Source organism: Sinorhizobium sp. RAC02 (assembly GCF_001713395.1).
Classification (GTDB): Bacteria; Pseudomonadota; Alphaproteobacteria; order Rhizobiales; family Rhizobiaceae; genus Shinella.
In genome coordinates this window covers 115,343-171,810 of sequence record NZ_CP016450.1, presented here as the reverse complement: position 1 = coordinate 171,810, position 56,468 = coordinate 115,343, and the positions used below count along the sequence as shown (strand labels likewise).

55 protein-coding genes (1 of these 55 cut by a window edge) are annotated in these 56,468 nt (G+C 62.6%); 20 read left to right on the top strand and 35 right to left on the bottom strand.

Translation table 11 applies throughout. The annotated features are described in order from the left end of the window. Nucleotides 1-11 precede the first annotated feature (11 nt). The 3 genes from BSY16_RS00780 to BSY16_RS31850 all read right to left on the bottom strand — a co-directional run bounded on the left by BSY16_RS00780 (nt 12) and on the right by BSY16_RS31850 (nt 2,357). Nucleotides 12-1,517 (bottom strand): sensor histidine kinase, encoded by a 1,506-nt coding sequence (locus tag BSY16_RS00780; RefSeq protein ID WP_069057905.1) that lies wholly within the window; start codon nt 1,515-1,517, stop codon nt 12-14. Nucleotides 1,518-1,639: 122 nt separating this feature from the next. Continuing rightward, nucleotides 1,640-2,194 carry an RNA polymerase sigma factor gene (locus BSY16_RS00775; RefSeq protein ID WP_069057904.1) on the bottom strand — a complete coding sequence of 185 codons (555 nt, stop codon included), beginning with the start codon at nt 2,192-2,194 and terminating at the stop codon, nt 1,640-1,642. Between the two features lie 7 nt (nt 2,195-2,201). Beyond that, nucleotides 2,202-2,357, bottom strand: a complete 156-nt coding sequence (locus tag BSY16_RS31850; protein WP_171902438.1) for a NepR family anti-sigma factor — start codon at nt 2,355-2,357, stop codon at nt 2,202-2,204. Nucleotides 2,358-2,545: 188 nt separating this feature from the next. Here BSY16_RS31850 and BSY16_RS00770 point away from each other — a divergent pair, with 188 nt between their 5' ends. After that, on the top strand, nt 2,546-3,340 hold the full coding sequence (locus BSY16_RS00770; protein ID WP_069057903.1) for a response regulator: 795 nt from the start codon (nt 2,546-2,548) through the stop codon (nt 3,338-3,340). A gap of 287 nt (nt 3,341-3,627) precedes the next feature. Here BSY16_RS00770 and BSY16_RS00765 read toward each other — a convergent pair whose 3' ends face one another. The 9 genes from BSY16_RS00765 to BSY16_RS00725 form a co-directional block, all read right to left on the bottom strand. Further along, the gene (locus tag BSY16_RS00765) at nt 3,628-5,211 is read right to left on the bottom strand and encodes an FGGY-family carbohydrate kinase (protein WP_069057902.1); all 1,584 of its coding nucleotides are present in this window, start codon (nt 5,209-5,211) and stop codon (nt 3,628-3,630) included. After that, entirely contained in the window at nt 5,211-5,903 is a 693-nt protein-coding gene (locus BSY16_RS00760) for an HAD family hydrolase (protein WP_069057901.1), read from the bottom strand. The genes BSY16_RS00765 and BSY16_RS00760 overlap by 1 nt, the downstream gene beginning before the upstream one ends. A gap of 77 nt (nt 5,904-5,980) precedes the next feature. Then, nucleotides 5,981-7,465, bottom strand: coding sequence for a mannitol dehydrogenase family protein (locus tag BSY16_RS00755; RefSeq protein WP_069057900.1), 1,485 nt, complete (start codon nt 7,463-7,465; stop codon nt 5,981-5,983). 86 nt (nt 7,466-7,551) lie between these two features. Next, entirely contained in the window at nt 7,552-8,325 is a 774-nt protein-coding gene (locus tag BSY16_RS00750) for an L-iditol 2-dehydrogenase (protein WP_069057899.1), read from the bottom strand. Further along, nucleotides 8,322-9,323 (bottom strand): ABC transporter ATP-binding protein, encoded by a 1,002-nt coding sequence (locus BSY16_RS00745; RefSeq protein ID WP_069057898.1) that lies wholly within the window; start codon nt 9,321-9,323, stop codon nt 8,322-8,324. Before BSY16_RS00745 ends, BSY16_RS00750 begins: the two co-directional genes overlap by 4 nt. 23 nt (nt 9,324-9,346) lie before the next feature. Next, on the bottom strand, nt 9,347-10,171 hold the full coding sequence (locus BSY16_RS00740) for a carbohydrate ABC transporter permease (RefSeq protein WP_069057897.1): 825 nt from the start codon (nt 10,169-10,171) through the stop codon (nt 9,347-9,349). A 69-nt stretch (nt 10,172-10,240) separates the two neighbouring features. Next, the gene (locus BSY16_RS00735) at nt 10,241-11,113 is read right to left on the bottom strand and encodes a carbohydrate ABC transporter permease (RefSeq protein ID WP_069057896.1); all 873 of its coding nucleotides are present in this window, start codon (nt 11,111-11,113) and stop codon (nt 10,241-10,243) included. 192 nt (nt 11,114-11,305) lie between these two features. Next, nucleotides 11,306-12,619 carry an ABC transporter substrate-binding protein gene (locus tag BSY16_RS00730; protein WP_069057895.1) on the bottom strand — a complete coding sequence of 438 codons (1,314 nt, stop codon included), beginning with the start codon at nt 12,617-12,619 and terminating at the stop codon, nt 11,306-11,308. Between the two features lie 180 nt (nt 12,620-12,799). Further along, complete coding sequence (locus BSY16_RS00725) at nt 12,800-13,753, bottom strand: sugar-binding transcriptional regulator (RefSeq protein WP_069057894.1); 954 nt, start codon at nt 13,751-13,753, stop codon at nt 12,800-12,802. 256 nt (nt 13,754-14,009) lie between these two features. On the opposite strand from BSY16_RS00725, the gene BSY16_RS00720 reads away from it, so the two are divergent. Beyond that, nucleotides 14,010-15,371: an NAD(P)-dependent oxidoreductase gene (locus BSY16_RS00720; protein ID WP_069057893.1), complete on the top strand. Its 1,362-nt coding sequence runs from the start codon at nt 14,010-14,012 to the stop codon at nt 15,369-15,371. A gap of 12 nt (nt 15,372-15,383) precedes the next feature. Then, nucleotides 15,384-16,697, top strand: a complete 1,314-nt coding sequence (preA, locus tag BSY16_RS00715) for an NAD-dependent dihydropyrimidine dehydrogenase subunit PreA (protein WP_069057892.1) — start codon at nt 15,384-15,386, stop codon at nt 16,695-16,697. 72 nt (nt 16,698-16,769) lie between these two features. Here preA and BSY16_RS00710 read toward each other — a convergent pair whose 3' ends face one another. Next, complete coding sequence (locus tag BSY16_RS00710) at nt 16,770-17,666, bottom strand: DMT family transporter (RefSeq protein ID WP_069057891.1); 897 nt, start codon at nt 17,664-17,666, stop codon at nt 16,770-16,772. Between the two features lie 128 nt (nt 17,667-17,794). Here BSY16_RS00710 and BSY16_RS00705 point away from each other — a divergent pair, with 128 nt between their 5' ends. Further along, nucleotides 17,795-18,268, top strand: coding sequence for an Lrp/AsnC family transcriptional regulator (locus BSY16_RS00705; protein ID WP_069057890.1), 474 nt, complete (start codon nt 17,795-17,797; stop codon nt 18,266-18,268). A gap of 58 nt (nt 18,269-18,326) precedes the next feature. Here the strand turns inward: BSY16_RS00705 and BSY16_RS00700 are convergent, their stop codons facing one another. Continuing rightward, nucleotides 18,327-18,959, bottom strand: a complete 633-nt coding sequence (locus BSY16_RS00700; protein ID WP_069057889.1) for an exopolysaccharide biosynthesis protein — start codon at nt 18,957-18,959, stop codon at nt 18,327-18,329. Nucleotides 18,960-19,085: 126 nt separating this feature from the next. Between BSY16_RS00700 and BSY16_RS00695 the strand changes: the two genes are divergently transcribed. Beyond that, entirely contained in the window at nt 19,086-20,015 is a 930-nt protein-coding gene (locus BSY16_RS00695; RefSeq protein WP_286157164.1) for a DMT family transporter, read from the top strand. A 77-nt stretch (nt 20,016-20,092) separates the two neighbouring features. Beyond that, entirely contained in the window at nt 20,093-21,316 is a 1,224-nt protein-coding gene (locus BSY16_RS00690) for an OpgC family protein (protein ID WP_069057888.1), read from the top strand. Here BSY16_RS00690 and BSY16_RS00685 read toward each other — a convergent pair. Further along, nucleotides 21,297-21,947 carry a TetR family transcriptional regulator C-terminal domain-containing protein gene (locus tag BSY16_RS00685; RefSeq protein WP_069057887.1) on the bottom strand — a complete coding sequence of 217 codons (651 nt, stop codon included), beginning with the start codon at nt 21,945-21,947 and terminating at the stop codon, nt 21,297-21,299. The genes BSY16_RS00690 and BSY16_RS00685 overlap by 20 nt on opposite strands. Nucleotides 21,948-22,226: 279 nt before the next feature. On the opposite strand from BSY16_RS00685, the gene BSY16_RS00680 reads away from it, so the two are divergent. Genes BSY16_RS00680 through BSY16_RS00665 form a run of 4 tightly spaced genes read left to right on the top strand, consistent with a single transcriptional unit; the run spans nt 22,227 to nt 25,754 of the window. After that, on the top strand, nt 22,227-23,477 hold the full coding sequence (locus BSY16_RS00680; protein ID WP_069057886.1) for a Zn-dependent hydrolase: 1,251 nt from the start codon (nt 22,227-22,229) through the stop codon (nt 23,475-23,477). Continuing rightward, complete coding sequence (locus BSY16_RS00675; protein ID WP_150129837.1) at nt 23,474-23,926, top strand: contact-dependent growth inhibition system immunity protein; 453 nt, start codon at nt 23,474-23,476, stop codon at nt 23,924-23,926. Before BSY16_RS00680 ends, BSY16_RS00675 begins: the two co-directional genes overlap by 4 nt. Beyond that, nucleotides 23,923-25,377 carry a dihydropyrimidinase gene (gene hydA, locus BSY16_RS00670; RefSeq protein ID WP_069057884.1) on the top strand — a complete coding sequence of 485 codons (1,455 nt, stop codon included), beginning with the start codon at nt 23,923-23,925 and terminating at the stop codon, nt 25,375-25,377. Before BSY16_RS00675 ends, hydA begins: the two co-directional genes overlap by 4 nt. Continuing rightward, nucleotides 25,377-25,754 carry a hypothetical protein gene (locus BSY16_RS00665; RefSeq protein WP_069057883.1) on the top strand — a complete coding sequence of 126 codons (378 nt, stop codon included), beginning with the start codon at nt 25,377-25,379 and terminating at the stop codon, nt 25,752-25,754. The genes hydA and BSY16_RS00665 overlap by 1 nt, the downstream gene beginning before the upstream one ends. 284 nt (nt 25,755-26,038) lie before the next feature. Here the strand turns inward: BSY16_RS00665 and BSY16_RS00660 are convergent, their stop codons facing one another. Then, nucleotides 26,039-26,452, bottom strand: a complete 414-nt coding sequence (locus BSY16_RS00660; protein ID WP_083242786.1) for a cupin domain-containing protein — start codon at nt 26,450-26,452, stop codon at nt 26,039-26,041. A gap of 116 nt (nt 26,453-26,568) precedes the next feature. On the opposite strand from BSY16_RS00660, the gene BSY16_RS00655 reads away from it, so the two are divergent. From BSY16_RS00655 to BSY16_RS00620, 8 genes are all read left to right on the top strand, one after another. Further along, nucleotides 26,569-27,372 (top strand): ABC transporter ATP-binding protein, encoded by an 804-nt coding sequence (locus BSY16_RS00655; protein ID WP_069057881.1) that lies wholly within the window; start codon nt 26,569-26,571, stop codon nt 27,370-27,372. Beyond that, complete coding sequence (locus tag BSY16_RS00650; protein ID WP_069057880.1) at nt 27,372-27,707, top strand: DMT family transporter; 336 nt, start codon at nt 27,372-27,374, stop codon at nt 27,705-27,707. Before BSY16_RS00655 ends, BSY16_RS00650 begins: the two co-directional genes overlap by 1 nt. Nucleotides 27,708-27,709: 2 nt before the next feature. Next, nucleotides 27,710-28,594 carry an ABC transporter permease gene (locus BSY16_RS00645; RefSeq protein WP_069057879.1) on the top strand — a complete coding sequence of 295 codons (885 nt, stop codon included), beginning with the start codon at nt 27,710-27,712 and terminating at the stop codon, nt 28,592-28,594. After that, entirely contained in the window at nt 28,591-29,460 is an 870-nt protein-coding gene (locus tag BSY16_RS00640; RefSeq protein ID WP_069057878.1) for an ABC transporter permease, read from the top strand. Before BSY16_RS00645 ends, BSY16_RS00640 begins: the two co-directional genes overlap by 4 nt. Nucleotides 29,461-29,485: 25 nt before the next feature. After that, nucleotides 29,486-30,478: an ABC transporter substrate-binding protein gene (locus BSY16_RS00635; RefSeq protein WP_069057877.1), complete on the top strand. Its 993-nt coding sequence runs from the start codon at nt 29,486-29,488 to the stop codon at nt 30,476-30,478. A gap of 315 nt (nt 30,479-30,793) precedes the next feature. Then, nucleotides 30,794-31,987 carry an efflux RND transporter periplasmic adaptor subunit gene (locus BSY16_RS00630; RefSeq protein WP_069057876.1) on the top strand — a complete coding sequence of 398 codons (1,194 nt, stop codon included), beginning with the start codon at nt 30,794-30,796 and terminating at the stop codon, nt 31,985-31,987. Nucleotides 31,988-32,129: 142 nt separating this feature from the next. Then, nucleotides 32,130-35,444 (top strand): efflux RND transporter permease subunit, encoded by a 3,315-nt coding sequence (locus tag BSY16_RS00625; RefSeq protein ID WP_069057875.1) that lies wholly within the window; start codon nt 32,130-32,132, stop codon nt 35,442-35,444. Between the two features lie 155 nt (nt 35,445-35,599). Next, nucleotides 35,600-36,283 carry a Crp/Fnr family transcriptional regulator gene (locus tag BSY16_RS00620; protein WP_069057874.1) on the top strand — a complete coding sequence of 228 codons (684 nt, stop codon included), beginning with the start codon at nt 35,600-35,602 and terminating at the stop codon, nt 36,281-36,283. A gap of 23 nt (nt 36,284-36,306) precedes the next feature. Here the strand turns inward: BSY16_RS00620 and BSY16_RS00615 are convergent, their stop codons facing one another. The 16 genes from BSY16_RS00615 to urtA all read right to left on the bottom strand — a co-directional run bounded on the left by BSY16_RS00615 (nt 36,307) and on the right by urtA (nt 49,816). Then, on the bottom strand, nt 36,307-36,978 hold the full coding sequence (locus tag BSY16_RS00615; RefSeq protein WP_069057873.1) for an urease accessory protein UreF: 672 nt from the start codon (nt 36,976-36,978) through the stop codon (nt 36,307-36,309). Then, nucleotides 36,971-37,453 (bottom strand): urease accessory protein UreE, encoded by a 483-nt coding sequence (gene ureE, locus BSY16_RS00610; RefSeq protein WP_083242783.1) that lies wholly within the window; start codon nt 37,451-37,453, stop codon nt 36,971-36,973. Before ureE ends, BSY16_RS00615 begins: the two co-directional genes overlap by 8 nt. 104 nt (nt 37,454-37,557) lie before the next feature. Continuing rightward, nucleotides 37,558-38,343, bottom strand: coding sequence for a GGDEF domain-containing protein (locus BSY16_RS00605; protein ID WP_069057872.1), 786 nt, complete (start codon nt 38,341-38,343; stop codon nt 37,558-37,560). 151 nt (nt 38,344-38,494) lie between these two features. Further along, nucleotides 38,495-40,201: an urease subunit alpha gene (gene ureC, locus BSY16_RS00600; protein ID WP_069057871.1), complete on the bottom strand. Its 1,707-nt coding sequence runs from the start codon at nt 40,199-40,201 to the stop codon at nt 38,495-38,497. A 30-nt stretch (nt 40,202-40,231) separates the two neighbouring features. Next, on the bottom strand, nt 40,232-40,852 hold the full coding sequence (locus BSY16_RS00595; RefSeq protein WP_150129836.1) for a Urease operon accessory protein: 621 nt from the start codon (nt 40,850-40,852) through the stop codon (nt 40,232-40,234). Nucleotides 40,853-40,856: 4 nt separating this feature from the next. After that, nucleotides 40,857-41,288: a lysozyme inhibitor LprI family protein gene (locus BSY16_RS00590; protein ID WP_069057870.1), complete on the bottom strand. Its 432-nt coding sequence runs from the start codon at nt 41,286-41,288 to the stop codon at nt 40,857-40,859. 1 nt (nt 41,289) lies between these two features. Beyond that, on the bottom strand, nt 41,290-41,595 hold the full coding sequence (locus tag BSY16_RS00585) for an urease subunit beta (protein WP_069057869.1): 306 nt from the start codon (nt 41,593-41,595) through the stop codon (nt 41,290-41,292). 7 nt (nt 41,596-41,602) lie between these two features. Continuing rightward, complete coding sequence (locus BSY16_RS00580) at nt 41,603-41,857, bottom strand: DUF1272 domain-containing protein (protein ID WP_069057868.1); 255 nt, start codon at nt 41,855-41,857, stop codon at nt 41,603-41,605. Between the two features lie 4 nt (nt 41,858-41,861). After that, nucleotides 41,862-42,164, bottom strand: coding sequence for an urease subunit gamma (locus BSY16_RS00575; RefSeq protein WP_069057867.1), 303 nt, complete (start codon nt 42,162-42,164; stop codon nt 41,862-41,864). A gap of 21 nt (nt 42,165-42,185) precedes the next feature. Further along, the gene (locus tag BSY16_RS00570) at nt 42,186-43,001 is read right to left on the bottom strand and encodes an urease accessory protein UreD (RefSeq protein WP_150129835.1); all 816 of its coding nucleotides are present in this window, start codon (nt 42,999-43,001) and stop codon (nt 42,186-42,188) included. 23 nt (nt 43,002-43,024) lie between these two features. After that, nucleotides 43,025-44,062 carry a CE1 family esterase gene (locus BSY16_RS00565; RefSeq protein ID WP_150129834.1) on the bottom strand — a complete coding sequence of 346 codons (1,038 nt, stop codon included), beginning with the start codon at nt 44,060-44,062 and terminating at the stop codon, nt 43,025-43,027. A gap of 89 nt (nt 44,063-44,151) precedes the next feature. Continuing rightward, entirely contained in the window at nt 44,152-44,847 is a 696-nt protein-coding gene (gene urtE / locus BSY16_RS00560; RefSeq protein WP_069057864.1) for an urea ABC transporter ATP-binding subunit UrtE, read from the bottom strand. Nucleotides 44,848-44,851: 4 nt separating this feature from the next. After that, nucleotides 44,852-45,616: an urea ABC transporter ATP-binding protein UrtD gene (gene urtD, locus BSY16_RS00555; RefSeq protein WP_069061286.1), complete on the bottom strand. Its 765-nt coding sequence runs from the start codon at nt 45,614-45,616 to the stop codon at nt 44,852-44,854. A gap of 5 nt (nt 45,617-45,621) precedes the next feature. Next, nucleotides 45,622-46,788 carry an urea ABC transporter permease subunit UrtC gene (gene urtC, locus BSY16_RS00550; RefSeq protein ID WP_069057863.1) on the bottom strand — a complete coding sequence of 389 codons (1,167 nt, stop codon included), beginning with the start codon at nt 46,786-46,788 and terminating at the stop codon, nt 45,622-45,624. Next, complete coding sequence (gene urtB / locus BSY16_RS00545) at nt 46,785-48,416, bottom strand: urea ABC transporter permease subunit UrtB (RefSeq protein WP_069057862.1); 1,632 nt, start codon at nt 48,414-48,416, stop codon at nt 46,785-46,787. Before urtB ends, urtC begins: the two co-directional genes overlap by 4 nt. Before the next feature lie 107 nt (nt 48,417-48,523). Further along, the gene (gene urtA / locus BSY16_RS00540) at nt 48,524-49,816 is read right to left on the bottom strand and encodes an urea ABC transporter substrate-binding protein (protein WP_069057861.1); all 1,293 of its coding nucleotides are present in this window, start codon (nt 49,814-49,816) and stop codon (nt 48,524-48,526) included. 227 nt (nt 49,817-50,043) lie between these two features. Here urtA and BSY16_RS00535 point away from each other — a divergent pair, with 227 nt between their 5' ends. Continuing rightward, on the top strand, nt 50,044-53,415 hold the full coding sequence (locus BSY16_RS00535) for a hybrid sensor histidine kinase/response regulator (RefSeq protein ID WP_069057860.1): 3,372 nt from the start codon (nt 50,044-50,046) through the stop codon (nt 53,413-53,415). Next, nucleotides 53,408-54,331, top strand: a complete 924-nt coding sequence (locus tag BSY16_RS00530; RefSeq protein ID WP_069057859.1) for a response regulator transcription factor — start codon at nt 53,408-53,410, stop codon at nt 54,329-54,331. The genes BSY16_RS00535 and BSY16_RS00530 overlap by 8 nt, the downstream gene beginning before the upstream one ends. Before the next feature lie 80 nt (nt 54,332-54,411). Here the strand turns inward: BSY16_RS00530 and BSY16_RS00525 are convergent, their stop codons facing one another. From BSY16_RS00525 to BSY16_RS00515, 3 genes are all read right to left on the bottom strand, one after another. Next, nucleotides 54,412-55,530, bottom strand: coding sequence for a branched-chain amino acid ABC transporter substrate-binding protein (locus BSY16_RS00525; RefSeq protein ID WP_069057858.1), 1,119 nt, complete (start codon nt 55,528-55,530; stop codon nt 54,412-54,414). Between the two features lie 111 nt (nt 55,531-55,641). Then, entirely contained in the window at nt 55,642-55,986 is a 345-nt protein-coding gene (locus BSY16_RS00520) for a DUF6867 family protein (protein WP_069057857.1), read from the bottom strand. Between the two features lie 105 nt (nt 55,987-56,091). After that, nucleotides 56,092-56,468: the 3' portion of an ABC transporter ATP-binding protein gene (locus BSY16_RS00515; RefSeq protein WP_069057856.1), read on the bottom strand. 349 nt of this gene lie beyond the right edge of the window; only the last 377 of its 726 coding nucleotides appear in the window; its start codon lies off the right edge, out of view — the gene reads right to left on this strand; its stop codon occupies nt 56,092-56,094.

Genomic DNA, 56,468 nt, shown 5'->3' with positions numbered 1-56,468 from the left:
GTGTGTGCCGCTCAGAGCGGCATGCGCACGACCGCGGTCACGCCCTTCGGCAGATACTCGACATGCACGCTGCTGCCGAGAATCTTGTCGAGGCTGCGTTCGATCAGGATCGATCCGAAACCCCGCCGACGGGCGGGATCGACCGGCGGCCCGCCGACCTCGTGCCAGGTCATGTTGAGCACACGCTGGTCATCCTCGTGCACCACCCGCGCCGTAATGACCACCTTGCCCGAGGCGACCGACAGCGCGCCATACTTACGGGCATTGGTGGCAAGCTCGTGCAGCACGAGGCCGAGCCCGACAGCCTGGTCCGGTCCCAGTTCCACCTCGTCCTTGTGGATTTCGACCTGGCTTTCATAGTCGAGTGCATAGGGCGTGATCTGCTTCTGCAGCAGCATCTTCAGGTGAATGCCGCCCCATTCGTGATCGCTGAGCAGGCCGTGCGCCTCGGAGAGCGATTGCAGGCGCCCGGCAAAAGCATCCATGAATTCAACGGGATCGCTCGTCTGGCGCAGGGTCTGGCGCGCCAGCGATTGCAGCATGGCCAACGTGTTCTTGACCCGATGGTTCAGCTCGCGCAGCAGAAGGCGTGTGCGCTCGGAGGCAAGCTGCCCTTCGGTAACGTCGATATTGATGCCGAGAAAGGTGATGGGACGCCCGTCCGCATCTTTTTCATGCACCCGGCCGCGGCCCAGCAGCCAGCGGCCCGATTTCGCCGACCGGAAGAGCCCGTCATATTCATTGCCGGTGGCAAGCGCATTGCGCAGCTGGCCGATGGTGTTCTTGCGGTCCGCCGGGTGCACCGCCATAAAGAATTTGCGTGCACTCATAGGCTTGGCAGGCTTGACGCCAAGCATTTGGTAGAAGGTCTCGTTGCCGGAAACCATCCCGGTCGAGAGATCCCACAGCCAGCTCGCCACCTGTGCCGCATCGAGCGCGAGAGAATGGCGCTTCTCGTCACGCGACAGCATTTCCGCTGTCATCGCCCGCCGCCTGGCCTCCTCCTTCAGCTTGATCAGCGAGGCCGCAAGCGAGGCAAGCTGTTTCAACCGCACCGGAAGCTCGGGAGCGACGCGCGTATGGGCTTTGACATCGAAGACGCAGACGGTGCCGATCGGCTGGCCATCGACGACGACCGGCACCCCGGCATAGAAGCGCAGGTGCGGCGCGCCGACGACGCTCGGCAATCCGGCAAAACGGGGGTCCTTGCGGGCGTCGAATATGACGAGCGGCTCGTTGCCGTTCTCGACAATCATGCGGGCGCAGAAAGAGTCCTCCGACGGCGCCCGGATCTCCGGCGTGCCTTGGCGGGCGAGAAACCACTGGTCCGTGCGTCCCAGCAGCGTGACGAGGGAAATCGGCGCACCGAACAGGCCTGCCGCCAAACCGGCTATGTCGTCGAAATCGGGATCGGGGCCAAGAAAGACCGGTATCGCGGTCTCGATCGCCGTCAAACGAGCCGGCGCTCCCAGAACCGCGATAAGATTGGACGACAATGGCTGGACGTTGTCTTTCATGCGCCTCTGGTATGCGATTCCGCGTCCGTTTTCACGCCGGCTGACACCGGCAGACGCCTATTCGCACCAATCCCCTCAAAATGTCCATCGCCCGCCTGAAAAGGCGGGCGACATGGTTGGCATCACGATGCGAAAGCGCGCGAGGTAATCGGCGCGGAAATCGCGTCGGGACCGTAGTCGCTTTCGCCGCTCACCTGCAAAAGTTCCTGCAGGCGCTGGCGAGCGCGGTTGACGCGGCTCTTGATCGTGCCGAGCGCGCAGCCGCAGATCTCGGCCGCTTCCTCATAGGAGAAACCGGACGCACCGACGAGAATGATCGCTTCGCGCTGTTCTTCCGGCAGCTTTTCCAGGGCTTTCTTGAAGTCCTGCATGTCGAGCGAACCATATTGCGACGGGTGCTGCGCTAGGTTTTCCGTGAAGATACCGTCGCTGTCCTGCACCTCGCGGCCACGCTTGCGCATCTTGCTGTAAAGTTCGTTGCGCAGGATCGTGAAAAGCCAGGCTTTCATGTTCGTGCCCATTTCGAACTGCTCCTGCTTTGCCCAGGCCTTCATGATCGTGTCCTGCACAAGATCGTCTGCCTGGTCATGCCGACCGGTCAAGGAAATCGCAAAGGCTCGCAGGCTCGGGAGAACCGCAAGGAGTTCGCGTTTAAAAGTAGTCTGCCCCTGCTCCATCATATCCTCACTCGGCCCTTTGAGCGCTGTTCTCGACAGCATCCAATTTTTCGAGAAGATCCAGGAACCTCTGGGGAAGCGCCTCCTCCTGTACCGAATGGTAGAAGGCGCGAAGCTTCGTTGCAATCTGGGCATTCGGGTCGCCCGCGGTCTTGGGAGGCATCCCCCTGCTTGTTTTCTTTTCCACGCTAATCACTCTTGGCCACTTTCATGTTCATCTGTGCCCCGTCGAAGAAGTCGGCGTGAAAATGCCCAGCATCAAAAAAAGTTCCATGCCCCGGAACCAAAATTTGGTTTCCGCGTTCAAACCGTCAACTGCCACTGCAGCGATTCAAGAACAGGGGAACAATCATGCCGATTTCCGACCGCATCGGGCCGCACCTTCCGGCGTTGCGCCGCTACGCACGCGCACTCACCGGAACCCAGTCCTCCGGCGATGCCTACGTCGCCGCCACGCTCGAAACCATTCTCATCGACACATCCGTCATGCCGGAAGGCGGTGACGACAGGACGAGGCTCTTTAGCCTCCTGACCCGCATCGTCTCCTCCCTGCCCGTCTCCATGACACGCGGCGCAGGATCGATTTCGCCCGGCATGGAGATGCCGTTCGACCTCTCCGGCGTGCCCCCGCTCGGCCGCCAGGCGCTGCTGCTTGCCACGGTCGAAGGCTTTTCGGTCGAGAAGACCGCGGAAATCCTGGAAGCGAATGAGAGCACCATCCGCGCCCTGCTCGATACGGCCTTTGCTGAAATCGCAGCGCAGGCCGAAACGGGCATCATGATCATCGAGGACGAGCCGCTGATCGCGCTCGACCTTGCCGATATGGTGAGCGGCATGGGTCATCGCGTCACCGGTATCGCCCGCACCCAGGCGGAGGCGGAGACGCTCTGGAGCGACAGCCGTCCAGGCCTCGTGCTCGCCGATGTCAGACTGGCCGACGGCAGCTCCGGCATCGACGCCGTGAACGCGATCCTTTCGCGAACGACAATTCCGGTCATCTTCATCACCGCCTATCCCGAGCGGTTGCTCACCGGCGAACGGCCGGAACCAGCCTTCCTCGTTTCCAAACCCTTCAATCCGGAGCAAGTGAAGGTCCTTATCAACCAGGCCCTTCTCTTTACCCCGCAAGCGCGCGCCGCGGCTTAATCTCGCTCCCGGATGGCCGCAGCGGCGGCGCGGCCGGCGGCGGTGGGTTGGCACACCCACCGCCGCCTTTGTATTTTCAGGCAATGCCTTGCGCACAAAAGAAAACAGCCAGCGCCTCGAAGGCACTGGCTGCTTGAAGTTCCACGAACCGGAGGGGGACACGGTTTCGTGGTCAATCACCGGTCGAGGGCCTCGCATCTTGGGGGATATGCGCGGACCGGTGACGACACAGAAACACGCGACATGCGATTTGGTTCCGTCGGTTTCCAAATTTTTTTGAGATTTTTTCAGTCGATTGTTTCGAGCTCTGCGCGGTGCCGATAGAGGGCAAGGAAACGGCGATAATCGCGGTCGAAGCTCGCCCTGCGGCCGGCATCCGGCAGAAACTCGGTGGCACCCGGATACATGCCGGCACCTGCAGCCGGCAGGTCGGCGTAGAGCCCGCCGGCAACCGCGGCAATCATTGCCGTTCCAAGCAGCACGGCATCGTTCGTATCCGGCACGACGACACGGCAACCCGTGACATCGCGGTAAAGCTCCATCAAGAGCGGGTTGCGAACATGGCCGCCAGCAACGTGTAGCGTATCGAGCGGGTAGCCGCACTCGCCGAGCTTTTCGAGGATATGGCGGATGCCGAGCGCAATGGCGACGCAGGTGCGCCAGTAAAGCCGGCACAGACTGTCGAAGGACGCATCGAGCGGCAGGCCGCTGATGACGCCAAGCGCATGCGGATCGGCGATTGGCGAGCGGTTGCCGTGAAAATCCGGCAGGACATGCAGCCGCGCGGCGAACGCCTCGCCCTCCTGCGCCTGCAATTCCCGAATGCGGCTCACGATGCGTGCATGGTTCGCCACCGATGGCTCGCCGCCAGCACTGTGCGCCCGCACCATATGATCGAGCAGGGCCCCGGTCGCCGACTGGCCGCCTTCGACCAGCCACCAGCCCGGCAGCACGGCCTCATAATAGGGGCCCCACATGCCGAAGCCGAATTTTTCCGCCCGCGAAAAGGCGACGATGCAGCTCGACGTCCCCCCGATCAGCGCCAACTGCCGTTCCAGCTTCTCCGGTCGGCCGGCAAAGGGGCCGAGCACGCCGAACGTGCCGGCATAGGCATCGATCAGGCCGGTGGCAACGACGCAACCCGTATCAAGGCCAAGGTCCCGGGCAGCCTCCGCCGTCAACCGCCCAACGGCCTCGCCCACCGCCAGCGTCTCATCTGGAAGCGACCCGCGCAGCCGCACGTCCTCGAGCCCGATCGCCGACAAGAAGCTCTCGCTCCACGGCTTTTCTTCATGGACGAGGTAGTTCCACTTGGCCGTCATGGTGCAGCGCGAGCGCGCATTCGAGCCGGTGGCCCGCCAGGTCATGAAATCGGCAAGGTCAAAGAAGTAGCCCGCCTTCGCCCATTGCTCGGGCTGATGACGCTTCAGCCACATGAGCTTAGGCATCTCCATTTCCGGCGACATGACGTGGCCGGAATGGGCAAGCACCGGATGTCGAGTGGCCGTGCAGATATCGGCTTCCTCGAGTGCGCGATGATCGAGCCAGACGATGGTATCCCAGCGCGGCTCCTCGCCGCCGGAGACAGCAAGCGGCTGCCCCTGCCCGTCGCGCACCACCAGCGAGCAGGTCGCATCGATGCCGAGTGCCGCGACACGGCCAGCCTCGACCGCGGCGACCGAACACGCCGCTTTGACCGCGATGCAGACGGCCTGCCAGATGTTTTCCGAATCATGTTCCGCGTAGCTTGCGCTCGGCCGACGCATGGCGATCGGATGTTCTGATCGTCCCAGCAAAGCGCCGCTTCGGTCGAAGACACCGGCGCGCGCACTGCCGGTGCCGATGTCCACCGCAACGATCAGATCGCGCATCAATGCTCTTTCCCGTCGACCTCTTCTTTGCGGACAAACTGTAACAATTCCCGCATGTCGTCAAACAGGGCGTCGGGTTCAAGGCTCAGCAAAGTTTCGCGATGGCGCGGCGTGCGCGCATGGGACCCGCCGGTGAAGGCGACCACCCGCATGCCGGCGGATTTTGCCGCCGCAATACCGGCGGGACTGTCCTCGACGACGACGCACCGATCGGGCGCAACCCCCATCACAGCACTGGCATGCAGAAACAGATCCGGCGCGGGCTTGCCACGCGAGACCATTGTGGCGCTGAAAATATTCGGCTCGAAACGGTCGAGCAGCCCCGTCACGGAAAGCGACAGGCGGATGCGCTCCGGCTGGCTGGATGAGGCGACGCAATGGGCGATGCCCAAACCGTCAACCGTCTCGGCAATGCCATCGATCGGCTGGAGTTCGCTGCGGAACCGCTCGTAGAGCACCTTGCGCATCGCCTCGAGAAAGGCGGCATCGACAGCCAGCCCGTATTCGTCATGCAGGATTTCCGACATGCTCTTCAGGCTGCGCCCGAGGAAGCGGTCGTGCGCCTCGTCCTCGCTCATCGCGACGCCGGCCGCGGCCAGCGATTCAACAAGCACGGCAAGCGAAATCGGCTCGCTATCGACGAGCACGCCGTCACAATCGAAAATAACCAGTTCTGTCTCAGTGGCGGCCATGGCTCTCATTCCGTTTCAGGCCCCCGTGGTAACGTCTGCCCCCTGCGATGAAAAGCCCTGTAATTTCCGGGTTTTCCTCAACTTGCGAGCTGGTTTCCCAGATAGAGTTTCAGGGTCACCCGCGTTCCGTTCTGCTGGAGGGATTTCAGCGCCGTGGCAAAGCGTTTCCGGAACAGCTCGGAATCTGCGACCGTGCCGAAAATATCCTTGAGGTCGAGGAAGGCATCGGCATTGCTCTTCGCAGCAATCGCTGCTGCCTGGATACGTTCGAAATTGGGATCGTTGAAGCTGATCGCCTTGCCGCCGTCCGTCGTGCCGGCGAGATAATGGCACCAGAGAGCGGAGACGAGCGCCAGGCCCGTGACGTCCTCACCGCGGGAGAGACGATCGGACGTCGATGGCAGGATGAATTTCGGCTGGCGGTTGGAGCCATCCTGGGCCAAGCGCGGGATCGTGTCGGCGATCTTGGGGTTCGAGAAGCGGCGCTCTATCAGGGCGAAATAATCGTTGAGGTCGGTATCGGGAACCGGCGGGATGACCGGGATGATCTCTTCGCGCTCCAGCTTGGAAAGGAAGGCGCGGATATCAACATCCTCCATCGCCTCATGCACGAAATGGATGTCGAGCAGGGCCGCCGGATAGGCAATCGCCGCATGGCCGCCATTGAGAATCCGGATCTTCATATGTTCGTAGGGTGCGACATCCGGCACGAACTGCACGCCGACCTTCTCAAGCGCCGGGCGGCCGAGCGGAAAATGATCCTCCAGCACCCACTGCTTGTACTCTTCGCAGAACACCGGCCAGGCGTCGTCGATCCCGTAGTCGTCGGCGGTAATGCCGATCTCGCGGGCGCCGGTCGCCGGCGTGATGCGGTCCACCATGCCGTTCGGGAAGGCGACATGGGCGTCGATCCAGTCGGCGAGATCAGGATCGGTGAGCCGCGCGAGGCCGGAGACGGCGGCATGCGTCACCTCGCCATTGCCCTGAATATTATCGCAGGACATGACGGTGAAGGGAGCAATCCCCTTGTCCTTGCGCGCCTTGAGGCCGCCGAGGATCAGGCCGAACACGGTCTTCGGGTCGGCTGGATTGGCGGCATCGGCGGCGATCGCCGGATGGCTCGGGTCGAAGACGCCCGACGCCGGATTGATAAAGTAGCCTCCCTCGGTGATCGTCAGCGAGACGATGCGGATCGCCGGGTCGGCAAGCTGGGCAATCGTCGCAGCCGCGTTGCCGGGCGCGAGGTAATCGATCATCGCGCCGGTGACACGCGCACCGGAACGGTTGTTGTCCTGCTCGACCACGGTGGTCAGGAAGTCCTGCCCGGCAAGCTTCTCCCGCATCGCTGCATCGGAAGCCAGGACCCCCGCGCCGATCAGCGCCCAGTCGTGATCCAAGCCGAGATTGAACAGATCGTCGAGATAGACCGCCTGATGCGCCCGGTGGAAATTGCCGACGCCGAAGTGAACGATACCTGCCTTGAGGCTGGCGCGCTCATAGGTCGGCACGCCGGCGGTCTTGGCAATATCCTTGAGGGTCGCGAGCGACAGGTTCGTGGTCATGGTCTTGTCCTTCCGGTGTGTCCGGGCCGGTGGAGACGACGCCGCCTCCGGTCTCTGCTCGTGCCAGGTCCGCGTTCACGCGGGCCTCAGCTCATCCAGTTGCCGCCATCGACATTGTAGGTCTGCGCGACGATGTAATTGCTCTCCTCGGAGGCAAGGAAGATCGCCATGCCGGTGAGGTCGTCCGCCGTGCCCATGCGGCCGAACGGTACCGCCTCGCCGACGAGACGCTTCTTTTCACCACGCGGGCGGTTTTCGTATTTGGCGAAGAGGGCATCGACCCCATCCCAGTGCTCGCCATCGACGACGCCCGGCGCGATGGCATTGACGTTGATGCCGTGTTTGATCAGGTCGAGGCCGGCCGATTGCGTGAGACTGATGACGGCAGCCTTGGTGGCGCAATAGACGGCGACCAGCGCCTCACCGCGCCGCCCGGCCTGGCTCGCCATGTTGACGATCTTGCCGCCGCGGCCCTGCGCGATCATCTGCTTCGCCACCGCCTGCATCGTGAATAGCGTGCCCGAAACGTTGATCGCAAACAGTTTGTCGTAGCTCTCCCGCGTGATCTCGACGATCGGCGCGAGGTCGAAGAGTGCGGCATTGTTGACGAGGATGTCGATGCCGCCGACCTCGGAAACACAGGCCGCAACCGCGGCATCGATCGAGGCCTGCCGCGTCACGTCGATCTCGACCGCGTAGGCTGCCGGACCGATCTCGCTCGCCGTCGCCCGTGCGCGTTCGATGTTGATGTCGGCGATGGCGACCCTTGCGCCTTCGCGGACATAGGCTTCCGCGAAGGCGCGGCCGATGCCGCGCGCCGATCCGGTGATCAGCGCGCTCCTGCCCTCAAGCCTGTTCATCTCACGGCCTTCCCGGCGTCGTCGAAGCGGTGGATGCGGGTTTCGTCGGGGGTGAGCCACACCGTATCGCCATGGGTGACGGGGAAGTCGCCGCCGGCGCGCACCGTCATCAGGCCGATGCCCTCGACATTGACATGCAGGAAGGTGTCGGAGCCGAGATGTTCGGCGACGCCGACGAGGCCCTTCCACGTGCCGCTCTCCTTGGAGAGCCTGATGTGCTCCGGGCGGATGCCGACGGTCGGCGCGTTGTACGGTTTGGCCGCCTCGCCCTTGACGAAGTTCATGCGCGGCGAGCCGATGAAGCCGGCGACGAACAGGTTGTCGGGCTTGTTGTAGAGATCGAGCGGCGAGCCGACCTGCTCGATATTGCCGGCATTGAGAACCACGATCTTGTCGGCCATGGTCATGGCTTCCACCTGGTCGTGGGTGACGTAGATCATCGTGGTCTTCAGCTGGTGGTGCAGCTCGCTGATCTCGAGCCGCATCGTGCCGCGCAACGCCGCGTCGAGGTTCGACAGGGGCTCGTCGAAGAGAAAGGCCGACGGTTCGCGCACGATCGCCCGGCCGATGGCCACGCGCTGGCGCTGGCCGCCGGACAGCTGGCCCGGACGGCGCTCGAGATAGTTGGTGAGGTTGAGCACGCGCGCGGCCTCCGTCACCTTCTTGTCGATCGCCTCGGGGCTCATCTTCGCCATCTTCAGCGGGAAGGCGATGTTGTTGCGCACGGACATGTGCGGATAGAGCGCGTAGGACTGGAACACCATGGCAAGGCCGCGTTTTGCCGGCGCCTCCCCGGTGACGTCGCGGCCGTCGATCTCGATGATGCCGCTGGTGGTGTCTTCCAGGCCGGCGATCAGGCGCAGCAGCGTGGACTTGCCGCAGCCCGACGGGCCGACGAAGACGACGAACTCGCCCTCGTTGATGGTCAGGTCGATGCCCGGAATGACCTGCGTCTCGCCAAAGCTCTTGTTGACCTTTTTCAGGATGATCTTGCCCATGGTGGTTCCTCCCCGATCTGTTTTTACTTCACGGCGCCGAAGGTCAGGCCGCGGACAAGCTGCTTTTGTGAGAACCACCCCATGATCAGGATGGGCGCGATGGCCAGCGTCGAGGCTGCCGAGAGTTTCGCCCAGAACAGGCCCTGCGGACTGGAGAACGAGGCGATGAAGGCGGTGAGCGGCGCTGCATTGGTCGTCGTCAGGCGGATCGTCCAGAAGGCTTCGTTCCAGGCGAGGATGATGTTGAGCAGCATGGTCGAGGCAATGCCGGGTACCGCCATCGGCGTCAGCACGTAGACGATCTCGCCCCACAGCGACGCACCGTCCATGCGCGCCGCCTCCAGGATCTCGCCGGGGATCTCGCGGAAGTAGGTGTAGAGCATCCAGATGACGATCGGCAGGTTGATCATGGTCAGCATGACGGTGAGACCAATGCGGCTGTCGAGCAGGCCGAAGTCGCGGAAGAGGAGGTAGATCGGCACCAGCACGGCGACGGCCGGCATCATCTTCGTCGAGAGCATCCACATCAGGATGTCCTTGGTCTTGGCCGTCGGCGAGAACGCCATCGACCAGGCGGCGGGCACGGCGATCAACAGCGCCAGCAGCGTCGAGCCGAGCGACAGCACCACCGAGTTCAGGAAGAACTTGAAGTAGTTGCTCTGCGCCTGCACGGCTGCATAGCTCTCCACCGTGCCTGACGGGATGATGTTGAACCCCTGGATCGCCTCGGTCTCGGATTTGAACGAGGTGATGATCGTGTAGAGGATCGGAAAGAAGATGATCAGCGCGACGATCCAGGCGGCGATCGTGAACACTACAGTGCGTCTTGTCGAAACTGCGCGAGCCATGGTCTTGTCCTCCCTAAAAGCTGTTCCAGGAAAAGTGTGAAGCGGTTTTCCGTCCGGAACTGCGATAAACTATTTGTCCAGGTTCTTGCCGACGGCGCGCATCAGGAAGAAGGCGACGATGTTGGCGAGGATGACGGCGATGATGCCACCGGCGGAGGCTCCGCCGACGTCGTAGCCGAGAAGGGCCGTGCGGTAGATCAGGAACGGCAGGTTGGTCGATGCATAACCCGGGCCGCCATTGGTGGTGACGAGGATTTCCGCATAGACGCCGAGCAGGAAGATCGTCTGGATGAGGATGACGACGGTGATCGAGCGCGAGAGATGCGGCACCGTCAGGTAGATGAAGCGAGAGACGAAGCCGGCGCCATCCATCTCGGCCGCTTCCTTCTGCTCGCCGTCGAGCGATTGCAGCGCGGTCAAGAGGATGAGGGTGGCAAACGGCAGCCATTGCCAGGCGACGATGATGATGATCGAGAACAGCGGATATTGCGCAAACCAGTCGACCGGCTGGAGACCCAGCGCCCGATTGATATCGGCAAGCACGCCGTAGCCCGGATGCATGATCATGTTCTTCCAGACGAGGGCCGCCACCGGCGGCATGACGAAGAACGGCGAGATGATCATGATGCGCACGATCCCCTGCCCCCACATCGGCTGGTCGAGCAGAAGCGCAATCGCCACGCCGCCAAGCACCGTGATGAACAGCACGCCCCCGACGATCAAAAGCGTGTTCCAGATCGACTGGAAGAAGGCCGGGTCGGTGTAGAAATACTGATAGTTGAACAGCCCAGCCCAGCTGACATTCGCCGGGTTCAGCAGGTTGTAGTTCTGGAACGAAAACCACAGCGTCATCGCCAATGGCACGATCATCCAGACCAGAAGCAACCCAACCGAGGGCGCCAACATCAGCCGCGCCAATCCACGCGTGTTCGCAGTCGCCATTGTCGTGACCTCCCTTTTTGCCGGCTGCTCCCCGCGCCGGACAGGCATCGCATCCCTATCGGACCGAGCCCAAGTGCTATTGTCACACATTTTTGCAGTTCCGGCGCCAGACTGGCCGCGCCGGATGCAAAGACCCCATTTTCGGCTGCCCGGAACGCATCCCGGGCAGCCCGTCCTTGGGGAGGAGGTTTTTTACTTGATGTAGCCGGCGCGGGTCATTTCGCGTGTCGTGACCTGCTGCGCCTGGGCGAGTGCATCATCGACCGTCATCTGGCCGGCGAGCGCTGCCGAGAAGAGCTGGCCGACCGTCGTGCCGAGACCCTGGAATTCCGGGATCGCCACGAACTGCACGCCGACATAGGGCACCGGCTTGACGGCCGGGTTCTTCGGGTCGGCGGCATTGATCGAGTCAAGCGTCATCTTCGCGAAGGGGGCTGCCTTCTGGTATTCCGCATTCGCGTAGAGCGAAGAGCGCGTACCCGGAGGCACGTTTGCCCAGCCTTCCTTCTCGGCGACCAGTGCGGCGTATTCCTTGCTGGTTGCCCAGGCAATGAACTTCTCAGCCGCTTCGGTCTTCTGCGAGCCTGCCGGGATGGCAAGGTTCCAGGCCCAGAGCCAGTTGCCGCGCTTGCCGAGGCCAGTATCGGGAGCCAGCGCATAACCGACCTTGTCGGCGACCGTCGATTCCTTCGGGTTCGATACAAAGGACGCCGCGACCGTGGCATCGATCCACATGCCGCAGTTGCCCTGCTGGAAGAGCGCCAGGTTCTCGTTGAAGCCGTTCGAGGACGCGCCCTGCGGACCGGCGTCGTTCATCAGCTTGACGTACATGTCGAGCGTATTCTTCCATTCCGGCTGATCGAACTGGGGCTTCCAGCTCTCGTCGAACCAGCGGGCGCCGAAGGCATTGGACGTGGCGGTCAGGAACGCCATGTTCTCGCCCCAGCCGGCCTTGCCGCGAAGGCAGATGCCATTGATGCCGGCAGCGCGGTCGGTCATCTTGCGGGCCGCTTCACCGATGAACTCCCAGGTCGGAGCGTCGGGCATGGTGAGCCCGGCCTTTTCCATCAGGTCCTTGCGGTACATGACCATCGAGCTTTCGCCGTAGAACGGCGCAGCATAGAGCTTGCCGTCTTCGCCGGTGAGGCCCGAGCGGATGGCCGGCAGCAGGTCGTCGACGTCGTAGTCGGCGCCGAGATTGTCGAGCGGTACCAGCCAGTTCTGCTTTGCCCAGATCGGAACTTCATAGGTACCGATCGTCATGATGTCGTACTGGCCGCCCTTCGTCGCGATGTCGGTCGTGACGCGCTCGCGCAGGACGTTTTCCTCGAGCGTGACCCACTCGAGCTGAATGTCCGGGTTCTTCGTGGTGAAGGCTTCCGTCAGCCCCTGCATGCGGACCATGTCGCCGTTGTTGACCGTCGCGATGGTGAGCGTTTCGGCGTTGGCGATACCGCACAGGAGAGCAGCCGAGCAGGTGCCCAGCAGAAGGGTTTTCAAATTCATCGTCTTCCTCCCAGAAGGGTTTTGAGCATTTGCTTAGCTCATGGGCAATTACCCACATAATGCCGTGAGAAGTCAACGACCAATCGTTGCTGCATCGCACAAAGCGCGGCAGCAGGCCTTGAATCTCCTAGGAAATTTCTGTGAGGTGGATAGGCTTCGACGCGGCCGGGAGGACCTGCGTCAGGCCGAAAGCAGGTAACGCGCCGTCGACTCGTCGGTGATCACACCGTTGATCATGCCGCCGCGAAGGGCTGCAAGGAGGGCAAGATGTTTGCGCTTGCCCTTGGCAAGGCCGATGACCGTCGTCGTCTCGCGCGGCGGCAGCGGCACCGAGGCGACGCGCTCGTTGATGCTGTTGTCGAGCAGCTTGCCGTTGCGGTCGAACATCCAGCCGCAGATCTCGCCCGCGGCGCCCTCCTCCATCAGCCGCGCCATTTCCTCCGGGTCGAGGAAGCCGTCGAGGCAGAGCGGCGCATCCGCGCCGAGTTCGCCGATACCGACAAAGGCGACATCGGCCTCGCGGCCGAGCCGCAAGGTCGATTGCACGAGGCTCTGCTTGTGCAGGAGATCACGCTCCTCGGTGGAGGAGACGAGCACCGGCAGCGGCATCGGATAGTGCCGCGCCTTGACCGCGTCAGCCATCGAGAAGATGACGTTGTAATAGGCAGCCGAGCCGTCCGGGCCGATATTGCCGGTCAGCGACATGATGCGGTGCTGCGGACATTCCATCGTCGGCAACTGGTCGATCGCAGCTTTCAGCGTGCGCCCCGTCCCGACGGCAAGCACGATCGGATCGCTCTTCTTGAGCCAGCGCTCGATTTCCGCCGCCCCCGCTTCGGCAATGCCGATCGTCGTGGACGAGGACCCCGGGTCGCTCGGCACGATATCGACATGCACCAGCGCGAATTTCTTGCGCAGCGCCTCGCCGAGTTCCAGGCATTCGGCAATCGGGTGGTCGAGGCGCACCTTGATCAACCGTTCGGCGACGGCGAGCGAAACCAGGCGTTGTGCCGACTGGCGCGAAATGCCCATGGCGGAGGCGATCTCGTCCTGCGTGCGGCCCGCGACGTAGTAGAGCCAGCCGGCCCTCGCCGCATCATCCAGCCGCCCGGCTGTTTCCGTCCGCTTCGCCATTATATTCCCCGCTTGTTTCACACGATTTGCTGCATCTTTTCGGGTCATCTGTCAAACGCCACATGATGCCGCGGCAAGAACAGCCTTCGACGCCCGGCCTCCTCGCCGAAAGAAAAACATAACCAAAAATCTCATGTTTTTCTGCGCTGAACCACCTGAGAAACCGCCATTTCATTTGAAATTTTACCGTTTGATAAAAAAATAAACCTGAGTTACCGTTCTGTCATTCAAAAGCCCACGCGAATGGGAGAATAACATGGGAACGACGCAATCTGGGATTCATCGGGGGCGTCTTGCGCCTGCCGAATACGAGACGAACTTTTCCGACCTCCACCCGCGCCTCGACGATCATGAGGCGCTGGTCGCAGCCGACCGCTGCTACTTCTGTCATGACGCGCCGTGCATGACGGCCTGTCCCACCTCCATCGACATTCCGCTGTTCATTCGCCAGATTTCGACGGGCAATCCGATCGGCTCGGCGAAGACCATCTTCGACCAGAACATTTTAGGCGGCATGTGCGCCCGCGTCTGTCCCACCGAAACACTGTGCGAACAGGCCTGTGTGCGCAACACCGCCGAGCACCGCCCCGTGGAAATCGGCCGTCTGCAACGCTACGCGACAGACGTCGCTATGACGGAGAACAAACATTTCTACGAGCGCGCCGAGCGTACCGGCAAAGCCGTCGCCGTTGTCGGCGCTGGCCCGGCAGGCCTTGCCAGCGCCCATCGCCTTGCCATGAACGGCCATGACGTCGTGGTCTTCGATGCCCGTGAAAAGGCCGGCGGCCTCAACGAATACGGCATCGCCACCTACAAGGCGGTCGACGATTTCGCCCAGAAGGAAGTCGACTATGTGCTGGCGATCGGCGGCATCGAGGTGAAGAACGGCCTGAAACTTGGCCGCGACTTCACGCTCGCCGACCTCACCGCCAATTTCGACGCCGTCTTCCTCGGCATGGGCCTTGCCGGCGTCAATGCGCTGCGCGCAGAAGGCGAAACCCTGCCGGGTGTGGTTGATGCCGTCGATTTCATCGCGGAACTGCGCCAGGCCGAGGACAAGGCCGCCATTCCGGTCGGCCGACGTGTCGTCATCATCGGCGGCGGCATGACGGCAATCGACGCCGCCGTGCAGGCCAAACTGCTCGGCGCAGAGGAAGTGACGATCTGCTACCGCCGCGGCAAGGAGCATATGAACGCCTCGCCGTTCGAGCAGGATCTTGCCGCCTCCAAGGGCGTGATGATCCGCCACTGGCTGCAGCCGAAGCGCGTCATCGCCAAGGATGGGCATGTTGCCGGCATCGAGGTCGAATATACCGAGATGCGCGATGGCACGTTGACCGGCACCGGCGAGACCGGCGTGCTGGCAGCTGACCAGGTCTTCAAGGCGATCGGCCAAAGTTTCGAGGCCTCCGGCCTCGGTTCGCTTGCCATGTCCGGCGGCCGGATCGTCATCGATTCCGAAGGTCGCACCTCGGTTCCCAATGTCTGGGCGGGTGGCGACTGCGTGAAGGCCGGCGAGGACCTGACGGTCACCTCCGTCGCCCAGGGGCGCGATGCCGCCGATTCCATCAACCGCATGCTGGCTGCCGGTGCGCAGCCCGCCGTCGCCGTCGCTTGAGGGAGATGAGACATGGCTGATCTTCGCAACAATTTCGTCGGCATCAAATCGCCCAACCCGTTCTGGCTCGCCTCCGCGCCGCCGACCGACAAGGCCTACAATGTCGAGCGCGCCTTCAAGGCGGGCTGGGGCGGCGTGGTCTGGAAGACGCTCGGCGAGGAAGGCCCGCCGGTCGTCAACGTCAACGGCCCGCGCTATGGCGCGATCTGGGGCGCCGATCGCCGGCTTCTCGGCTTGAACAACATCGAGCTGATCACCGACCGCGACCTCTATACCAACCTGCGCGAAATGAAGCAGGTCAAGATGAACTGGCCGGACCGGGCGCTCATCGCCTCGATCATGGTGCCCTGCGAGGAGGAGAGCTGGAAGGCGATCCTGCCGCTGGTGGAAGAGACCGGCGCCGACGGCATCGAGCTCAACTTCGGCTGTCCGCACGGCATGTCCGAGCGCGGCATGGGTGCCGCCGTCGGCCAGGTGCCGGAATATATCGAAATGGTCGTACGCTGGTGCAAGCAGTATACGCGCATGCCGGTCATCACCAAGCTGACGCCGAACATCACCGATGTGCGCAAGCCCGCCCGCGCCGCCAAGGCCGGTGGAACGGATGCCGTGTCGCTGATCAACACGATCAACTCGATCGTCTCCGTCGATCTCGACAATTTCGCTCCGAACCCGACGGTCGGCGGCAAGGGTACCCATGGCGGCTATTGCGGCCCGGCAGTGAAGCCCATCGCGCTCAACATGGTGGCCGAGATTGCCCGCGATCCGGAAACCTATGGCCTGCCAATCTCCGGCATCGGTGGCATCACCACATGGCGGGATGCCGCCGAATTCCTGGTGCTCGGTGCCGGCAACGTGCAGGTCTGCACCGCTGCCATGACCTACGGCTTCAAGATCGTGCAGGAAATGATCACCGGTCTGTCGAGCTGGATGGACGCCAAGGGCCACCGCGACCTTGATGACATCTGCGGCCGCGCCGTGCCGAATGTCACCGACTGGCAGTATCTCAACCTCAACTACATCGCCAAGGCCCATATCGACCAGGATGCCTGCATCAAGTGCGGCCGCTGCCACATCGCCTGCGAGGACACCTCCCACCAGGCGATCACGCAGTTCGTCGATGGCGTGAGACACTTCGAGGTGATGGAAGACGAATGCGTCGGCTGCAATCTCTGCGTCAACGTCTGCCCGGTCGAAAACTGCATCACCATGGTCGGTCTCGAACCCGGCGTGCTGGACCAGCGCACTGGCAAGGTGGTCGATCCGAACTACGCCAACTGGACGACGCACCCGAACAACCCGATGGCCAAACAGGCAGCGGAGTAACCTTCTCTCGCAAAATCGATCGCAGGACATCACGTTCTGCGATCGAGCTTCGTGGGGAGAATAGTAAGGAAGTCAGCGTTTTCTCAGGATCGGGAAGACCATTCCAAATGTTATGCTGGCGATTGCAATGACCTGGGAAGGCGTGAGTGTTTCACCGAGCACCACCATGCCCGCCACCGCCGTCGCCACCGGAATACACGGCATGAACAGCGAAGCCTGTTGCGGGCCCAGTTGACGAACGACGTAGGTGTAGAGCACCACCGCAACCGCACCGGCAAGAAAACCCTGGATCACCAATTGCGTGGCGATCTCGGCCATGGATGCCGTTGCCAGTCCGCTCGGCGCCAGAGCGTGCAGCAGAGGAAGCGGCAGGCAGGAGAAGAGGACGACGGCGATGGTCGTGGTCACCGCATCGAGCGACCAGAGCCTCACCAGCACCGCATAGACCGCAAACATGATCCCCGATCCTGCGAACAGCAGATCGCCGCGCAGCGTGTCGCCTGCGACGGCACCTGCGTGAAACACGAAAAGAAGTAACCCCGCGATGACCGCGGCAATGCCGACCTTGCGCGCGCCGGATACCTTGTCCTTGAACACGATGCGCGAGAACACGAAGGAGAAGAACAGGATGGAGGCGGGCGACAGGGCGGCGGCGTGGCTCGCCGGTGCATAGGTAAGCCCCTGATTGATGATCAGCGGATAGGGCAAGCCCGTCAAAAGGGCCAAAAGTACGGCCTTCCGCCAGCCGAGTGCCCTCAGCTTTCCGGTGCCGGTCGTCCATAACACCGGCAAAAAGACGAGGGCAGCGCCGACAAATCGCAGGCCCACGATATCGGCCGCCGTCAGATGTTCGCGCAGGCTGAAGCGGGCGGCAACGAACTGGATGGTGGTGATCGCGACGAACACAATTCCTGCCAGAAGTGCCAGCCGTTTGCTGCCACCATATTCTCCGATCGTCGCAACACGCACGCTTGCCTCCCTCTTGGCGGAACGGGACTGTCCCGTGGAAGTCACATGCTATTGCTCGATCGAGCGTGGCTAAATATATTGAATTTCTGCATCTGAAGTGAAAATCACCATGCGATGGATGAAATAGCGTGAATCATGAACTCACGGATCTCGACACGATCGACCGCAGCCTGCTGAGGCTCCTTCAGGAAGACGGACGCCGCACCACGCTCGAACTGGCCAACCGGGTCGGCCTGTCCCCGACTGGCGCCAGCCAGCGCGTCAAGCGTCTGTTTCGCGAGGGTTACGTAAAGGCCGTCAGGGCGATTCTCGATCCGAAAAAGATCGGCCGCGGCACCGTAGTGTTCATACAGGTCCGCCTCGACCACACGGCGCCGCATATTTTCGAGCGGTTTTCCGATGCGATCTCGAAGGCGCCGGAGGTGCTGGAATGCCACATGGTCATCGGCGGCTTTGACTATCTCGTAAAGGCGAGAATTGCCGACATGTCGCTGTTTCAGGACTTTCTAGAGCGGGTGATCCTGCCTTTGCCCGGCGTAAGAGAAACCCACACCTATGCATCGGTGGGGGATGTAAAGCCCGACGCCGTGCTGCCGATTTAAACCGTCGGAGAGACTTTGCTGATTTGCTGCGGTCGGGCTGAAACGCTCAAGCCGGAACTCACCCGAAGACGTTGAAACTCTGCCCCGCGCTATAAGCCAGGAGCGCCAACCCCGCGAAATACACGATGGTCAGCACGACCATCACGTAGCCGCCGAGAACCACCAGTCCGTCACGCTGCGAAATGCCGGCGGCGAGCAGCAGGATGGCGACGCCGGGCAGCGTGTTGGAGAAGGGAATGAGGCCGAGCGGCGCCATGAGCAGAATGCCGGCCCCCATCAGCACCAGGCCGTTGACGCGGTTCATCACCACACCGGCCGTCAAACCCGTCAGCCGCGGCTTGAAGAAGTGGTCGAAACGGCGCAGGAATTTTACCCCGCGCTCCAGCACCGGCCGGAGCTTGCCGCTTTCCAGCCGCCGGTCGGCGACCTTTTGGGGCAGCCAGGGCAGCCGGTTGAGCGTGATCGCCGCACTGATCAGCACGATGCCGGCACCGAACACTGTAGACACGCCCGGAATGGATACGGGAAAGAGAAACGGCAACGACAGGAAGGCGCAGAGCAGCAGCAGGCCGCTTTCGCCCATCATCGATAAAAGATCGCGCAGCGTGATGTGCTCGCCCTTGATCGAGTGGATGATGTCTTCGAGCAATTCACTCGTCTTGCGGTCCGTGTCCCTGAAGCCGATGGCCATCGTCTCTGCTTGTCCTCTGCTGTGTCGCCGGCCTATGGCCGGCGATTGCGGCTTTCGTGTGGGGCTGGCGCGCTCTCGCGTACCGGTCTATGACCCGACCGCGCCGCAGACAATAGGGTGATTTTCTTGACGAAACGTATGCCCGCCCGGGTGGGCCTTTCCGATCATGCCAAGGGCCGTGAAAAGCTCAAGGGCCATCTCGCCATGCTGCTCTTCTCGGTGCTGATCGCCGGTTCCTTCTCCTTCGGCGGGCTGGCGGCGCGCTACATGGACGCCGAACCGCTGACGCTCTGGCGCTACATATTGACGATCATCGTCATGGCCGCGCTCGCCTTCGGCGCCTTCAAGGTGCCGGCCGTCTGGCCAAAAGAGGTGTGGCGCTTCCTCTTCCTCGGTGGCCTCATCGCCATCTACATGCTGACCATGTTCACCGCACTGGAGTTCACGAGCCCCATCGCGACCGGCGCCGTCTTCACCCTGATGCCGCTGCTGAGCGCCGGCTTCGCGCTGCCCGTGCTCGGCCAGAAGACCCGGCCGGGCGTACTTGCCGGCCTGCTCATCGCCGCCGCAGGCGCGGTCTGGGTGATCTTTCGCGGCAATATCGATGCCATCCTGTCCTTCGATATCGGCACCGGCGAGATGATCTTCTTCGCGGGCGTCATCTGCCACGCCCTCTACGTGCCTCTGATTCGCCGCTTCGACCGCGGCGAACCCGCCGTCGCCTTCGGCTTCTGGGTGACGGTCGGCGCGGCACTCTGGCTGGTGCCACCCGGCATTCGCGGCCTTCTTGAGACGGATTTCTCCGCCCTGCCGCTGGCCGTCTACGCCGCCGTCGCCTATCTAGCCGTCGTCACCACGGCCTTTACCTTCCTGCTCCTACAATATGCCTCGATGCGCCTGCCGGCCTCGAAGGTGCTCGGTTATGGCTACCTCACGCCAAGCTTCATCATCCTGCTGGAAGGTCTGCTCGGTCACGGCTGGGCGAGCCTGCCGGTGCTCGCCGGCGCACTCGTCACGGCCTGCGGCCTCGCCCTGATGGCCTTCCTGCCGGATTGATTTTTTCGGAACGATCCGCCGCCTCGTGCGTTGCGGCCCCGTTGGGGCGCACGGTGAGTATCGACGGAGCGCATGTTTTGAAGCGATTTGAAATCATAGACGGCATGCGGGGCTATTTCCTCGTCTTCATGCTGATCAACCACCTGATTTTTGTCGGTGGCTACTGGATGATGGAGGTCAACCATCGCCAGTTCGCCTTTGTCGAGGATGCACAGGGGTTCGTCTTCCTCTCCGGCCTGCTGATCGGCATGGTCTACGCCCGCAAGATGCTGAAGTCAGGCTATGAAACCGGCCGGCAGCTCCTGCGCAACCGCGCCTTCGAGCTCTACCGTTATGCCATGGGCACGGTGATGGCGGTTCTCATCGTGCAGATGGTCCTGCCGGATGCCTACAAGCTCTGGTACAATTGGCTCGGCTACACGAACTTCGATCAGCCGCTGCGGCTGGCGGCGATTGCCACCTTCCTGTTCCAGCCGACATTCATGGACATCCTGCCGCAATATATCGTCTATATGCTGTTTGCGCCGCCGCTCGTCTGGCTCTGCCTGCGCGGAAAGTGGGCGCATGTGCTGGCAGGTTCCCTGATCGTCTGGATGGCGGCGCAGCTCGGCCTGCAACGCTTCGTGACCGATCCCCTCAACAGCCTCGTCATGGGTTCGGACGAGCAGGGTATCCGCGCCAGCTTCAACATGCTCGGCTGGCAGATCGTCTTCTTCTCCGCGATGGTCATCGGCGCCATGACCGCCCAGGACAAGATCGACTGGGGGCGGATTTTTGCGCCGGAAAAGACGCTTCTGCCGAAGGCAGCGCTCGCCATCTGCCTGTTCTTCCTGCCGCTGCGCATCATCACGGCCTGGGATCTGCTGCCGCAGTCGGTGCTCGACAAGTTCGCGACCATGGAAATCCGCGCGGATTTCGGCCCGGTCTATCTGATAAACTTCGCCGCCGTCGCCATCGGCCTCACCTGGCTGCTGATCGCCGGGCCGAAACACCACAACATGTGGGTCCGCAGGCTGGCAAACGGTGTCACCACCGTCTTCACGCTCCGCTTCCTGCGCCTTCTCGGCCGCCATTCGCTGCAGGTCTATGTCTGGCACGTCGCCATCGTCTATGCGGTCTATTATGTGGACGGGCGCACACCGGAGCTCTCACAGCTTTCCAAGACGACCATTGCCGTCGTCTGCATCGCGCTGCTGGCCTTGCCGGCGCTCTGGCGCGAACGGGAACAGATCGTCGCCAGCCTGTTCGGCCAGCCGAAGACGGAGCCGGTGAAGGGGAAAACTACGCCGGCTGCTCGCTGACGTGGAGACCGCTGAGGAAGAGCTGTTCGAGGAAGCGTGCCGCATCCTCGAACCGCCCCTCGCCAGCATGATCCTGACCGAGCACCGCGCGCACCTGCACGTCGAAGTCGGCATAGTGCTGGGTCGTCGACCAGATCGAGAAGATCAGGTGGTAGGGATCGCATTTGGCGATCTTGCCCGCCTTCGCCCAGGCCCGAATGACTTCCGCCTTCTCGTCGACCAATGACTTCAGCGGTCCCTTCAGTTCGTCCTCGATGTTCGGCGCGCCTTGCAGGATTTCATTCGCGAAGAGCCGGCTTTCGCGCGGAAAATCCCGCGCCATTTCCAGCTTGCGGCGAATGTAGCTGCGGATTTCCGATACCGGATTGCCTTCCGCATTGAACTCGCACAGCGGGTCGAGCCAGGTATCGAGCACGCGGTTGATCAGCGAGCGATGCATCGCCTCCTTGGTGCGGAAATAGTAGAGCAGGTTCGGTTTCGACATGCCGGCCACTTCGGCGATCTGGTCGACGGTTGCCCCGCGGAAACCATGCAACGAAAACACCTCCAGCGCGGCCTCGAGGATTTGCTCCTCCTTCTCCTCCTGGATGCGCGTGCGTCGCTGAGTCCTCGCCGCCCTCGGTAATGCCATCGTGCCCCCCGGTCCGGCCTTGACCGTGGAACCGGAAAAGTGCCGTCAAATTCACCAGTTTAAACAGCCGCCATTTTCTTGGGCGCACCCCAATGCTTTTTGGTTTTTCGGCTTGAGTGCCGCAACGGAAGCTGTAATGTTTACCAACCGGTCAAATTATCAGACAGTTATCAAGTAAAGGCAACTGCTCTGATCGGAAGGCGCAAACAAACAATCGCGCTGCCACCCGGTGGGAACAGATTGAGGCTGCAAGAGCCCGAAGACGTGGGAGCATACGACATGGCCGCACCTGGCGAAAACATGCGTGTCAACGCGGACCGCCTGTGGGATTCCCTCATGGACATGGCGAAGATCGGCCCCGGCATTGCCGGCGGAAGCAATCGCCAGACGCTGACCGATTCCGACGCCGAAGGCCGCCGCCTGTTCCAGGCATGGTGCGATAGCGCGGGCCTGACAATGGGCGTCGACACGATGGGCAACATGTTCATGACGCGCGCGGGCACGGACCCCGAGGCGCTGCCTGTCTATGTCGGCTCGCACCTCGATACCCAGCCGACCGGCGGCAAATATGACGGCGTGCTCGGCGTGCTCGCCGGCCTCGAAGTCATCCGCTCGATGAACGATCTCGGCATCAGGACGAAACACCCGATCGTCGTTACCAACTGGACGAACGAGGAAGGCGCCCGCTTCGCGCCGGCCATGCTTGCCTCCGGCGTTTTTGCCGGCGTGCACACGCAGGATTACGCCTATAGCCGCAAGGATCCGGACGGAAAGACGTTTGGCGACGAGCTGAAGCGCATCGGCTGGGTCGGCGACGAAGAGGTCGGTGCCCGCAAGATGCACGCCTATTTCGAATATCACATCGAACAGGGGCCGATCCTCGAGGCCGAAGAAAAGCAGATCGGCGTCGTCACCCACTGTCAGGGGCTGTGGTGGCTGGAATTCACGCTCACCGGCCGCGAGGCGCATACCGGCTCGACGCCGATGAACCTGCGCGTCAATGCCGGCCTTGCCATGTCCCGCATCCTCGAAATGGTGCAGACGGTCGCCATGGAAAACCAGCCGGGCGCCGTCGGCGGCGTCGGCCAGGTGTTCTTCTCGCCGAATTCGCGCAACGTGCTGCCCGGCAAGGTCGTCTTCACCGTCGACATCCGCTCGCCGGACCAGAATAAGCTTGACGGTATGCGCGCCCGCATCGAGGCGGAAGCGCCGAAAATCTGCGAAGCGCTCGGCGTCGGCTGTTCCGTCGAAGCCGTCGGCCATTTCGACCCGATCACCTTCGACCCGACACTGGTCGCGACCGTCCGCAAGGCCGCCGAAGACCTCGGCTACAGCCACATGAACCTCATCTCCGGCGCCGGCCACGACGCCTGCTGGGCCGCCAAGGTGGCCCCCGCCACGATGATCATGTGCCCCTGCGTTGGCGGCCTCTCCCACAACGAGGCAGAGGACATCTCCAAGGAATGGGCCGCCGCCGGCGCCGATGTGCTGCTCCATGCGGTCATCGAAACGGCGGGGATTGCGGAGTGAGCGATAGCGCGATGCGCCTGGAGAGAAGCCTGAATTGGCATCTAGCGTGGCCAGATGAAAAAGGGCCTTTCGCTACGGGCATGATCGAACGTATCAACAAGGCTCTGCAAAAACCCATAAAAGACTTAAACGCTGGCGACCTACGCCAACTCGTAAGCCAGAAAATCGCCTTGGAATATACCGTTCCATTGGCGATCGATGCGATATGCAGAAATCCTATGCAGTACTCGTCATACTATGAGGGAGACTTGCTGTCGGCCTGCCTCGAAATTGAGCTGTCATTTTGGGCAAAAAATCCAGATCAACACGCGCGTCTAAAGAGCTTTTTCGACACAGTGCGCGTGTTTGACACAGAGCTACAGGCGCAGGTGAAGACATTTTTTGCCCTCGAAATCGCTTCAACCAATGATGCGGCGGTCAACAAAGCTACAAAGAGGAAGCCCAAATGAGCACAGTCATCAAGGGCGGCACCATTGTCACCGCCGACCTCACCTACAAGGCGGACGTCAAGATCGACGGCGGCAGGATCGTCGAGATCGGCCCGGATCTCTCGGGCGACGAAGTATTGGATGCAGCGGGCTGTTATGTCATGCCGGGCGGCATCGATCCGCATGTGCATCTCGAAATGCCGTTCATGGGCACCTATTCGGCCGATGATTTCGAAAGCGGCACGCGCGCCGGGCTTGCCGGCGGCACGACCATGGTGGTCGATTTCTGCCTGCCCGATCCCGGCCAGTCGCTGCTCGATGCGCTGATGCGCTGGGATAACAAGTCAACCCGCGCCAACTGCGACTATTCCTTCCACATGTCCGTCACCTGGTGGGGCGAACAGGTGTTCGACGAGATGAAGACGATCGTCGAGGAGAAGGGCATCAACACCTTCAAGCACTTCATGGCCTACAAGGGCGCGCTGATGGTGAACGACGACGAGATGTTCGCCTCGTTCCAGCGCTGCGCGGCGCTCGGCGCGCTGCCCCTCGTTCATGCGGAAAATGGCGACGTCGTCGCCGCCATGCAGACGAAGCTGATGGACGAGGGCAACAACGGCCCGGAAGGCCACGCCTATTCGCGCCCGCCCTCCGTCGAGGGCGAGGCGACGAACCGCGCCATCATCATCGCCGACATGGCGGGCAGCCCACTCTATGTCGTGCACACCTCCTGCGAACAGGCCCATGAGGCCATCCGTCGCGCCCGGCAGAACGGCATGCGCGTCTACGGCGAGCCGCTGATCCAGCACCTGACGCTCGACGAAAGCGAATATTTCAACAAGGATTGGGACCATTCGGCGCGCCGCGTCATGAGCCCGCCCTTTCGCAACAAGCAGCACCAGGATTCGCTGTGGGCCGGCCTTGCCAGCGGTTCGTTGCAGGTGGTGGCGACCGACCATTGCGCCTTCACAACCGACCAGAAGCGCACGGGTGCCGGTGATTTCCGCAAGATCCCGAACGGCACCGGCGGCCTCGAAGACCGCATGCCGATGCTCTGGACCAACGGCGTCAACACCGGCCGCCTCACCATGAACGAGTTCGTCGCCGTCACTTCGACGAACATCGCCAAGATCCTCAACGTCTATCCGAAGAAGGGCGCGATCCTCGTCGGTGCCGATGCGGATATCGTCGTCTGGGACCCGAAGCGCTCCAAGACCATCTCCGCCAAGAGCCAGCAATCCTCGATCGACTACAACGTCTTCGAAGGCAAGGAGGTCGTGGGTCTGCCGCGCTACACGCTGACGCGCGGCGTCGTCGCCATCGAGGAGAGCACCGTGAAGACGCGCGAGGGCCACGGCCAGTTCGTCAAGCGCGAGCCCTTCACGGCGGTAAACAAGGCGCTATCGACCTGGAAGGAAATCACCGCGCCGCGCAAGGTGGAGCGCAGCGGCATTCCGGCGAGCGGGGTCTGATGCCTCCCGGCCGCCCCTTCTCCATCCTTCTTATCGGCATCGCGCTCGCCGGACCGGCCGGGGCAGCGGGCGATATCGTCGATGGCAATTATGGGGACGCGGAAGGCTGCCACTATGCAGCGACCGGTGAATCCTCCGGTGCGGATTTCTTCTTCCTGCTGAACAAGGAGGGCGTGACCACCGCGGCCTCCTATTGCGAATTCAAGGGTGAGGGCAAACACGTCGGCAGTGCCACGACGGTTGCCGCCGAATGCCATGAAGAGGGCATGGAGGACGTTACGCCGTATGAACTGACGCTGATGCCGGACAATGGCGGCTACACGATCAGCTTCCCGGACGGCACGCGCTGGGGGCCAATCATGCGGTGCAAGACATGACGGTTGAGGGGCGCAGATATACCCCCCTCCGTCCTGCCGGACACCTCCCCCACAAGGGGCGAGCGCGCCATGTGGCACCGCCTCGCGCGACCACGGCAACGCTAAATCGATCGCACCCGGAAAATCCCCCTCATCCGGCCCTTCGAGCCACCTTCTCCCCGCTGGGGAGAAGGGAATATGCAACGTCTGTGTTCTTCCCCTTCTCCCCCTCGGGGAGAAGGTGGCGGCAGCCGGATGAGGGGGGCTGGCGCAACACAGCCCTCTTACCTGCCCGATACCACCCCCTAAACCGAAACCAACGCCTCGAGATGCGGCAGAAGCACCACGCTCTCCTGCTCGTGGGGATCTGTCCTCGCGATGACCGCCGAGGCCGGCTGGTCCGAGAGATTGGCCGGCAGATGCGGCACGCCGGCGGGGATGTAGAACATCTCGCCTGCCTTGACGATCACATGGTTCTCCAGCCGTTCGCCGTACCAGGTATGCGCCTCGCCGGAGAGCATGTAGATCGCCGTTTCATGACTCTCGTGCATATGCGCCTTGGCGCGCCCCCCCGGCGGGATCGTCAGGAGATGCATGCAGATGCCCGACGCCCCAACGCTCTCGCGGGCGATGCCCTCGAAATAGCTGAACCCCTGCTTTCCGTCATAGGTGCTGCCCGGGCGTATCACCCGGCATTCCGCCTTCGTTTCCATCGTCATCGTTCCATCCCCCGAAAGAATTCCGTGCCCAAAGTGATACTGCAGACAATGCCGATTGCAATGCCGAGAAGGGACATGCAGTCTGCCGAAAACCGCGCCGTGCGGGGCGCCGAAAGATGACCAGCATGCCCGTCTCCGATACCGTTGTTTCTGCAAAAGATCTCGGCCTCACCTTCCAGACCGCCGATGGCCCGGTCACGGCACTGACCGGCGTCAACCTGACCGTCGAAAAGGGCGATTTCGTCTCCTTCATCGGCCCCTCCGGCTGCGGCAAGACGACGTTCCTGCGCGTCATCGCCGATCTGGAAAAACCGACCTCCGGCACCATCACCGTCAATGGCCTGTCACCGGAAGACGCTCGCAAGCGCCGCGCCTATGGCTACGTCTTCCAGGCCGCAGCCCTCTATCCCTGGCGCACAATCGAAAAGAACATCGCGCTTCCTCTGGAAATCATGGGCCACTCGCGCGACGAACAGAAGGCGCGCGTCGCCCGCACGCTCGACCTCGTCAACCTCACCGGCTTCGGCAAGAAATATCCCTGGCAGCTTTCCGGCGGCATGCAGCAGCGCGCGTCGATTGCCCGCGCGCTCGCCTTCGACGCTGACCTGCTCCTGATGGACGAGCCCTTCGGTGCGCTCGACGAGATCGTGCGTGACCATCTCAACGAACAGCTGCTGAAGCTCTGGGCGGCCACGCAAAAGACGATCTGCTTCGTCACCCACTCGATCCCCGAGGCCGTCTATCTCTCGACGAAGATCGTCGTCATGAGCCCCCGCCCCGGCCGCGTCACCGATATCATCGATTCGCCGCTGCCGAAGGAGCGCCCGCTCGGCATCCGCGAGACCCCGGAATTCCTCGAGATCGCCCATCGTGTGCGCGAGGGCCTGCGCGCGGGCCACAGCTACGAGGAGCACGTCTGATGAAGCTCTCCTTCGTGCTCTGGCTGTTCGGCGCGACCGCCGTCTTCATCGGCGCGGCAACGTCGTCGCGTGCCTATGTCGGCACGACGAACATTCTCTACCTGCTGCTGTCCATGGCGCTCTACATTGTCGGCAACCTGATGATGCTGAAGCTGATGCGCGAAGGCGGGCTTGGGCTTGCCGTTTCGCTCTCCGCCATCACCCAGCTGCTGCTCATCAACGTCATCGCCTTCCTGTTCTTTGGCGAGCGGCTGAGCAGCACCCAGGTCGCCGGCGTCGGCCTCGGCATTCTTGCCATGGGGCTGATGCTGCTGCCCACCACGGCACGGAGCTGAGCATGGAACAGGCCAGCTTCCTTCGCGATCGCCTGCTTCCCATCGTCACCGTGCTGCTCGCGCTGGTCGCGCTCTGGTATGTCTTCGTCGTCGTGCTGAACGCGCCCTTCGAGCGCGACACGGCAGGACGCGCCGGAACGACGATCAGCTTCATGGAGCTGTTGCCGAAGACCATGGCGCAGGAGCGGCCCGTTCTGCCGGCACCGCATCAGGTCTTCGCCGAACTCTGGGACACCACCGTCAACAAGGCGGTCACCTCCAAGCGCAGCCTTGTCTACCATGCCGGCATCACGCTCTCCGCAACGCTGATGGGCTTTGCCATGGGCACGGTGCTCGGCATCCTGCTCGCCATCGCCATTGTGCACAACCGCGCGATGGACCGTTCGCTGATGCCCTGGGTCATCGCCAGCCAGACGATCCCGATCCTGGCCATCGCGCCAATGATCATCGTCGTCTTGAATGCGGTCGGTATTTCCGGCCTGATGCCGAAGGCGCTGATCTCGACCTATCTTTCGTTCTTCCCGGTCGTCGTCGGCATGGTGAAGGGGTTGCGCAGTCCCGAGCAGATCCAGCTCGACCTGATGCACACCTACTATGCCTCATCGTCGCAGACCTTCTGGAAGCTGCGCTGGCCTTCTTCCATGCCCTATCTTTTCACCTCGCTGAAGGTGGCGATCGCCATCTCGCTCGTCGGCGCCATCGTCGGCGAACTGCCGACCGGCGCGGTCGCCGGCCTTGGCGCACGCCTGCTCGCCGGCTCCTACTATGGCCAGACGGTGCAGATTTGGGCGGCCCTCTTCATGGCGGCGGCGGTCGCGGCCCTCCTCGTCATCGTCGTCGGCTTCGCGCATAGCCTTGTCCTCAAGCGCATGGGGGCACGGGCATGAATCTTTCCATCCTTGTGGCCGCAATCGTCTTCTGGCTCGCCGCCTGGGCCTTCAACGAATGGCTGGTGCGCCAGAAATTTACGAGCCCGGCGGCGGACCGCGCTGCGCGCATCGCCGTCCCGTTGATTTTCGGCGCCACCATCCTCGTGCTCTGGGAAGGCATCGTGCGCGGCTTCAACGTGCCGTCCGTGCTGCTGCCGCCGCCGAGCATGATCTGGGTGCGGCTGATCAACTCCATACCGACGCTCTGGGCGGACTTCCGCCAGACCTTCCTGAAATCCGTGCTGGTCGGCTATGCGCTCGGCTGCGGCCTCGGTTTTCTCGTTGCGATCCTCATCGACCGCTCGCCCTTCCTGCAAAAGGGCCTGCTGCCGCTCGGCAATTTCGTCTCGGCGCTGCCGGTTATCGGCGTCGCACCCATCATGGTCATGTGGTTCGGCTTCGACTGGCAGTCGAAGGTCGCCGTCGTCGTCATCATGACCTTCTTCCCCATGCTGGTGAACACCGTCTCCGGCCTTGCCGCGACGAGCCATATGGAGCGCGACCTGATGCGCACCTATGCGGCCGACTGGTTCCAGACCCTCGTCAAGCTGCGCCTTCCCGCCGCCTGGCCCTTCATCTTCAATGCGCTCAAGATCAATTCGACGCTTGCGCTCATCGGCGCGATCGTCGCCGAATTCTTCGGGACGCCCATCGTCGGCATGGGTTTCCGCATTTCCACGGAAGTGGGCCGCATGAATGTCGACATGGTTTGGGCCGAGATCGCGGTTGCCGCGGTGGCTGGCTCCGCCTTTTACGGGATCGTCGCGCTCATCGAGCGGGTCGTCACGTTCTGGCACCCGTCTGTCCGTGGTGGGCAGGCGTAAAATAAGAAAGAAAGAGGGAACTGACATGAAAACGAAGATCGCATCGCTGCTTCTGGCAAGCGCCTTCTCGCTTGCCGCGTTCCAGGCCGAGGCTGCCGACAAGGTGACGCTCCAGCTGAAATGGGTCACCCAGGCCCAGTTCGCCGGTTATTACGTCGCCAAGGACAAGGGCTTCTATGAAGAAGAAGGCCTCGACGTCGAAATCAAGCCAGGCGGCCCGGATATCGCCCCGGCACAGGTGATCGCCGGCGGCGGCGCCGATGTCATCGTCGACTGGATGCCGTCTGCGCTGGCCACCCGTGAAAAGGGTGTCGCGCTCGTCAATATCGCCCAGCCGTTCAAGTCGTCCGGCATGATGCTGACCTGTTTGAAGGAATCCGGCGTCACCGGTCCGGAAAACTTCAAGGGCAAGACGCTCGGTGTCTGGTTCTTCGGCAACGAGTATCCGTTCCTCTCCTGGATGGCACACCTTAAAATCCCGACGGATGGTGGGCCGGATGGCGTGACCGTCCTCAAGCAGGGCTTCAACGTCGATCCGCTGCTCCAGAAGCAGGCGGCCTGCATCTCGACCATGACCTACAACGAATATGGCCAGGTTCTCGATGCAGGTATCAAGCCGGAGGATCTCGTGACCTTCAAGTATGAGGACCAGGGTGTCGCGACGCTCGAAGACGGTCTCTACGTGCTGGAAGACAAGCTCGCCGACCCGGCCTTCAAGGAAAAGATGGTCAAGTTCGTGCGCGCATCCATGAAGGGCTGGAAATACGCCGAAACGAACCCGGACGAAGCCGCCGGTATCGTTCTCGAAAACGACACGACCGGCGCGCAGACCGAGGCGCACCAGAAGTTCATGATGGGTGAAGTCGCCAAGCTGACCGCCGGCTCCAACGGTGCTCTCGACGAGGCGGACTACAAGCGCACCGTCGCCTCGCTGCTGGCAGGCGGCTCCGACCCGGTCATCTCCAAGGAGCCGGAAGGTGCCTGGACGCATGCCGTGACGGACGAAGCGCTGAAATAGTCCATTTCACGAGGAACTAAGGCGTGCGGGGCCCTGCCCCGCACGTTTTTTTTGGGCGAGACCTGCGACAGCGCGCCGCGATTGCCATCGAAAAGCCAAACGTATAAAATAATGAGGCACCATTCCGTTACCTCTTGTAAGGGCAAGGAACGCTGATTACATAATCCGCGACGTGGGAGCCAGGAGAGGCAGGGGAGCCGCTTCGTGTCCGCCATATTGCTTGGGAATTGGGTCCGGTAGAACGACAACAGAATGTCCGGCCCGCAATCATAAAGTCATGCTTTTGAGAAAGTTCGGCCTATGGCTTCTGGACACATGAAGGTTCTGTCTCTTTCCGTCATCGCATTCATGGCGGCCAACCCGGTGATTTCCTTCGCGGCCGATGCGGCCACGGGTAATGCCGATACGACCCAGCAGGTGCAGAACCTGCCCGCCATCGTCGTCACCGCTGCTGAAACACGCACCATCATCGACCGGGTGATCGCGACCGGCACGGTCCAGGCGGTCGATGAAGTCTATGTCACCCCGCTCGTCGATGGCTTGTCCATCCGCACGCTCGCCGCCGATGTCGGCGACACGGTCGAGGCCAACGGCACGCTCGCCACGCTGAACGACGATGCTCTCATCCTCCAGAAGAGCCAGACCGAAGCCTCGCTCGCCAAGGCTGAGGCAGCCCTTGCACAGATCAAGGCGCAATTCGTCGAGGCCAAGGCGAATGCGGACGATGCTGTGCGCACGCGCGACCGCGCGCTGAAACTCGTCAAGTCCGGCTCGCAGTCGCAGGCCACCGCCGAGCAGGCTACGGCAGCAGCAGATGCGGCCCTTGCCCGCGTCAACTCCGCCGAACAGGCGATCGGTGTTTCACAGGCCGATATCAAGGTCGCCCAGTCGCAGATCGACGACATTGACTTGAAACTGGCCCGCACGGCGGTGAAGTCGCCGGTTGCCGGCATCGTCTCCGCCCGCACGGCCAAGGTCGGCGCGATAGCGAGCGGCGGCGCCTCGCCGCTCTTCACTGTCATCCAGGACGGCGCGATCGAGCTGAAGGCCGATGTTTCCGAGGACGGCATCCTCAAGCTGGCACCCGGCCAGAAGGTAACGGTCTCGCTTGCCGGCGGCGCTGCCGAAGTCACCGGCGAAATCCGCCTCGTCGAGCCGACGCTCGATGCGCAGAGCCGCCTCGGCCGCGTCTTTATCCGCTTCGACGACCCCGGCAAGGCACGCGCCGGCATGTTCGCCAATGCGGAGATCATCGTGGAGGAGAAGCAGGGCATCGTGCTGCCGCTTTCCGCCATCACGACGACAGACGGAAAGACGGTGGCCCGCAAGGTCGAGAACGGCGTCGTCACGCTGGTGCCGGTCGAAACCGGCGTCCAGGACGGCCAGGTGATCGAGATCACCAGCGGCCTCAAGGAGGGCGACGAAGTGGTCGCCAAGGCCGGCGCCTATGTTCGCGATGGCGACAAGGTCAATCCGGTCAAGGCTGAACAGGCTTCGGCCACGAAATGACGTGAAGGCTCCTCCAAGGGGGAGCCGCTTCCGCAGCGCGCGGAAGAGAATGCCGGGCTGGGGCGCCCGGTAACATGACAGGTGATCCGGACGGGGCCGGAGCCTGAAATACGTCTGGTCTCTTATCGAGGACTTTGGGGACATGAATTTTTCAGCTTGGTCCATTCGCAATCCGATTGCGCCGCTGCTCGCGTTTTTCCTGCTGATGTATGTCGGCATCCAATCCTTTTACGCGCTGCCCATCACGCGCTTCCCGAATATCGACGTTCCGGTTATCGCCATCAGCGTGACGCAGAGCGGCGCCGCCCCCGCGGAACTGGAAGTCCAGGTCACCAAGGAGATCGAGGACGCCGTCGCCGGTATCGAAGGCGTGGACGACATCACGTCCACCGTGACGGACGGCAGCTCGGTGACCTCCGTGCTCTTCGAGATCGAAAAGCCGACGAACCAGGCGCTTCAGGACGTCAAGGATGCGATCGACCGCATCCGCAGCGACCTGCCGGCATCGATCGAGGAACCCGTAGTCACCAAGATCGACGTGGAAGGCCAGGCGATCCAGTCCTTCGCCGTCTCCTCGCCGAACATGACGCTCGAAGAACTGTCCTGGTTCGTCGACGACAAGGTCAAGCGCGCGCTGCAGGGGCGGCCCGGCATCGGCAAGATCGACCGCTTCGGGGGTGCCGACCGCGAGGTGCGCGTCGACCTCAACGCCGACAAGCTCGAATCCTTCGGCATTACCGCCGCCGACGTCAACCGCCAGATCCGCAACATGAATGCGGATTCCGGTTCCGGTCGCGGCCAGATCGCCGGCGCCGAGCAGGCGATCCGTACGCTTGGTGACGCCCGCTCCGTCGAGAAGCTGACGAACACCATGATCGCCCTGCCGAACGACCGCTTCGTGCGGCTTTCGGAACTCGGCACGGTCACCGACACCTATGAGGAGCCACGCTCCTTCTCGCGCTTCAACGGCAATCCGGTCGTGACCTTCGCGGTCTTCCGCTCAAAGGGCGCCAGTGAAGTCACCGTCGCCGAATCGGTCGCCGAATCGCTGGAAAAGGTGCGCACGCAGTATCCCGACGTCTCGATCCAGCTGGTCGATGATGCGGTCTACTTCACCTACGGCAACTATGAGGCGGCATTGCACACGCTGCTTGAAGGTGCGCTTCTCGCCGTCGCGGTGGTTCTGCTCTTCCTGCGCAACTGGCGGGCAACGCTGATCTCCGCCGTTGCGCTGCCGCTTTCGGTTATCCCGACCTTCTTTGTCATGGACATGCTCGGCTTCTCGCTGAACCTGGTCTCGTTCCTTGCACTGACGCTCGCGACCGGCATCCTCGTCGACGACGCGATCGTCGAGATCGAGAACATCGCGCGGCACATCCGCATGGGCAAATCACCCTACAAGGCGGCAATCGAGGCCGCTGACGAAATCGGCCTCGCCGTTATCGCCACGACCTTCACCATCATTGCCGTCTTCGTACCGGTCTCCTTCATGCCGGGCATTCCTGGCCAGTACTTCATCCAGTTTGGCCTGACGGTGGCCGTCTCGGTGTTCTTCTCGCTCGCGGTGGCGCGCCTTATCACACCGGTCATGGCGGCCTATCTCATGCGCTCCGGCGATGGAGACGGCCATGGCGAGGAGAAGGAAGGCGTCTTCATGCGGTTCTATACCCGGCTCGTCAGCACGACGACGAGCACCTGGTATGCCCGCTACCTGACGCTGATTGCCGCCTTCGCCTTCCTCGCCGGCTCGATCATGCTGCTGGCCACGGTTCCCGGCAGCTTCCTGCCGCCGGAAGACGCTTCCCGCGTCGTTCTCTCCGTGGAATTGCCACCGGATGCGATGCTTTCGGATACCGACCGCACGACCACGCAGATCTACGAGCGGGTCAAGGACATCAACGGCGTCGAAAGTGTCTTCGTGCTCGGCGGCTCCTCGCCGAAGGGCGACCTGGAACTGCGCCGCGCCTCCGTCACGGTTATTCTCGACAAGCTCGAACACTCGCTGACCTACAAGCTGGTGAACGACGTGCTCGGTCGCATCCCCGTCGTCGGCCAGTACCTGCCGAAGATGGAAGCGCACGGTCGCGTGCGTCCGCAGTGGGATATCGAGAAGGAAATCTTCACGACGCTGCGTCAGATCCCGGACGTGCGCATCATCAAGCTCAACGACCGCGGCGAGCGCGACCTGGCGTTCAACCTGCTGTCCAACAACGAGGCGGACCTCAACAACACCGTCGCCGTGCTGGAATCCAAGCTGCGCGCCGATCCAGTCCTGTCCAATGTCAGCTCGGAAGGCTCGCTGCCACGGCCGGAACTGCAGATCCGCCCGCGTGACGAGCAGATGGCCCGCCTCGGCATCACCACGGCGCAGATCGCCGAAGTGGTGCGCGTCGCCACCATCGGCGATATCGACGCCCAACTCAGCAAGGTCTCGCTGGATGACCGCCTGATCCCGATCCGCGTACAGGTCGACCGAGGCTTCCGCGCCGACCTTGCCGCCATCCGCAACCTGAAGATCCAGGCGGCGAGCGGCCAGGTCGTGCCACTCTCCACCGTCGCGGATATCGAATATTCCGAGGGACCGAGCTCGATCAAGCGGCACAACCGCAACCGCGTTGTCTCGATCGGCTCCGACCTCCAGCAGGGCGTGGCGCTCGATACCGCCACGGGCCGCTTCAAGGAGATCGCCAACAGCATCGACATGCCCCCGAGCGTACAGTTCATGGAAAGCGGCGACGCCGAAATCCAGGGCGAGATGCAGCAGTCCTTCGGCAATGCCATGCTGCTCGGCCTGCTGCTCGTGCTGATGGTGCTGATCCTGCTGTTCAAGGACGTGATCCAGCCCTTCACCATCCTGCTGTCGCTGCCGCTCGCCATCGGCGGCGTGGCCGCGGGCCTGATCCTGACGCAGAACGCGCTGTCCATGCCCGTTCTCATCGGCATCCTGATGCTGATGGGCATCGTGACGAAAAACGCGATCTTGCTCGTCGACTTCGCCATCGAGATGATGCACCAGGGCATGCACCGCGTGGAGGCAATGATCGAGGCCGGCCGCAAGCGCGCCCGCCCGATCGTCATGACATCCATCGCCATGTCGGCCGGCATGCTGCCTTCGGCGCTTGGCGTCGGCGAAGGCGGTTCGTTCCGGTCACCCATGGCGATCGCGGTCATCGGCGGCATCATCGTTTCGACGGTGCTCTCGCTCGTCGTCGTACCGTCCTTCTTCCTCATCATGGACGACCTGTCGCGCCTGCTCGGCTGGATCTTCGGCCGCTTCGTCGGCAAGAAGGATGACGAACTGCTGGCGATGGAGCCGGAAGCCCTGACTCGCCTTGCCGACCAGACGGCGCGTGACGTGTCCGACCTCGAAAAGCGCATCGAAACGCTCGAGAAGAAGAAGGGTGGCGAGCGCAACCACCTCAGCGTCGTACACCACTCGACGCTCGCTGCCGAATAGGCAGCCGCGACCCAGATCAGAAGCGGCCGGTTCGTCGAAAGCGAGCCGGCCGTTTTCATGTTCATTGATCGAAATCAATTCGCACTTGCCCACCCTCGACTATCGTCCTGTCATCAAAGACCGAACGACGCCTGCGGGAGCATGGAGTGAGATCGATGAACAGGCTGATGAAACCCGGTGCCCGGGAACGGGAAACCCTGCTGAATTCCGGACTTCTGTCGGTGCTTGGCGTGGAAAGCGTCGCGGCCATGATGGAGATCGCCGTCATCGGCAACCTGCCGGCGCGGCAGATCCTGTTTCGCGAGGGCGAGCCCGCCGACATGCTGCATTGCGTGCTGTCCGGCTATATTCGTCTCTACAAGCTCGATCCGGACGGACGCGAGGCGGATGTCGAACTCTACGGCCCGGGCGACCTGATCGGTGCCAGCGTGGTGCTCGACGGCGGCCGCTATGCAGCAACCGCCCAGGCCGCCGAACCGTCCCTCATCGCCCGCTTCGACCTGAAGCGCGTGCGCGACATTGCCGGCCGCCGGCCGGATCTGGCGGTGGCGTTAACCAATGCCCTCTCCGCCCAGCTCTCCAAGGTTTTCGGCTGCCTCGCCAACGACCGGCTGCACACGGCGCCGCAGCGCGTTGCGCGCTACCTGCTCGCCCATTGCCCGCAGGATGCAAAGGCCGCCAGCTTCCGCCTGCCCTACCAGAAAAGCCTGCTTGCCGGAAAACTGGGCCTCGCACCCGAAGCCCTTTCGCGTGCCTTCTCGATGCTGCGCGACCATGGCGTCACCGTGCGCGGTCGCCTCGTTCAGATCAGCGATCCGGAGGCGCTCCGGCGCCTCTGATCAGAGCGCCGAGGCAAGCACGCTCACGAGCGAAACAGTCTGGTCGCCAATGTCTCATGCTTGAGGCTGGCAATATCGGCCCGAATGGCGGCGGACCCGAGATCGTCGAGCGTCGAGCGGGATGCGGCGGCGGCAAGCGCAAGGATTCGGGCCTCAAGCCCGGCAAGCGTTGCCACGCCGTCCCGCTGGCCGATCACACCGCAGCGGATCGCAACGGAGACGAGGTTGGAAACGACCGCGTGCAGATAGGCGGCCAGCGCCGTCTCCGCCGCAATGCCATGCCCGCCTGACACCGCACCCACGGCTATCGGATAGGCGGCCGCGTCGCCAAGCATGTCCAGCACCGGATGCGGCCAGCTTGTCGCGGCGGCAAGAAAAGCCTCGCCCTGCAACATCGTTTCGCGATGCCGCTCCGCCGAACCCGACAGGGCTTCCGCAAGGGTGGCAACGTCGGCGAGCCCGGCCGCGTCTTCGACAGAACGATGCGCCTCGGCAAAAAGCACAGCATCATTCCAGAGCGGACCATGCGCCAAAAGGCTCGCGAGCCAATCCCGAAGCGCGTCCGCATTGCAGACATCACCATCGGCGACCGCCTGTTCCAATCCACCGGAATAGGAGAAGGCGCCGACTGGAAAGGCCGGCGAAAGCCAGGTCATCAGCCGGACCAGCGCTTCGGGCGACGCCGTATCAGCCATGGTTATGGTTGTGATGCCCGTGGTCGTGGCCGTGCCCGGAGCCATGATAGGCGCCCCGTGCCGGATGGAAAGGTTCGGAAACATCCCGAACGGTGGCGCCAAGTCCTGTCAGCATGTCGCGGATCACATGATCGCGCAGAATGAGGATACGCCCCTCCTCGATCTGGGCCTGCAAGTGGCGATTGCCGAGATGCCAGGCGAGCTCGATGAGATGCAGAGGGGTCTTCGGTGTCACCTCGTAAAGCTCTTCCTCCGCGGCAATCACCTCGACAAGCTCCCCCGTCTCGGTGAGCAACAGGTCGCCATGCGCAAGCTGCACCGGCTCCTTCAGGTCGAGCATCACCACGTCATCATGCTGCATGTGCAGGAGCTTGCGGCGCACATGGCGCTGGTCGTGCGTCAGCACGACGACATCGATCGGCGTGCGGTTTCCGCCGGTACCGTGCGGCAGGATTTCCGTTGAGCGATAGGGCAAGGCGACCTCGGGTGTCGATGGATAAGTCCGACCGAGAAAAGCATGTTTGCCAGGTCAAGGAAACCACCGAAGCGACCGGCTACGTCATTTGTCGTAGGAAGGCCTCAGCGGCGACGCCCGCCAGCGGCGACCCGGCGGCTTGGCTCGAGCAGGCCATCGCCCTCATCCTCGTGGGTCGCCCGGTCGCGGCCGAGCGACTTGGCAAGATAGAGCGCCCGGTCCGCCGCCTCGAAGGTCGCTTCGAACGTCCGGTCGGCGGGCCGGTCGGCGATACCAGCCGACAGGGTGACGGCGGCAACGCCATGAGCGGTCTCGACCCGGCGCGCGGCGACCGATCGGCGCACCTCTTCCACGAGCAGGCCGCAATCGCCACGGTCCGCGTTCTCGAAAAACACGGCGAACGCCGAGCCCCCGAAGCGCGCGACAAGATGCGGTGGCGAAAAGACCCGTGTCAGCTCTTCGGCGACGGCAACGATGACCTCGTCGCCAGCCGCATGGCCATGCCCGTCATTGACGGACTTGAAGCGATCGACATCGAACAGCACGAAGAAACCGTTAACGCTGCGGCCTGCCAGTTCCTCGACGAAGGCCGCCCGGTTCAAGAGCCCGGACAGCGGGTCAAGCCGGCTCAGCCGCTCGAATTCGGCGCGTGACAGCGAAATTTCGTGGATGGCCATGCCAAGTAACCAGGCGAGAAGCGCGAGGACGCTCGCCGAGATCAAGACCGTCGTCGAGGTGCCGAAGTTGAGGGCCGCGGGGAAATCATGGGTTGAAAGGCTGAAATTCACGAGGATTGCGGCGATCATGAGATAGGCCGCGGTGGCAAGCGTGATCGCCACCAGAACGGTGTTCAACACGAACATGGAAATGTCGGCTCGCGTCTGGAACACACCCACCTCCCACTGGGCCCTTACCCAAAGGGCCACCCTGCCACGCATAAATCTCTCCATCATTAACAAAGAGACATTACGCCACTTTCTTTCAGACTCCGATAATGCGTTCGCTAGAAGTTTAAATGTCCCGTTTTGAGGCGAGCATTTTCTAGTAGAGGAAATAGCGCTGCGCCATCGGCAGCACGGTCGCCGGCTCGCAGGTCAGAAGCTCGCCATCGGCCCGCACCTCATAGGTCTCCGGATCCACCTCGATATGCGGTGTCAGGTCGTTCAGGATCATCGAGGCCTTGGAGATCGTGCGCGTGTTGCGCACCGGAAGCAGCTGCTTGGCAACACCGAGGCGCTCGCGAAGGCCAAGGTCGATCGCCGCCTGCGAGACGAAGGTGACTGAGGAATTCGTGCGCATCTTGCCGAAGGCACCGAACATCGGGCGATAATGCACCGGCTGTGGCGTCGGGATCGAGGCGTTCGGGTCCCCCATCGGCGCCATGGTGATCGTCCCGCCGAGCAGCACCATATCGGGCTTTACCCCGAAGAAGGCGGGGTTCCACAGCACGAGATCCGCCCGCTTGCCCACTTCGATCGAACCGATCTCATGGCTCAGCCCCTGGGCTATGGCCGGATTGATCGTGTATTTCGCGATGTAGCGCCGGATGCGCAGGTTGTCGTTGTCGCCGGTCTCGCCGGCAAGCCGGCCGCGCTGGCGCTTCATCTTGTCCGCCGTCTGCCAGGTGCGGATCGCCACCTCGCCCACGCGCCCCATGGCCTGGCTGTCGGACGAGATGATCGAGAAGGCACCGATATCATGCAGGATATCCTCTGCCGCAATCGTTTCCTTGCGGATGCGGCTTTCGGCAAAGGCGATGTCCTCGGGGATCGAGGAGGACAGGTGATGGCAGACCATCAGCATGTCGAGATGCTCGGCGATCGTGTTGACGGTGTAAGGCCGCGTCGGGTTGGTCGACGACGGGATGACGTTCGAGTGGCCGCAGACCTTGATGATGTCAGGTGCATGCCCGCCGCCTGCCCCTTCCGTGTGGAAGGCGTGGATCGTGCGGCCCCTGATGGCGTCTATCGTATCCTCGACGAAGCCGCTTTCATTGAGCGTGTCCGTATGGATCATCACCTGCACATCGTACTCGTCGGCAACGGAAAGGCAGCAGTCGATCGCCGCCGGCGTGGTGCCCCAATCCTCGTGCAGCTTCAGCGACGAGGCGCCGGCCTTGACCATTTCCTCGATCGGCGCAGGCAGCGAGGCATTCCCCTTGCCGGCGAGCGCGAGGTTCATCGGAAAGGCGTCAAAGCTTTCGATCATGCGCTCGATATGCCATGCGCCCGTGCAGGTCGTCGCCAGCGTACCGTGCGCCGGGCCAGACCCGCCGCCGAGCATCGTGGTGATGCCGCTGACCAGCGCCTCCTCGATCTGCTGCGGGCAGATATAATGGATATGCGCATCCATGCCGCCCGCAGTGAGGATCTTGCCTTCTCCCGCGATCACCTCCGTCGAGGGGCCGACGATGATGGTGACGCCCGGCTGCGTATCCGGATTGCCAGCCTTGCCGAGCCCGGCGATACGCCCGTTCTTCAGGCCGACATCCGCCTTGAAGATCCCGCTATGGTCGATGATCAGCGCATTGGTGATCACGGTATCGACGGCGCCCTCGGCGCGCGTCGCCTGGCTCTGCCCCATACCGTCGCGGATGACCTTGCCGCCGCCGAACTTCACCTCGTCGCCATAGGTGGTGAAATCCTTCTCCACCTCCGCGAAGAGTTCCGTATCGGCAAGACGCACCCTGTCGCCGGTGGTCGGGCCGAACATGCTGGCATAGGCGGCGCGGGACATTCTGTAGGACATGGTCAAGTTCCCCGGGAGGCAGGTGTTGTTTTAGTGGTCGAGACGATCGAGACGGCCGGCGGCGATCAGCGCATTGACCCAGCGCCGCTCCGCGGCGAAGGGATGCCATTGCCAGCCTTGGTGACCGAAGCCGGCAATGGAAATGCGATCACCCTGCTCGGCAACGTTTTCGAGGACATAGGCAATGACGATGAGCCCGGAACTCGGCACCACATAGGGTGTCGGATCGAAGGCCCTGAGCGCGTCGTCGACCGCATGGTGAACAGAGGCCGGAATTCTGCCCAGCCGCCGGCCGGTGGTCTCGGCGAAGGTTTCGAAACCGATCGTGTAGTCGTCGCAGAAATCGTCGAGGTCCGGGTGGCTTTGCGCAAGGGCGCCACGCATTCCGGCAAAGACTTCCGATGTGCGCACGCACCAGATTTCTCGGGCCTGCCGCACGGTCTCGCTCGCCTTCCAGCGTCCGCCGGCCAGCATATCCAGCGCCGGCCGACCGGTATTGCAGGCGGCGATGATATCCGTTTTGAAACCGCCGCGCCCCGCCGAGCGGCAGAGGTTGAAGCGGATCACCATATCGGCGGAATCGATCACCCCGGCCAGCCCTTCCGGGATGTCGCCATTGCCGACGATGACGATCCTGCGCGACACCGGCACCCCCTCAGTTTTCCTGCTCGTAGACGGTCTTCAGTTCCGCCGTTCGCTTGCGCGTGAGATCGGCGAGGCAACCGGAAACCAGCATCGGCTCCATCGAGCCGCCACGCGCCTCGAACCCCGCCAGCTCGCACTGGCCGTCGCGATAGCCGATCCATGCCCGCTGGGCGCGCTTCAAAGCATCGACGGCACCGACATAATGCTCGCCCATCTCCTTGGCTTGCACGTCCATTTCGCCGGCGGCCGCCATCGCCTTCTTGTAGACGGCATTGAGCTCTGTATCGGCCGTCTGGTAGTCGCGGTCGGCGCAGATGTTCATCTCGATCTGCGCCATGGCGTTGTTGCAGTCGATCTCCGGTTCGCCATCCTGCGCCGTCGCGAAAGAGGCGAAGATGAAGAACGCGGTGACAACGAGCAGGAAGCGGTAGGGGAAAGCCATGTCAGAGCTTTCCCATCACACTTTGACGAAAACCGTAGATCTCCCGCTTGCCGGCGAAAGGAACGAGCCGCACCGTCCGCGTCTGTCCCGGCTCGAAGCGCACCGCCGTGCCGGCAGGGATATCGAGCCGCAAGCCACGCGTCGCCTCACGGTCGAAGGCAAGCCCGGAATTCGTCTCATAGAAATGATAGTGGCTGCCGACCTGGATCGGCCGGTCGCCGGTATTGGAGACGTCCAGCGTCGTGACCGGCAGGCCCGCGTTCAGTTCGAGGTCGCCGGTGGCCATGATGATTTCACCCGGGATCATGTCTTCCTCACGCAGCTTCCGCCGGGCCGCAGCCTTCGGCTTTCAGGACCCGCTTGGTGGATGGCGGATATTTCGCAAGCAGCGCAGCAGGCCGCACCGGTCGACGCGCGAAGTCGCCGCCGCAATTCGGGCAGGTGCCGCCAAGAACGTTGCTCACGCAATCGGCGCAGAAGGTGCATTCGAACGTGCAGATCATCGCCTCCGGGCTTTCCGGCGGAAGATCGCGGTCGCAGCATTCGCAGTTGGGTCGAAGATCCAGCATGGTCCTACCGTATCGGTTCGTGCACGGTCACGAGCTTCGTGCCGTCGGGAAAGGTCGCTTCCACCTGGATGTCGTGGATCATCTCGGGGATGCCCACCATGACCTGGTCGCGGCTGATGACATGCGCCCCCGCCTCCATCAGATCGGCGACGGAGCGGCCGTCGCGCGCGCCTTCCACGACATAGTCGGTGATAAGCGCAATGGCTTCGGGATGGTTGAGTTTCACGCCGCGCTCCAGCCGCTTGCGCGCCACGATCGCCGCCATGGCGATCAGCAGTTTGTCTTTTTCGCGGGGGGTCAAATTCATGGGCGGTCCATCGCTTTGTTCTTACAGTGTCCAGACTTTCGGCACGCTTGCGCCATTACGCAAGTGCGAAATGACCGGGATGAGTTTTTTTCTGAGCGCGAAACCATCGGCCGCAACGACACGGGCAACGAGCTTGCCCTGCCAATGGCTGACGCCGCCCTCGGCCCCCTCCAGCAACCAGCGTAACGGCTCCAGATGCGCCTCGGCATTGCGTCCGCACAACAGCACGGTCGCGAAAGCGCGCCCACCCGCAAGCACCGCCCGTTCATCCGTCACGGCAGCGACATCGCCCCCCAGGCGCGCCTCTTCGGCGTGGATCAGCTTGCCGCTGCGACGGATGCGCCAGCGATCGCGAAACAACCCCGTTTCCATCCTTTCGCCCATTGCCTTGCGGCCGAGCAGAATGGCCTCGACCGCGAGAAAGGTCGCATCATCGGCCAGGTCGACATCCAGCTTGCGGCTGAGCGAAGACCGGTCGAAGAGAATGGTTTCCTGCGGCAGCCAGTCCGCCCGCGCCCCGGCACCAACGGTAATCCGGGTCTCGACCGTCGCAGTGAAAGCGCTTGCCTTATAGGCGCGCTCACAGGCTTGCGTGGTCGCGGTCAGGTGCGTGCCGTCGGCGACATCGAAGGTCCAGTCGATATGATCGCCACCCGTCAGGCCACCGGCCGTGTTGATGAGAACGGCCTCCATCCTGCCATCGAAACTCCTCGGCAGGCGGATCTTGGCGCAGCCCTCCTGATAGAAGGTATCGAGGTGGGTGTGGCCGCCGAACGACTTCGTCGCCAGCCGTCCACTCCCCCTCGCCCTTTGTGCCTTCTGTTGTGCTGCGTACACGCGTTCCCTCTCCTTCGAACCGTTCAGCCGGAGCGCTCTGTTGCGTCACCTGCCGTCAGCGGCGTTTCTTCTGGGGAGCGCGTGTTCTTGAAGAACTCCCACATGCGGCCCGTCGCGTCCCGCTCCGAGGTCACCTTGCCGTTCGCGTCAAAGGTGCGGAACAGCACACTGCGTGCCGGCCAGGCATGCGTGTTCTCCTTGAGCAGATAGGAGTTGATGCGCGCGCCGCCGGCACAGCTGTTGAACGACAGCGCCGTCATCATCGCATCCACGGTAACATTGCCCTTGCCTTCGCATTTGTCGAGTTCTGCCCAGCGTTGAAGCGCCGTCTCGCCGCCATATTGCCAGTAAGGCTTGCCCCCGCCGGCAAACGGATTGGTCACATCCTTCATGCCGGAAAAGGCGATGATCGAAATCGGATTGCCGGGTTTGCAGCTCGCGACGTCCGGCTGCCACACGCCACCGCGCTCGACCGGATAGCCTGCCCGCAGCCCCATGACGAAACCGGCGGCGGCAAATTCCGGATGTCCATTGCAGATATACTGGGAAAGCATGCGCCCGCCGCCCGAATAGCCGGAGGCGTAAATGCGTGTGGGGTCCACGCAGAACCTGTCCTTGACAGTCTTGATCGCGTCCTTGATGTAGCGTTCATCATCATGCGTGCCGCCATGCGTCACACCCGGCACGTTCCAGGCGTGCGTGCCTCCGTACTGGCCGTCGAGGCTGCCTTGCAGCGCGATGGAGACGAAGCCTTCGTGCTCGGCGACGGCGTCCCAGCCACTGCGGCGGAACTGGCCGGCCGGCCCGGAATTGCTGCCATGGAAATCGAAGACGACTGCAAGCTTGGTCTTGCCGTCATAGGCGGTGGGAATATGGGCAAGCGCCGGGCGTTCGATGCCGCCGGTCCTGACGGTGAATGCCATCTGGCCGGGCTCTACAGGTTGGCCGCATCCTGCGGCAAAGCCCGGCCCTGCCAGACCTAGAAAGAGAAGAAGTCCCATCGCGGTTACGCGGACAGAACCTTCAGGCCGCACGCGGCCACGCAGACGAAGTGTATCCATCAAGACGCCTTGTAATAGCTGGTGTGTTACGGCTGGCGCTGTGGTCCACATTTCGGACCGGGTGACGCATGACATCAGGGTTGCCGCCGTTACACCGTCAAATGCCGGCGTGCTTGCGGTGTGTCAAGCGTTTCGGCCGCGCCCTCGTGAACAATTTCTCCCCGGTCCATGATATATACGTGATCGGCAAGCTCCCGGCAGAAATCAAGATACTGTTCGACAAGGAGAATTGCCATGCCGGTCGAATCCCGAAGGTATTTGATCGCCCGACCGATATCCTTAATGATCGATGGCTGGATGCCCTCGGTCGGCTCATCGAGCACGAGGATTTTCGGCCGCGTGACCAGCGCACGGCCGATGGCCAACTGCTGCTGCTGGCCGCCGGAGAGGTCACCGCCACGCCGGCCGAGCATGGATTGCAGCACCGGGAACAGGCTGAAGATCTCGTTCGGAATGAAGCGATCCGCGCGCTTTACCGGCGCATAACCGGATTCGAGGTTTTCCTTCACCGTCAGCAACGGAAAGATCTCGCGCCCCTGCGGCACATAACCGATACCCTGCTTGGCGCGATTATAGGGTGCCATGCCGTCGAGCTTGACATCGTTGAAGGCGACGCTCCCGGAGGAGAGCGGATGCTGGCCAGTAATCGCCCGCAGCAGACTTGACTTGCCGACGCCGTTGCGGCCGAGCACGCAGGTGATCTTGCCCATCTCGGCATTCAGCGAGATGCCGCGCAGCGCCTGTGCGGCACCGTAGTGAAGATTGACGTTTTCCACGGTCAGCATGGCCTCATCTCCCCAGATAGTTCTCAATGACCTTCTGGTCGGCACTGACGAAATCAATCGAGCCTTCCGCCAGAACCGAGCCTTCCGCAAGGCACGTCACCTTCACGCCGAGATCGCGGATAAACCCCATGTCGTGCTCGACGACGACCACCGAGCGGGTTTTTGCGATTTCCTTCAGCAGGATGGCGGTTTCCGCCGTCTCCGCGTCCGTCATGCCGGCGACCGGCTCATCGACCAGCAGCAGTTCCGGCTCCTGCGCGAGCAGCATGCCGATCTCCAACCATTGTTTCTGGCCGTGGCTGAGATTGGCGGCAAAATCGTCCTTGCGGTTGGCGAGGCGCACGGTCGATAGGATTTCCTCGATGCGCGCCTTGTCCTCGGCGGTGAGGCGATAGAACAGCGTGGAGAAGACGCCGCGATTGCGGTTGAGCGCCAGTTCCAGATTGTCCCAGACGGTGTGGCTTTCGAACACCGTCGGCTTCTGGAACTTGCGGCCGATGCCGAGCTGGGCGATTTCGGCCTCGTCCTTCTGGGTGAGATCGATCGTACCCTTGAAGAAAACCTCGCCAGAATCCGGCCGCGTCTTGCCGGTAATGATATCCATCATCGTCGTCTTGCCGGCACCGTTCGGGCCGATGATCGCACGCAGTTCGCCGGGCTCAATGACGAAGGAGAGCGAATTCAAAGCCTTGAATCCATCGAAGGAGACGGAGACACCGTCGAGGTAGAGGATGCTGTTCGGTTTTGTATTACCAACGAGGGTGTTCATGCCGGTCACTCCGCCGCCTGGGGTTCTGCCGCCGTCGCAAAGGTGCGCGCCTCTTCAGCCTCCCGCGCCTTGCGGTATTCCTTGCGCCGCTCGATGAACTGGCGCGCCGTGCCGACGATGCCCTTGGGCAGGAACAGCGTGACGAGCACGAAGAGGCCGCCGAGCGCGAAGAGCCAGAATTCCGGGAAGGCGGCGGTAAAGATGCTCTTGCCGCCGTTGACGAGGATGGCGCCGACAATCGGGCCGATCAGCGTGCCGCGCCCACCGACCGCCGTCCAGATGACGACCTCGATGGAATTGGCCGGGTCGAACTCACCGGGATTGATGATGCCGACCTGCGGCACGTAGAGCGCGCCGGCAACGCCCGCCATCATGGCCGAGACCACGAAGGCGAAGAGCTTCATGTGTTCGACCCGGTAGCCGAGGAAGCGCGTTCGGCTCTCGGCATCCCGCACACCGACGAGGATTTTTCCGTATTTCGAACGCACGATGCCCGACGTGATGATCAGCGACAGGGCGAGTGCGATAGCGGAGGCCGCAAAGAGTGCGGAGCGCGTGCCGTTTGCCTGGATGTTGAAGCCCAGAATGTCCTTGAAGTCGGTGAGGCCGTTGTTACCGCCGAAACCCATATCGTTGCGGAAGAAGGCGAGCAGCAGGGCGAAGGTCATCGCCTGGGTGATGATCGACAGATAGACGCCGTTGACGCGCGAGCGGAAGGCGAACCAGCCGAAGACGAAGGCGAGCAGGCCCGGCACGATGATCGCCATCAGCGCGGCGAACCAGAACATGTCGAAGCCGTACCAGAACCAGGGCAGTTCCTTCCAGTTGAGGAACACCATGAAGTCCGGCAGCAGCGGGTTGCCGTAGGAGCCGCGCGCACCGATCTGGCGCATCAGGTACATGCCCATGGCGTAGCCGCCGAGCGCGAAGAAGGCGGCATGGCCGAGCGAGAGGATGCCGCAGAAACCCCAGACGAGATCGAGCGCCAGCGCCAGCAGCGCATAGGTCAGGTACTTGCCGAACAGCGAGACGATATAGGTCGGCACATGCAGCGGATGGTCCGGCGCCGTCAGCAGGTTGAGTGCCGGAACGAGGGCTGCGAGCAGGAGCAGGATCGCGACCGTGATGACAATGTTGCGCCCGAGCGCCTTGGCGAGAAACGACGTGATCATGCTTCCACCGCCCGTCCCTTGAGTGCGAAGAGCCCGCGGGGCCGCTTCTGGATGAAGAGGATGATCAGCACGAGCACGAGGATTTTTCCGAGCACGGCGCCGGCATAGGGCTCCAGGAACTTGTTGAGGATGCCGAGCGTGAAGGCGCCGACCAGCGTGCCCCAGAGATTGCCCACGCCGCCGAAGACCACGACCATGAAGCTGTCGATAATGTAGCCCTGCCCCAGGTTCGGCGAGACGTTGTCGATTTGGCTGAGCGCCACGCCGGCGATGCCCGCAATGCCCGAACCGAGCGCGAAGGTCAGTGCATCGACCCAGGGCGTCCTGATGCCCATGGAGGAGGCCATGCGACGGTTCTGCGTGACGGCGCGCATCTGCAGGCCCATCGGCGTCTTCTTCAAGAGGAAGAGCAGGAAGGCGAAGACGGCGAGCGAAAAGACGATGATCCAGAGCCGGTTCCAGGTGACGGTAAGGCCGCCAAGTTCGAAGGCGCCGGACATCCAGGACGGATTGCCGACCTCCTGATTGGTCGGCCCGAAGATCGAGCGCACGGCCTGCTGGAGGATCAACGAGACACCCCAGGTGGCGAGCAGCGTTTCAAGCGGCCGACCGTAGAGAAAGCGGATAATGCCACGCTCCATGACGAGGCCGACCGCGCCGGTAACGAGGAAGGCGAGCGGCAGCGCGATCGCCAGCGACCAGGCGAAGGCGTCGGGATAGGAATTGCGAATGATCTCCTGCACGACGAAGGTGGTGTAGGCGCCGAGCATGACCATCTCGCCATGCGCCATGTTGATGATGCCCATCACGCCGAAGGTGATGGCAAGCCCGATTGCCGCGAGCAGCAACACCGAGCCGAGTGACAGTCCGTACCAGATGTTCTGGCCGGCAGCCCAGAGTTCCAGCTGGTCCTCGATCTGCTGGATCCCGGTCTCGATATCCGGCCGCAGGCTTTCATCGGCAGAAGAGAGCGCGCTGGAAAGCAGCGACAGCGAATCCCGCCCGCCGGTCTGGACGACGGTGGCGATGGCGGCCTTCTTCTCCTCCACCGGCCGATCGGACACGAGGACCGACGCCGCGCGGGCCTTTTCAAGCACGGCCTTGACGGCGCTGTCCGTTTCACCGGCAAGGGCGGCATCGAGGCCTTCGAGAGAATCGGCGGATGGCGTGCGCAGGATTGTCTGGGCTGCCTGGAGGCGAACGCCTGCATCAGGGCTCATCAGCGTCAGGCCGCCGAGTGCGGCGCGGATCACGCGGCGCAGCCCGTTGTTGACCTTGACCTTTTCGAGTGCCGCCTTGGCTTCCTCGCCGGCTGCATCTCCCGTCAGGGCGTCGACGAGTTTGAAATTGGAACCGGCCGGCTTGACGATGAAAACCATGCCGTCGGATTTGCGCTGGTAGAGATCCCCCTCGGACAAGGCCTCCAGCGCCGGAACGATCTTCGGATCACCCGTCTTGGCGAGCGCTTCGACCTGCTTCTGGTTCTCCTGGAAACTGCCACCGCCGAGCGCATTGACCATCGTTCGCAGATCGTCTGCGGCTCTAAGGTCCGTCGCAAGCATCGTCACCATCACGCAGAAGGCGATCAGCAGGCATTGCAGGAAACGATGGATGAGGCGCGCAGGCATCTCATGTCCTTGAGGTTGGGAAAGGACTGCATCCCGGCGCGTCATACACCGGGATGCGACTCTGGTCGCCGCGAAGGAGACGCGCGGCAGACATCAAGCCTTCAGGATCAGGAACCCTTGCCGCCGCACTTGCCGGTGGCCACGTTGAAGTTGCCGCACGACATCGGCGCACGCCAATCCGCGATCAGGTCCTTGGAGTCGGCCAGGAAGTCAGACCACTCGTCGCCGACCACGAGGCCGGGCGTTTCCCACACGGTCTCGAACTGGCCGTCGGCCTGGATTTCGCCAATCAGCACGGGCTTCGTGATGTGGTGGTTCGGCATCATGGTGGAGAGACCGCCCGAGAGGTTCGGCACGGAGACGCCGATCATCGCGTCGAGCACGGCGTCCGTGTCTGTCGTGCCGGCCTTTTCGACGGCCTTCAGCCACATGTTGAAGCCGATATAGTGCGCTTCCATCGGGTCGTTGGTGACGCGCTTTTCGTTCTTGGTGAAGGCCTTCCACGTCTTGATGAACTCGGCATTCGACGGGTTCTCGACGGACTGGAAATAGTTCCAGGCAGCCAGGTGGCCGACGAGCGGCGTCGTATCCAGACCGGCCAGTTCCTCTTCGCCGACCGAGAAGGCGACGACCGGAATGTCTTCCGCCTTGACGCCCTGGTTGCCAAGTTCCTTGTAGAAGGGAACGTTGGCGTCGCCGTTGATGGTGGAGACCACGGCGGTCTTCTTGCCGGCCGAGCCGAACTTCTTGATGTCGGAGACGATCGTCTGCCAGTCGGAATGGCCGAACGGCGTGTAGTTGATCATGATGTCCTCGGGCTTCACGCCCTTGGAGATCAGATAGGCTTCGAGAATTTTGTTGGTCGTGCGCGGATAGACGTAGTCGGTGCCGGCGAGAACCCAGCGCTCGACGCCTTCATTCTCGGCGAGATAATCGACGGCCGGGATCGCCTGTTGGTTCGGCGCCGCACCCGTATAGAACACGTTGCGCTGGCTTTCTTCGCCCTCGTACTGGACGGGGTAGAAGAGGATCGAGTTCAGCTCTTCGAAGACCGGAAGCACGGATTTGCGTGAAACGGACGTCCAGCAGCCGAACACGGCCGAGACCTTGTTGACCGAAACGAGCTCACGCGCCTTTTCGGCGAAGAGCGGCCAGTCGGAGGCCGGATCGACGACGACGGCTTCGAGCTTCTTGCCCAGCAGGCCGCCCTTCTTGTTCTGCTCGTCGATGAGCATGAGCATGGCATCCTTGAGCGTCGTCTCGGAGATGGCCATGGTGCCGGAAAGCGAATGCAGGATGCCGACCTTGATCGTATCGTCGGCTGCGAAAGCGCCGTGGAAGGCGGTCGTCGAAAGAATGGCTGCAAGCAATGCGCCGGTGGCGCGCGCCTTGATGGACATGTCGGAACCCCTCTAGTTCTTTTTTTGACCGCAACGGGGCGGAAGCTTTTTTACCGTTGCTTAACAAACTATCGGGCAGCGATGCTGCGCTGCACATACGTCATATTGCGTAGTTGCCGGGGGTAAGCGGGAAGCATTTGCCGCGATGCACCAATTTCGGGCATGCACCATCTGTGTTACGAAGGTTCGGACGGCCGGATAACGGGCCTTGGGAACAGCAGGAACACATGGCCGCACGCCAGCGCATCATACCGATCCGCCGCGAGTACAATCGCTGGGTCGCCAACCAGACGCTGGAAGACTATGCGCTGCGTTTCACAGCCAAGAGCGCACGGCGCTTCTCCTCCGACCGCATCTCGCAGACCGCGATCGGCGCCATATCATTCCTGGCTCTGGAAGCGATCGGCGGCGCGATCACCATGTCCTACGGCACGACGAACGCCATCGTCGCCATCGTCGTCGCCAGCCTGATGATCCTGCTGGTCGGCCTGCCGATCAGTCGCTACGCGATCCGCCACGGCGTCGACATCGATCTTCTCACGCGCGGTGCTAGCTTCGGCTATATCGGCTCGACGCTCACCTCGTTGATCTATGCGAGTTTCACCTTCATCCTGTTCGCCATCGAGGCCTCCATCATGTCCGGCGCGCTGGAGCTGGCGCTCGGCATACCGCTGTGGATCGGCTACATCATTTCGTCCGTGGTGGTCATTCCGCTGGTGACGCACGGCGTGCAGCTCATCTCGCGCTTCCAGCTCATCACCCAGCCTTTCTGGATCGTGCTCAACATCCTCCCCTTCGTCTTCATCGCCTTCGCGGACTGGGAGAAGATCGACCTGTGGCTCGCCTATTCCGGCCTGCACCACGCTTCCGGCCCACCCGGCACCTATGCGCCCTTCAACCTCGTCGAGTTCGGCGCAGCCTCCGCCGTCATTTTCGCGCTGATGGCGCAGATCGGCGAGCAGGTGGATTTTTTGCGTTTCCTGCCGCCGGACGGGCAGCGCAAGCTGCACCACCGCATCGCGGTGTTTCTCGCCGGCGCCGGCTGGGTCATCGTCGGTGCGCCGAAACTGATCGCCGGGTCGTTCCTCGTGGTGCTGGCGCTGTCGGCCGGCGTACCCTCCACCCGGGCGGCCGATCCGGCGCAGATGTACTATACCGCCTTCGGCTACATGCTGCCGTGGGATAGTGCGGCCCTGCTGCTGATGGTCGCCTTCGTGGTGGTCTCGCAGCTGAAGATCAATGTGATGAACGCCTATGCGGGCTCGCTCGCCTGGTCGAACTTCTTCTCGCGCCTGACCCACAGCCATCCCGGCCGTGTCATCTGGCTCGTCTTCAATGTGGCGATCGCGCTGCTCCTGATGGAGCTCGGCATCTACCGGCTCCTGGAGGAGACGCTCGGTGTATTCTCCATCGTCGCCATGGCTTGGCTCTGCACGATCTCGGCCGACCTCTTCCTCAACAAGCCGCTCGGCCTCTCGCCCCCCGGCATCGAGTTCAAGCGCGCCCATCTCTACGACATCAACCCGGTCGGTCTCGGCGCGATGACGCTGTCGGCGATCATCGCGCTCACCGCCCATTTCGGCACCTTCGGCGACATCCCCGCCTCGCTGGCGCCCTACATCGCCGCAGTCGTCGCCTTCATCGCCTCTCCCGCCATCGCCTGGGCAACCGGCGGCAAATATTATCTGGCGCGAAAACCTCGGAAAAGCTGGGCAAAGCTGCACTCCATCACCTGCTCGATCTGCGAGCACCCCTTCGAGCCGGAAGACATGGCCTGGTGCCCGGCCTATGCCGCGCCGATCTGCTCGCTCTGCTGTTCGCTCGACAGCCGCTGCCATGACCTCTGCAAGCCGAAAGCGCGCTTCAACGCGCAGGTAGCAGGTGTTGCAAAAACCATCCTGCCGGCGCCGGTGACGGCAGCGCTCGGCACGCGCCTTGGCCGCTACGGCATCGCGACCGCCCTCTCCATCACCGGCATGGGCATCATCCTCGCCATGATCGCCCATCAGGTCGCCACCAGCTCACCTGAGACGGCCACCGTGGTGGAACGCACCATCGCCATCGTCTTCTTCGTCTTTGCCGTGGTGGCGGGCATCGTCTGCTGGTTCTATGTGCTGGCGCATGACAGCCGGGTCGTCGCCGAAGAAGAATCGTCGCGCCAGACCACCCTCCTCCTCAAGGAAATCGCCGCGCACAAGAAAACCGACGCAGCGCTCCAGCAGGCGAAGGAAACGGCCGAGGCTGCCAACCGCGCCAAGAGCCGCTACGTCGTCGGCCTCAGCCACGAGCTGCGCACGCCGCTCAATGCCGTGCTCGGCTATGCCCAGGTGCTGGAGCGCGACGAGAGCATACCCCCGCAGCGCCAGGGCGCTATCCGCGTCATCAAGCGCAGCGCCGACCACCTCTCGGGACTGATCGACGGCCTGCTCGACATTTCCAAGATCGAGGCCGGCAAGCTGCAGGTTTATTCGAACGAGATCAACATCCACGAATTCCTCGACCAGATCATCGAGATGTTTCGTCCGCAGGCCCAGGCGAAGGGCGTGGCGTTCGAGCACAGCCGCTCCGCCAGCCTGCCGCAATATGTGCGCACCGACGAGAAACGCCTGCGCCAGATCCTCGTCAACCTCATCTCCAATGCGATGAAATTCACCGACAGCGGTCGCATCTCGCTCGATGTCATCTATCGCAGCCAGGTCGCGACCTTCACCGTCGCCGATAGCGGGCGGGGCATCCTGGAAAAGGACCTGCCGCGTATCTTCGAGCCCTTCCAGCGCGGCGATGCCGAACATGGTCGCATGCCGGGTCTCGGTCTCGGCCTGACCATCACCCGGCTGCTCACCCAGACGCTCGGCGGCGAGATTTCGGTGAAGAGCGAGCGCGATAAGGGCACGGAGTTCAAGGTGCGCCTCATGCTCTCGGCGATCGACCGCCCGACGGCACCGAAGGTCCTGCATATCAAGGGGTATAGCGGGCCGCGGCGGACCATTCTCGTGGTGGACGACAATGCGGACCACCGCAACCTGATGGAAGAGGTGCTGCGACCGCTCGATTTCACCGTTCTGACCGCCCGAAGCGCTGCAGATTGCTTGTCCCTCATCGAGGGCGTGAAGCCCGACCTGTTCCTGATCGACATTTCCATGCCCGGCATGAACGGCTGGGAACTGGTGGAACGGCTGCGCATTCTCGGGCAGTCCAGCCCGATCATCATGCTCTCGGCCAATATCGGCGACGGCTCTGCCTCCGCCCAGAACGGCCACAACGACACGCTGGCAAAACCCTTCGACATTCGCCAGCTTGCCGACAAGCTTGCCTTGCATATGCGGCTCGACTGGATCTATCGGGGCGAGACGATGGTGAAGGAGCCGGAAAAGGCCGCCATCATCATTCCGGCGGAGACCCATGTGCAGGAATTGATCCGGCTCGGCGAGATCGGCTATGTGCGCGGCATCGAGGCGAAGCTCGCCGAGATCGCCCGCACGCCCGAACACCAGCCCTTCACCGATGCGGTGCGCGCCTATGTGCAGGCCTTCGACCTTTCCGGCTATGATGCTTTCCTGAAGACCATGGACCCAGAAGAGGACGCTGCCCGTGACTGAAACGGCCACCCCGCGCGATATCGTCCTCATCGTCGACGATTCACCCGAAGCCCTTGGCTTTCTGACCGAAGCGCTGGAGCAATCTGGCTTTTCCGTGCTGATCGCCACCTCCGGCGCCTCGGCGCTGAACATCGTCGACCGCATCACCCCGGACATGATCCTTCTCGATGCCGTCATGCCCGGCATGGACGGTTTCGAGACCTGCCAGCGCCTGAAGGCGAACCCGGCGGCAAGCCCCGTGCCCGTCGTCTTCATGACCGGGCTGACCGAGACCGAACATGTCGTGCGGGCACTCGAGGCCGGCGGCGTCGACTACCTCACCAAACCGATCAACATCGACGAGCTGCGTGCTCGTATCCGCGTGCACCTCACCAATGCCCGCTCCGCCCAGAGCGCCCGCGTCGCGCTGGATGCGGCGGGCCGGCATCTGCTTGCCGTGAGCGGTGAGGGAAAAATCCGCTGGTCGACGCCGCAGGCGACACGCCTCGTCAATGCCGCCACCGGCAGTGACGAAGGGCTCGACGCGGTATCGGTGCACATCCGCACATGGATGAAGGCGCGCGAGCGGCCGGGCATGGCGCGCGAAACCACCTTCGCCATCCGGCAGGCAGGCCAGGCAAGCCTGCAACTCTCCTTCCTTGGCGCGATCGGTGCGGACGAGTATCTTTTCCGCCTGACGGCCGAAAACCGGCTGTCCGACGACGAGATCCTGCGCCAGCATTTTTCGCTGACCCAGCGCGAATCCGAGGTGCTGCTGTGGATCGCAAAGGGCAAGGCCAACCGGGATATCGGCGAAATCCTGGGACTGAGTTCACGCACCGTCACCAAGCATCTCGAACAGATCTACGTGAAGCTCGGCGTCGAGAACCGCGCATCCGCGGCCGTCAAGGCGGCCCACGTCCTCCACGAAGTCTAACAAAAAAGCCCGGCACAGAGCCGGGCTTGAGGTTAAGCGGCCGGGCGGCGTCGATGCACCGCCCGTTCCGTAAACAATGACTACTCGTTCTGGAAGTAGGTGTACTTGCCGTCGTCACCCTTCTTCCAGGTGTACAGAACGTAGTCCGGACGAGTGATGTCGCCCTTTTCGTCGAAGCCGAGTTCGCCGATAGCCGTCTTGAACGGACCCTTCGACTTGATGGCTTCGGCAACGGCCTGCGGATCGGTACCGCCGGCAGCCTTGGCGCCTTCAGCGATGACCTGAACGGCAGCGTAGGCGTAGAGCGTGTAGGCTTCCGGCTCGAAGCCGGCTGCGCGGAACTTCTCGACGATCTCCTTGGCGGCTTCGTTCTTGCGCGGATCCGGAGCAAACGTCATCAGCGTGCCGTCAACGGCGTCGCCAGCGATGGAAGCCAGTTCGTTCGAAACGATACCGTCGCCCGAGATGAACTGAGCCTTCAGGCCCTGGTCGGCAGCCTGGCGCTCGATGAGGCCGAACTCGGTGTGCAGGCCGCCCCAATAGACGACCGATACGCCGGCTTCCTTCATCTTGGCGATGAGAGCCGAGAAGTCCTTGTCGCCGACGTTGACGCCTTCATAGATGGCTTCAGTGATGCCAGCTTCGTTCGTTGCCTTCTTGGTTTCATCTGCAAGGCCCTGACCATACGGGGTCTTGTCGTGCAGGATGGCAACCTTGGCGTCCTTGAAGTTCGCCGCGATGAAGGAACCGGCTACGGCGCCCTGCTGGTCGTCACGACCGCAGGTACGGAAGGTGTTCCACAGGCCACGCTCGGTGTAGGTCGGGTTGGTCGAGGCAGGCGAAATCTGCAGGATGCCGTTTTCGGCGTAGATTTCCGAAGCCGGGATCGAAACGCCCGAGTTGAAGTGACCGACAACGAACTTCACACCGTCAGCAACGAACTTGTTGGCGACCGAAACGCCCTGCTTCGGGTCGGAAACGTCGTCGCCGAGCACGACCTTGATCTGCTCGCCATTGATGCCGCCGGCTGCGTTGATGTCGGCAGCAGCCTGCTCGGCACCCTTCTGCAGCTGCGCGCCAAAGGCAGCATTCGGACCGGTCAGCGGGCCGCCGACGCCGATCAGGATATCGGCCCAGGCGCTGCCGCTGAATGCGACCATTGCAGCCAAAGCAACGGCCGACATGAGAGACTTCTTCATATTATTACTCCCAAATTTTAGCGGGTTCGTTTCAACCGGTCGCAACACCCGCATTCATTGCGCCGATATCGCTATGCCGCAGCCGAGAACCGGCTGCGGAGTTCCCTCTGATTATTTCGACTTCCAGGAGAAAGGCGATGCCTTTTCATAGAGCCAATAGTAGTTGTTGGTCATTTGCCGCGTGCGGTAGTAGCGGTAACCGAGCGTAGCAAACAACAAAAGCACGGCGGTGTCCACGACATAGTACTGCACTGTCAGCATGCTGCCGTGGAACAGCGCGTGATGGATGAAACGGATCGCGCCGCCCAAAAGCAGGACGTAAATTAGCAACGTCGTGTAGTTCTGCCAGTTCTCGGCGACGCTCTTGCCCGTGCGCCAAGCAGTCCAGCCGCCCATGATGACGGTGATGAACAGGAACTGCCAGATGGATGGTTCTTCGTAGAGAATTCCCTGCATTTTCTTATCTCCCCTACAGCGTTGCACATCATGCCATGACGCGCAGGTCGCTGTAACTTCTTACATCTGCACAGGTTCCCCGCGAGGGGCTCCCGTGCGACCGCCTTAGTGGCGTCCACCTTCGAGATAGGCGGCGCGCACTTCCGGGTTGGCCAGAAGTTCCTTGCCCGAACCGCTCATCGTCACCTGACCGTTGACCATCACATAGGCCCGGTTGGAGAGTTTGAGGGCGGCGAACGCGTTCTGCTCGACGAGGAACACGGTCAACCCCTGTTCCTGGTTCAAGACCTTGATGGCGTCGAAGATCTGCTTGATGATCAGCGGCGCAAGCCCGAGTGACGGTTCGTCGAGCAGAAGCAGTTTTGGACGCGCCATCAGCGCGCGGCCGATGGACAGCATCTGCTGCTCGCCGCCCGAAAGCGTGCCGCCGCGCTGGGCCTGGCGTTCCTTGAGGCGCGGGAAGAGCGTGAAGATCTTCTCCA

Excerpts from the sequence above, each read along its gene's own strand:
- BSY16_RS00520 (WP_069057857.1), bottom strand. The coding sequence starts at position 55,986 with ATGCAGGGAATTCTCTACGAAGAACCATCCATCTGGCAGTTCCTGTTC.
- urtA (WP_069057861.1), bottom strand. The coding sequence starts at position 49,816 with ATGTCCATCAAGGCGCGCGCCACCGGCGCATTGCTTGCAGCCATTCTT.
- BSY16_RS00590 (WP_069057870.1), bottom strand. The coding sequence starts at position 41,288 with ATGGCTTTCCCCTACCGCTTCCTGCTCGTTGTCACCGCGTTCTTCATC.
- BSY16_RS00635 (WP_069057877.1), top strand. The coding sequence starts at position 29,486 with ATGAAAACGAAGATCGCATCGCTGCTTCTGGCAAGCGCCTTCTCGCTT.
- BSY16_RS00770 (WP_069057903.1), top strand. The coding sequence starts at position 2,546 with ATGCCGATTTCCGACCGCATCGGGCCGCACCTTCCGGCGTTGCGCCGC.
- BSY16_RS00760 (WP_069057901.1), bottom strand. The coding sequence starts at position 5,903 with ATGGCCGCCACTGAGACAGAACTGGTTATTTTCGATTGTGACGGCGTG.
- BSY16_RS00780 (WP_069057905.1), bottom strand. The coding sequence starts at position 1,517 with ATGAAAGACAACGTCCAGCCATTGTCGTCCAATCTTATCGCGGTTCTG.
- BSY16_RS00735 (WP_069057896.1), bottom strand. The coding sequence starts at position 11,113 with ATGGCGACTGCGAACACGCGTGGATTGGCGCGGCTGATGTTGGCGCCC.
- urtE (WP_069057864.1), bottom strand. The coding sequence starts at position 44,847 with ATGCTGACCGTGGAAAACGTCAATCTTCACTACGGTGCCGCACAGGCG.
- BSY16_RS00685 (WP_069057887.1), bottom strand. The coding sequence starts at position 21,947 with ATGGCATTACCGAGGGCGGCGAGGACTCAGCGACGCACGCGCATCCAG.
- BSY16_RS00660 (WP_083242786.1), bottom strand. The coding sequence starts at position 26,452 with ATGACGATGGAAACGAAGGCGGAATGCCGGGTGATACGCCCGGGCAGC.
- BSY16_RS00585 (WP_069057869.1), bottom strand. The coding sequence starts at position 41,595 with ATGATCCCGGGTGAAATCATCATGGCCACCGGCGACCTCGAACTGAAC.
- BSY16_RS00650 (WP_069057880.1), top strand. The coding sequence starts at position 27,372 with ATGAAGCTCTCCTTCGTGCTCTGGCTGTTCGGCGCGACCGCCGTCTTC.
- BSY16_RS00565 (WP_150129834.1), bottom strand. The coding sequence starts at position 44,062 with ATGGATACACTTCGTCTGCGTGGCCGCGTGCGGCCTGAAGGTTCTGTC.
- urtD (WP_069061286.1), bottom strand. The coding sequence starts at position 45,616 with ATGAACACCCTCGTTGGTAATACAAAACCGAACAGCATCCTCTACCTC.
- BSY16_RS00665 (WP_069057883.1), top strand. The coding sequence starts at position 25,377 with ATGCCTCCCGGCCGCCCCTTCTCCATCCTTCTTATCGGCATCGCGCTC.
- BSY16_RS00720 (WP_069057893.1), top strand. The coding sequence starts at position 14,010 with ATGGGAACGACGCAATCTGGGATTCATCGGGGGCGTCTTGCGCCTGCC.
- urtB (WP_069057862.1), bottom strand. The coding sequence starts at position 48,416 with ATGCCTGCGCGCCTCATCCATCGTTTCCTGCAATGCCTGCTGATCGCC.
- urtC (WP_069057863.1), bottom strand. The coding sequence starts at position 46,788 with ATGATCACGTCGTTTCTCGCCAAGGCGCTCGGGCGCAACATTGTCATC.
- BSY16_RS00740 (WP_069057897.1), bottom strand. The coding sequence starts at position 10,171 with ATGGCTCGCGCAGTTTCGACAAGACGCACTGTAGTGTTCACGATCGCC.
- BSY16_RS00765 (WP_069057902.1), bottom strand. The coding sequence starts at position 5,211 with ATGCGCGATCTGATCGTTGCGGTGGACATCGGCACCGGCAGTGCGCGC.
- BSY16_RS00680 (WP_069057886.1), top strand. The coding sequence starts at position 22,227 with ATGGCCGCACCTGGCGAAAACATGCGTGTCAACGCGGACCGCCTGTGG.
- BSY16_RS00525 (WP_069057858.1), bottom strand. The coding sequence starts at position 55,530 with ATGAAGAAGTCTCTCATGTCGGCCGTTGCTTTGGCTGCAATGGTCGCA.
- BSY16_RS31850 (WP_171902438.1), bottom strand. The coding sequence starts at position 2,357 with ATGCCTCCCAAGACCGCGGGCGACCCGAATGCCCAGATTGCAACGAAG.
- BSY16_RS00580 (WP_069057868.1), bottom strand. The coding sequence starts at position 41,857 with ATGCTGGATCTTCGACCCAACTGCGAATGCTGCGACCGCGATCTTCCG.
- preA (WP_069057892.1), top strand. The coding sequence starts at position 15,384 with ATGGCTGATCTTCGCAACAATTTCGTCGGCATCAAATCGCCCAACCCG.
- ureC (WP_069057871.1), bottom strand. The coding sequence starts at position 40,201 with ATGTCCTACAGAATGTCCCGCGCCGCCTATGCCAGCATGTTCGGCCCG.
- BSY16_RS00655 (WP_069057881.1), top strand. The coding sequence starts at position 26,569 with ATGACCAGCATGCCCGTCTCCGATACCGTTGTTTCTGCAAAAGATCTC.
- BSY16_RS00700 (WP_069057889.1), bottom strand. The coding sequence starts at position 18,959 with ATGGCCATCGGCTTCAGGGACACGGACCGCAAGACGAGTGAATTGCTC.
- BSY16_RS00750 (WP_069057899.1), bottom strand. The coding sequence starts at position 8,325 with ATGAACAGGCTTGAGGGCAGGAGCGCGCTGATCACCGGATCGGCGCGC.
- BSY16_RS00630 (WP_069057876.1), top strand. The coding sequence starts at position 30,794 with ATGAAGGTTCTGTCTCTTTCCGTCATCGCATTCATGGCGGCCAACCCG.
- BSY16_RS00645 (WP_069057879.1), top strand. The coding sequence starts at position 27,710 with ATGGAACAGGCCAGCTTCCTTCGCGATCGCCTGCTTCCCATCGTCACC.
- BSY16_RS00535 (WP_069057860.1), top strand. The coding sequence starts at position 50,044 with ATGGCCGCACGCCAGCGCATCATACCGATCCGCCGCGAGTACAATCGC.
- BSY16_RS00620 (WP_069057874.1), top strand. The coding sequence starts at position 35,600 with ATGAACAGGCTGATGAAACCCGGTGCCCGGGAACGGGAAACCCTGCTG.
- BSY16_RS00745 (WP_069057898.1), bottom strand. The coding sequence starts at position 9,323 with ATGGGCAAGATCATCCTGAAAAAGGTCAACAAGAGCTTTGGCGAGACG.
- BSY16_RS00575 (WP_069057867.1), bottom strand. The coding sequence starts at position 42,164 with ATGAATTTGACCCCCCGCGAAAAAGACAAACTGCTGATCGCCATGGCG.
- BSY16_RS00730 (WP_069057895.1), bottom strand. The coding sequence starts at position 12,619 with ATGAATTTGAAAACCCTTCTGCTGGGCACCTGCTCGGCTGCTCTCCTG.
- BSY16_RS00640 (WP_069057878.1), top strand. The coding sequence starts at position 28,591 with ATGAATCTTTCCATCCTTGTGGCCGCAATCGTCTTCTGGCTCGCCGCC.
- hydA (WP_069057884.1), top strand. The coding sequence starts at position 23,923 with ATGAGCACAGTCATCAAGGGCGGCACCATTGTCACCGCCGACCTCACC.
- BSY16_RS00775 (WP_069057904.1), bottom strand. The coding sequence starts at position 2,194 with ATGGAGCAGGGGCAGACTACTTTTAAACGCGAACTCCTTGCGGTTCTC.
- BSY16_RS00625 (WP_069057875.1), top strand. The coding sequence starts at position 32,130 with ATGAATTTTTCAGCTTGGTCCATTCGCAATCCGATTGCGCCGCTGCTC.
- BSY16_RS00725 (WP_069057894.1), bottom strand. The coding sequence starts at position 13,753 with ATGGCGAAGCGGACGGAAACAGCCGGGCGGCTGGATGATGCGGCGAGG.
- BSY16_RS00755 (WP_069057900.1), bottom strand. The coding sequence starts at position 7,465 with ATGACCACGAACCTGTCGCTCGCGACCCTCAAGGATATTGCCAAGACC.
- BSY16_RS00615 (WP_069057873.1), bottom strand. The coding sequence starts at position 36,978 with ATGGCTGATACGGCGTCGCCCGAAGCGCTGGTCCGGCTGATGACCTGG.